Annotated in this window: 47 protein-coding genes and 2 tRNA genes (1 of these 49 running past the window's edge); 21 read left to right on the forward strand and 28 right to left on the reverse strand. The window is 75.2% G+C overall.

Going from position 1 to position 56,801, the window contains the following annotated elements:
- The first annotated feature begins 261 nt into the window (after positions 1-261).
- Positions 262-489: a hypothetical protein gene (locus QC029_RS14015; protein ID WP_279555962.1), complete on the forward strand. Its 228-nt coding sequence runs from the start codon at positions 262-264 to the stop codon at positions 487-489.
- Between the two features lie 103 nt (positions 490-592).
- Here QC029_RS14015 and QC029_RS14020 read toward each other — a convergent pair whose 3' ends face one another.
- A complete protein-coding gene (locus QC029_RS14020) occupies positions 593-1,750 on the reverse strand; it encodes an alkaline phosphatase PhoX (RefSeq protein WP_279555963.1) in 1,158 nt (385 codons plus the stop codon).
- Positions 1,751-1,949: 199 nt separating this feature from the next.
- Here QC029_RS14020 and QC029_RS14025 point away from each other — a divergent pair, with 199 nt between their 5' ends.
- Entirely contained in the window at positions 1,950-3,095 is a 1,146-nt protein-coding gene (locus tag QC029_RS14025; protein WP_279555964.1) for a MerR family transcriptional regulator, read from the forward strand.
- 395 nt (positions 3,096-3,490) lie between these two features.
- Here the strand turns inward: QC029_RS14025 and QC029_RS14030 are convergent, their stop codons facing one another.
- The 5 genes from QC029_RS14030 to QC029_RS14050 all read right to left on the reverse strand — a co-directional run bounded on the left by QC029_RS14030 (position 3,491) and on the right by QC029_RS14050 (position 10,160).
- Complete coding sequence (locus tag QC029_RS14030) at positions 3,491-5,758, reverse strand: glycoside hydrolase family 3 N-terminal domain-containing protein (protein WP_279555965.1); 2,268 nt, start codon at positions 5,756-5,758, stop codon at positions 3,491-3,493.
- A gap of 59 nt (positions 5,759-5,817) precedes the next feature.
- Positions 5,818-6,618, reverse strand: a complete 801-nt coding sequence (locus QC029_RS14035) for a carbohydrate ABC transporter permease (RefSeq protein ID WP_279556021.1) — start codon at positions 6,616-6,618, stop codon at positions 5,818-5,820.
- A 122-nt stretch (positions 6,619-6,740) separates the two neighbouring features.
- Entirely contained in the window at positions 6,741-7,649 is a 909-nt protein-coding gene (locus QC029_RS14040; protein ID WP_279555966.1) for a carbohydrate ABC transporter permease, read from the reverse strand.
- Positions 7,646-8,956 (reverse strand): ABC transporter substrate-binding protein, encoded by a 1,311-nt coding sequence (locus tag QC029_RS14045; protein WP_279556022.1) that lies wholly within the window; start codon positions 8,954-8,956, stop codon positions 7,646-7,648. The genes QC029_RS14040 and QC029_RS14045 overlap by 4 nt, the downstream gene beginning before the upstream one ends.
- A 184-nt stretch (positions 8,957-9,140) precedes the next feature.
- Positions 9,141-10,160, reverse strand: a complete 1,020-nt coding sequence (locus tag QC029_RS14050) for a LacI family DNA-binding transcriptional regulator (RefSeq protein ID WP_279556023.1) — start codon at positions 10,158-10,160, stop codon at positions 9,141-9,143.
- A gap of 191 nt (positions 10,161-10,351) precedes the next feature.
- Between QC029_RS14050 and QC029_RS14055 the strand changes: the two genes are divergently transcribed.
- Positions 10,352-11,770, forward strand: coding sequence for an endo-1,4-beta-xylanase (locus QC029_RS14055; RefSeq protein ID WP_279555967.1), 1,419 nt, complete (start codon positions 10,352-10,354; stop codon positions 11,768-11,770).
- A 157-nt stretch (positions 11,771-11,927) separates the two neighbouring features.
- Here the strand turns inward: QC029_RS14055 and nirD are convergent, their stop codons facing one another.
- The 10 genes from nirD to QC029_RS14105 form a co-directional block, all read right to left on the reverse strand.
- Entirely contained in the window at positions 11,928-12,368 is a 441-nt protein-coding gene (nirD, locus tag QC029_RS14060; protein WP_279555968.1) for a nitrite reductase small subunit NirD, read from the reverse strand.
- Positions 12,365-14,980: a nitrite reductase large subunit NirB gene (nirB, locus tag QC029_RS14065; protein WP_279555969.1), complete on the reverse strand. Its 2,616-nt coding sequence runs from the start codon at positions 14,978-14,980 to the stop codon at positions 12,365-12,367. The genes nirD and nirB overlap by 4 nt, the downstream gene beginning before the upstream one ends.
- 2 nt (positions 14,981-14,982) lie before the next feature.
- A complete protein-coding gene (locus QC029_RS14070; protein WP_279555970.1) occupies positions 14,983-16,248 on the reverse strand; it encodes an NAD(P)/FAD-dependent oxidoreductase in 1,266 nt (421 codons plus the stop codon).
- Between the two features lie 185 nt (positions 16,249-16,433).
- Positions 16,434-17,723: a cytochrome P450 gene (locus QC029_RS14075; protein WP_279555971.1), complete on the reverse strand. Its 1,290-nt coding sequence runs from the start codon at positions 17,721-17,723 to the stop codon at positions 16,434-16,436.
- Entirely contained in the window at positions 17,720-19,012 is a 1,293-nt protein-coding gene (locus QC029_RS14080; RefSeq protein ID WP_279555972.1) for a cytochrome P450, read from the reverse strand. Before QC029_RS14080 ends, QC029_RS14075 begins: the two co-directional genes overlap by 4 nt.
- Positions 19,009-19,581 carry an ATP/GTP-binding protein gene (locus QC029_RS14085; RefSeq protein WP_279555973.1) on the reverse strand — a complete coding sequence of 191 codons (573 nt, stop codon included), beginning with the start codon at positions 19,579-19,581 and terminating at the stop codon, positions 19,009-19,011. Before QC029_RS14085 ends, QC029_RS14080 begins: the two co-directional genes overlap by 4 nt.
- Positions 19,582-19,675: 94 nt before the next feature.
- Positions 19,676-20,032, reverse strand: coding sequence for a DUF742 domain-containing protein (locus tag QC029_RS14090; protein ID WP_279555974.1), 357 nt, complete (start codon positions 20,030-20,032; stop codon positions 19,676-19,678).
- Complete coding sequence (locus tag QC029_RS14095; protein ID WP_279555975.1) at positions 20,022-20,474, reverse strand: roadblock/LC7 domain-containing protein; 453 nt, start codon at positions 20,472-20,474, stop codon at positions 20,022-20,024. Before QC029_RS14095 ends, QC029_RS14090 begins: the two co-directional genes overlap by 11 nt.
- Positions 20,474-21,838 (reverse strand): ATP-binding protein, encoded by a 1,365-nt coding sequence (locus tag QC029_RS14100; protein ID WP_279556024.1) that lies wholly within the window; start codon positions 21,836-21,838, stop codon positions 20,474-20,476. The genes QC029_RS14095 and QC029_RS14100 overlap by 1 nt, the downstream gene beginning before the upstream one ends.
- A 439-nt stretch (positions 21,839-22,277) precedes the next feature.
- Positions 22,278-23,624: a cytochrome P450 gene (locus QC029_RS14105; RefSeq protein WP_279555976.1), complete on the reverse strand. Its 1,347-nt coding sequence runs from the start codon at positions 23,622-23,624 to the stop codon at positions 22,278-22,280.
- Between the two features lie 269 nt (positions 23,625-23,893).
- Between QC029_RS14105 and cutA the strand changes: the two genes are divergently transcribed.
- Positions 23,894-24,253: a divalent-cation tolerance protein CutA gene (cutA, locus tag QC029_RS14110; RefSeq protein WP_279555977.1), complete on the forward strand. Its 360-nt coding sequence runs from the start codon at positions 23,894-23,896 to the stop codon at positions 24,251-24,253.
- A gap of 126 nt (positions 24,254-24,379) precedes the next feature.
- On the opposite strand, the gene QC029_RS14115 is transcribed toward cutA, so the two are convergent.
- Entirely contained in the window at positions 24,380-26,581 is a 2,202-nt protein-coding gene (locus QC029_RS14115) for a molybdopterin oxidoreductase family protein (protein WP_279555978.1), read from the reverse strand.
- Between the two features lie 160 nt (positions 26,582-26,741).
- Between QC029_RS14115 and QC029_RS14120 the strand changes: the two genes are divergently transcribed.
- Positions 26,742-27,542, forward strand: a complete 801-nt coding sequence (locus tag QC029_RS14120; protein ID WP_279555979.1) for a sirohydrochlorin chelatase — start codon at positions 26,742-26,744, stop codon at positions 27,540-27,542.
- 87 nt (positions 27,543-27,629) lie between these two features.
- The gene (locus QC029_RS14125) at positions 27,630-28,973 is read left to right on the forward strand and encodes a deoxyguanosinetriphosphate triphosphohydrolase (protein ID WP_279556025.1); all 1,344 of its coding nucleotides are present in this window, start codon (positions 27,630-27,632) and stop codon (positions 28,971-28,973) included.
- A 180-nt stretch (positions 28,974-29,153) separates the two neighbouring features.
- Here the strand turns inward: QC029_RS14125 and QC029_RS14130 are convergent, their stop codons facing one another.
- The 4 genes from QC029_RS14130 to QC029_RS14145 form a co-directional block, all read right to left on the reverse strand.
- On the reverse strand, positions 29,154-29,801 hold the full coding sequence (locus QC029_RS14130; RefSeq protein WP_279555980.1) for a lytic polysaccharide monooxygenase: 648 nt from the start codon (positions 29,799-29,801) through the stop codon (positions 29,154-29,156).
- 522 nt (positions 29,802-30,323) lie between these two features.
- The gene (locus tag QC029_RS14135; RefSeq protein ID WP_279555981.1) at positions 30,324-30,737 is read right to left on the reverse strand and encodes a cupin domain-containing protein; all 414 of its coding nucleotides are present in this window, start codon (positions 30,735-30,737) and stop codon (positions 30,324-30,326) included.
- Positions 30,738-30,796: 59 nt separating this feature from the next.
- On the reverse strand, positions 30,797-31,621 hold the full coding sequence (locus QC029_RS14140) for an endonuclease/exonuclease/phosphatase family protein (RefSeq protein ID WP_279555982.1): 825 nt from the start codon (positions 31,619-31,621) through the stop codon (positions 30,797-30,799).
- A 272-nt stretch (positions 31,622-31,893) separates the two neighbouring features.
- A complete protein-coding gene (locus QC029_RS14145) occupies positions 31,894-32,676 on the reverse strand; it encodes an alpha/beta fold hydrolase (RefSeq protein ID WP_279555983.1) in 783 nt (260 codons plus the stop codon).
- 195 nt (positions 32,677-32,871) lie between these two features.
- Here QC029_RS14145 and QC029_RS14150 point away from each other — a divergent pair, with 195 nt between their 5' ends.
- From QC029_RS14150 to QC029_RS14175, 6 genes are all read left to right on the forward strand, one after another.
- Complete coding sequence (locus tag QC029_RS14150) at positions 32,872-35,736, forward strand: LuxR C-terminal-related transcriptional regulator (protein ID WP_279555984.1); 2,865 nt, start codon at positions 32,872-32,874, stop codon at positions 35,734-35,736.
- A gap of 209 nt (positions 35,737-35,945) precedes the next feature.
- Positions 35,946-37,256: a CdaR family transcriptional regulator gene (locus QC029_RS14155; protein WP_279555985.1), complete on the forward strand. Its 1,311-nt coding sequence runs from the start codon at positions 35,946-35,948 to the stop codon at positions 37,254-37,256.
- Between the two features lie 235 nt (positions 37,257-37,491).
- Positions 37,492-38,754 carry an NAD(P)/FAD-dependent oxidoreductase gene (locus tag QC029_RS14160; RefSeq protein ID WP_279555986.1) on the forward strand — a complete coding sequence of 421 codons (1,263 nt, stop codon included), beginning with the start codon at positions 37,492-37,494 and terminating at the stop codon, positions 38,752-38,754.
- A 97-nt stretch (positions 38,755-38,851) separates the two neighbouring features.
- Positions 38,852-39,376, forward strand: a complete 525-nt coding sequence (locus tag QC029_RS14165) for a GNAT family N-acetyltransferase (RefSeq protein ID WP_279555987.1) — start codon at positions 38,852-38,854, stop codon at positions 39,374-39,376.
- 9 nt (positions 39,377-39,385) lie between these two features.
- Entirely contained in the window at positions 39,386-41,317 is a 1,932-nt protein-coding gene (gene dnaG, locus QC029_RS14170; RefSeq protein ID WP_279555988.1) for a DNA primase, read from the forward strand.
- A 234-nt stretch (positions 41,318-41,551) separates the two neighbouring features.
- A complete protein-coding gene (locus QC029_RS14175) occupies positions 41,552-42,778 on the forward strand; it encodes an RNA polymerase sigma factor (RefSeq protein WP_279555989.1) in 1,227 nt (408 codons plus the stop codon).
- Positions 42,779-42,870: 92 nt separating this feature from the next.
- Here QC029_RS14175 and QC029_RS14180 read toward each other — a convergent pair whose 3' ends face one another.
- The 5 genes from QC029_RS14180 to QC029_RS14200 form a co-directional block, all read right to left on the reverse strand.
- Entirely contained in the window at positions 42,871-44,346 is a 1,476-nt protein-coding gene (locus QC029_RS14180) for an FGGY family carbohydrate kinase (RefSeq protein ID WP_279555990.1), read from the reverse strand.
- 43 nt (positions 44,347-44,389) lie between these two features.
- Positions 44,390-45,646, reverse strand: a complete 1,257-nt coding sequence (locus QC029_RS14185; RefSeq protein ID WP_279555991.1) for a cation:proton antiporter — start codon at positions 45,644-45,646, stop codon at positions 44,390-44,392.
- Between the two features lie 2 nt (positions 45,647-45,648).
- The gene (locus tag QC029_RS14190) at positions 45,649-46,122 is read right to left on the reverse strand and encodes a cation:proton antiporter regulatory subunit (protein ID WP_279555992.1); all 474 of its coding nucleotides are present in this window, start codon (positions 46,120-46,122) and stop codon (positions 45,649-45,651) included.
- A 589-nt stretch (positions 46,123-46,711) separates the two neighbouring features.
- Positions 46,712-46,785, reverse strand: a tRNA-Ile gene (locus QC029_RS14195).
- Between the two features lie 202 nt (positions 46,786-46,987).
- Positions 46,988-47,060, reverse strand: a tRNA-Asn gene (locus QC029_RS14200).
- Between the two features lie 199 nt (positions 47,061-47,259).
- Here QC029_RS14200 and QC029_RS14205 point away from each other — a divergent pair.
- Positions 47,260-47,571, forward strand: coding sequence for a YtxH domain-containing protein (locus QC029_RS14205; protein WP_279555993.1), 312 nt, complete (start codon positions 47,260-47,262; stop codon positions 47,569-47,571).
- Between the two features lie 18 nt (positions 47,572-47,589).
- Here the strand turns inward: QC029_RS14205 and ligD are convergent, their stop codons facing one another.
- Positions 47,590-48,483, reverse strand: a complete 894-nt coding sequence (gene ligD / locus QC029_RS14210) for a non-homologous end-joining DNA ligase (RefSeq protein WP_279555994.1) — start codon at positions 48,481-48,483, stop codon at positions 47,590-47,592.
- Between the two features lie 235 nt (positions 48,484-48,718).
- Here ligD and QC029_RS14215 point away from each other — a divergent pair, with 235 nt between their 5' ends.
- From QC029_RS14215 to QC029_RS14225, 3 genes are all read left to right on the forward strand, one after another.
- Positions 48,719-49,498, forward strand: a complete 780-nt coding sequence (locus QC029_RS14215) for an IclR family transcriptional regulator (protein WP_279555995.1) — start codon at positions 48,719-48,721, stop codon at positions 49,496-49,498.
- 53 nt (positions 49,499-49,551) lie between these two features.
- On the forward strand, positions 49,552-50,418 hold the full coding sequence (locus QC029_RS14220) for an SMP-30/gluconolactonase/LRE family protein (protein ID WP_279555996.1): 867 nt from the start codon (positions 49,552-49,554) through the stop codon (positions 50,416-50,418).
- Between the two features lie 149 nt (positions 50,419-50,567).
- Positions 50,568-51,569, forward strand: a complete 1,002-nt coding sequence (locus QC029_RS14225) for a hypothetical protein (protein WP_279555997.1) — start codon at positions 50,568-50,570, stop codon at positions 51,567-51,569.
- A 40-nt stretch (positions 51,570-51,609) separates the two neighbouring features.
- On the opposite strand, the gene QC029_RS14230 is transcribed toward QC029_RS14225, so the two are convergent.
- A complete protein-coding gene (locus QC029_RS14230; protein ID WP_279555998.1) occupies positions 51,610-52,065 on the reverse strand; it encodes a MarR family winged helix-turn-helix transcriptional regulator in 456 nt (151 codons plus the stop codon).
- An 83-nt stretch (positions 52,066-52,148) separates the two neighbouring features.
- Here QC029_RS14230 and QC029_RS14235 point away from each other — a divergent pair, with 83 nt between their 5' ends.
- The 5 genes from QC029_RS14235 to QC029_RS14255 all read left to right on the forward strand — a co-directional run.
- On the forward strand, positions 52,149-53,192 hold the full coding sequence (locus tag QC029_RS14235) for an NADP-dependent oxidoreductase (protein ID WP_279555999.1): 1,044 nt from the start codon (positions 52,149-52,151) through the stop codon (positions 53,190-53,192).
- A gap of 65 nt (positions 53,193-53,257) precedes the next feature.
- Positions 53,258-53,686 carry an organic hydroperoxide resistance protein gene (locus QC029_RS14240; RefSeq protein WP_279556000.1) on the forward strand — a complete coding sequence of 143 codons (429 nt, stop codon included), beginning with the start codon at positions 53,258-53,260 and terminating at the stop codon, positions 53,684-53,686.
- A gap of 294 nt (positions 53,687-53,980) precedes the next feature.
- Positions 53,981-55,336 (forward strand): extracellular solute-binding protein, encoded by a 1,356-nt coding sequence (locus QC029_RS14245; RefSeq protein ID WP_279556001.1) that lies wholly within the window; start codon positions 53,981-53,983, stop codon positions 55,334-55,336.
- Positions 55,333-56,292, forward strand: coding sequence for a carbohydrate ABC transporter permease (locus QC029_RS14250; protein WP_279556002.1), 960 nt, complete (start codon positions 55,333-55,335; stop codon positions 56,290-56,292). The genes QC029_RS14245 and QC029_RS14250 overlap by 4 nt, the downstream gene beginning before the upstream one ends.
- Before the next feature lie 119 nt (positions 56,293-56,411).
- Positions 56,412-56,801 carry the start of a carbohydrate ABC transporter permease gene (locus tag QC029_RS14255; RefSeq protein WP_279556026.1) on the forward strand. The gene runs 408 nt beyond the window's last position, so 390 of the gene's 798 nt are visible here — the first part of the coding sequence; it begins with the start codon at positions 56,412-56,414; the stop codon falls past the right edge of the window.

Consider the following 56,801-nt stretch of genomic DNA (forward strand, 5'->3'; position numbering starts at 1 on the left):
CCCCCGGGGGGCGCGCGCACGGCGGTCCTCCCCGGGCGTGGCGTACCGACGGCGTCGCTGCCCCGGTCCGGTGAACCCCCGGGGCCGGAACGGCGGTCGGCCACCGGTCGGAGACCACGCCATGCGCATCGGCCGTGCGCGCGCCGCCGCGCTCGCCGTCCCCCTGGCCCCGGGGCCGTCCGCGACGCGTCCGCCGGGCCCCGGGCCGCCTCGGGCGGCTCCTGCGGCACGCCGGGGGACCGCGCCTACCCGCCGACGCGCGTGGCCGACGAACTCGACCGCCCCGACGCAGCGATGAAGGCCGACCCCGAGGGCCGACCCAAGGGCCCCGGCCACTTCCCCGAACCGGTCGCGTGGATCGCCGCGATGCGGGAGAAGACCGGCGACGACCGGTCCCACGAGCACCTCAAGCCCCACCGGGACCCGCTGTTCGGAACGCGCGACAGGTTCGACGTCCGGGTGCGGGACCACTCCGACGACTACCGCTGAGGGGTGCCGGGCGCGGCGGGGTCTGCCATGTGACCCCGCCGCGCCCGGAGCCGGTGGGCGCCGCGGCGGCCCGGGAGGGGCTCAGGCGCCGTCCGGGGGCGGTTCAGGAGCGGAACGGGCCCGTCACCTCGTAGGTGATGCCGCCCGAGCCGCTGCCGCTGGTGCCGCGCTGGCTGGAGAAGTACAGCCGCCTGCCGTCCGGGGAGAAGGCCGGGCCGGTGATCTCCGAGGACGACTGGCCGGCGATCCGCAGGAAGGGCGCGACCACGTCGTCCGGGGTGATCACGCAGATCTCCATGTTCCCGCCGTCCTCGGCGACGAAGAGGTCGCCGGAGGCCGAGCCGGTGACGTTGTCCACGCCCGTCAGCGGGGCGCCGCCGGAGACCAGGGAGTCGTCGTAGGCCAGCTCGACGGTGTTGCTCGCCGCGTTGAGCTGCCAGACCCGGCCGTCGCCCTTGGTGGTGAACCAGCAGGTGCCGTCGGCGTAGTGGCAGCCCTCGCCGCCGTTGAAGTGCTTGGCGGCGGAGACCTGGTGGCGGGTGGCGGTGGAGGCGGCGGACGGGTCGGGGACGCGCGCCCAGCCGATGGAACCGGAGGTGCCCGAACCGCCCGTCATCACCTCCAGCGTCCCCGAGGACAGGTCGCCCCAGGTGGTGGGGCGGAAGCGGTAGAGGCAGCCGTCGGAGACGTCCTCGGTCAGGTAGATCACCTTGCGGACCGGGTCGGCGGCGGCGGCCTCGTGCTTGAAGCGGCCCATGGCGTCACGGCGCACGGAGGGCTTCACGCCCCACGGGTCGGTCTCGAAGACGTAGCCGCGGTCGACCTCCTCGCAGGACAGCCAGGTGTTCCAGGGCGTCTTGCCGCCCGCGCAGTTCTGGCGGGTGCCCGACAGGACGCGGTAGGCGGCGGTGATGTTCCCGGAGGAGTCGAAGCGGACGGCGCTCGCGCCGCCGCCGGGGTTGATCTCGGAGTTGGAGACGTAGATCCAGCCGGTGCCGTCGACGTAGCAGGCGCCGCCGTCGGGGGCGTTGTGCCAGGTGTAGGAGGTGCCGGGCACCCTCTGCCCGGAGCGGGCGATCACCCGGCTGGTGAAACCCTGGGGCAGCTGGATGCCGTTGGCGTCGGCCGGCCGCAGGGCCCCGTAGGGACCGGGACCGGGCTGGGCGGGGGCGGCGTGCGCGGCCCCGCGCCACAGGGAGCCGCCGAAGGCGGCCGCCGATCCGGTGAGTACGGCTCCGCGCAGGAAGTTACGACGTTCCACGTTCGCTCCACCGAGGTCGTCTGGCCCCGCGGCCGGTCGGGCGCGGGGTCGAACGATCGGGAACGGTAGGGAGTCTGCTTTGACAGAGCATGAACAATCGGTCGCGCCGGGTGGCCCGTTGGCCCAACACCGGTCGCCGCACCGGTCGCCGCGGGCGGCGGTTGACCCTCGACCTGGTTCAGGGACCACAGTGCGGGGCGTGGAGAGCGAGATGCACGGCATCGGCGACACGGCCCGCGACAGCGGGCTGAGCGTGAGCGCCCTGCGGTTCTACGACCGCGCCGGGGTGCTGGTGCCGGCCTGGGTGGACCCGGCCAGCGGCTACCGCTGGTACGGCCCCGAGCAGCTGCCGGAGGCGCGGCTGCTGGCCCGGCTGCGCCGGGCCGGGATGCCGCTGGCGGACATCCGGCTGGTGCTGGCCGGCCGGCCCGGCCCGGACACCGCCCTGGTGCGCGGGCTGCTGGACGCCCATCTGCGCCGTCTGGAGCGGGGGTTGTCCGACGCCCGCCGCGAGCTCTCCGCGGTCCGGGAACTACTCGACGACAGGGAGGGCGCCATGCCCCCGACACCCACGGCCGCCACCGCCGAACTGGACCTGCCCGCGGCCGGTCTGGCCGCCGCCCTGGACGCGGTCCGCTTCGCCGCCGGCACCGACCCCGGCCTGCCGGTGCTGGGCGGCGTCCTGTTCGACGCCGAGGACGGGACGCTGCGCCTGGCGGCCACCGACCGCTACCGGCTGGCCGTCGCCCGGGCCGGGACCGCCGGGCGCGGTGCGCGCTCCGGACGGGAGCGCGTACAGGCCCTCGTCCCCGCCCCGCTCGCCGACGCGATGCGTGCCCTGCTGGACGGCGCGGAGTCCGTCCGGCTGGTGGTGGGCGGCGGGCGGGCGGCCCTGGAGGCGGACGACCGCCGCACGGAAGGCCGCTGCCTGGACCAGGGGTTCCCCGACTACCGCCGGCTGACCCGCCTGCCCGGGGGACGGCGGGTCACCGTCGGCGTGCCCGCCCTGCGCGAGGCGGTGCGCACCGGGCCGGCCTGCGTCCACGAGCTGCGCGAGGAGCGCGGGACGGTCGCCGTGGACGTCACCGTCCTGGTGGTGACGGGGGACGGCGCGGTGACCGTGGCCGGGCACGGCGACCGGGAGCGGGACGGCGGCGGCGCGGTGCGCACCGCCGTCAACCGGGCCTTCCTGCTGGACGCCCTGGCCGCCGGGGCCCGGGAGCGGCTGGTCCTGGAGTTCGGCGGCCCCGCCGCGCCCCTGGCCGTCCGCCGACCGGACGACGCGGAGACCTTCTCGCTCCTGATGCCGGTCCGCCTGGAGGACCCGGACGGTTCCGCGGCGTGACCTCCGGCGGCCCGGGACGGGCCGGGGCGTGCTCGACGGTGCGGCGCGCCGGGTCCGCCGGAGTCCACGGCCCGAGCCCCCGGCGCCTCGGCCGACAGCCGTTCCGGGCCGCTGCCGGCACCGGTCACCACGGCCGTGCGCCCGCCCGGACGGGGAGGGGGTTCCCCGTACCGTCCGGGCCGTGCCCTGTCGCGGCTCCTCGCCCCGGCGCCCGCCGGTTCCCACGGTGACGGCGCGATCGTCTCCTTCGCGCGGCACAGCGCGGGCCGGACGGGGAGCCGGGGCGAGGAGCGCGGCGCCCGCCGGGGGGCGGAGCGGGCGCCGGCCGGGAGGCCCGGGACCAGGACCGGACCAGGGCCGGATCAGGGCTGCGTCAGGGTTGCGTCATGACCGGATCAGGGCTGGAGGACGCGCACCTCCGCTCCGCAGGTCATGCGGCGGTCGAAGCCGACCGTGCGCTCCGGCCCGGTCAGGGTCAGCGGCACGGTGTGGCGCACGTCGGCGCTGGAGGCGGCCAGCCGCAGCTCCACGGCGCCGGGCTCGACGATCCGCTCACCGGGCCGCACGGTGTACGAGGCCAGGTCGGCGTGGAAGTCGAAGACGACCTCGGCCGCCTGGCCCGGCTCCAGCGCCACCCGGGCGTAGCCGACCAGCTGGGTGACCGGGCGGGCGACGCGCGCCACGGGGTCGTGCAGGTAGAGCTGGACGACCTCGGTGCCGGCCCGCTCGCCGGTGTTGCGCACGGTGACGCGGACCTCGGCGGAGCCGTCGGTCGGGACGGCGTCGGCGCCGCACGCCGCGGCCTCCCACGCGAAGGAGGTGTACGACAGGCCGTGCCCGAAGGGGTACAGCGGCGTCGGGTCGATGCTGCTGGCGTCGCCCTTGAGGCCCAGCGGCGGCACGAGGTAGGTCCACGGCTGGCCGCCGGCGCCGCGCGGCACGCTGACCGGGAGCCGGCCCGAGGGGTTGACCCGCCCGGTGAGGACGCCGGCGACGGCCGGTCCGCCCTCCTCGCCGGGGAAGAACGCCTGGACCACGGCGGCGAGACGGCCCTCCCACCGGCCGAGCGCGTACGGGCGGCCGGTGAGCAGCACCAGCACCACGGGCTTGTCGGTGCTCTCCAGCAGGGCGTCCAGGAACGCGGCCTGGCCGTCGGGGAGGGTGAGGTCCTCGGCGTCGCAGCCCTCGCCGGAGGTGCCGCGGCCGAAGAGGCCGGAGCGGTCGCCGAGCACCGCGATAACGATGTCGGCGTCGGCGGGGGCGTCCGTCAGGGCGGCTCCGGGGAGTTCGGCGCCCAGGGCGTCCAGCAGCGTGGGGATCTCCACGCCGACGGGCAGCTCTGGGTGCTCGACGCCCACGTGCCGGGGGAAGGTGTAGCAGCCCAGCATGGCGGCCCGCTCGTCCGCGTACGGGCCGACCACGGCGATGCGGGCCGTGGGGTGCAGGGGGAGCACGCCCCGGGAGTTGTCCAGCAGGACGACGGACTCCTCGGCCACGCGCCGGGCCAGCGCCCGCATCGCGGGCGGGTCCAGGTCCACCCGGTCCGCGGACGCGGCCGGCGCCTCGGCCGACCAGTCCGGGTCCAGCAGGCCCAGCTCGCACTTCTGCCGCAGCACCCGCAGCGCGGCCCGGTCCACCAGGGACTCGGGGACCTCGCCGGAGCGCACCGCCTTCAGCAGCGGCTCGCCGTAGCAGCGCAGGCCCGGCAGCTCCACGTCCACGCCCGCGGCCAGCGCCAGGGCGGCGGCGCGGGCGGGGGAGTCGGCGACGTGGTGGGCCAGCTCCAGGAAGGAGACGCCGAAGTAGTCGGAGACCACCGTGCCGTCGAAGCCCCACGCGTCCCTCAGCAGGTCGGTGAGGAGCTCGGTGTGGGCGGCGGCCGGGACGCCGTCGACGTCGTTGTAGGCGTGCATGACCGAGCGGGCCCCGCCCTCGCGCAGGGCCATCTCGAACGGCGGCAGGATCACGTCGGCCAGCTCGCGCGGGCCGATCGAGACCGGGCCGTGGTTGCGGGCGCCGCGCGAGGCGGAGTAGCCCGCGAAGTGCTTGAGCGTGGAGACGATCCCGGTGGACTCCAGCCCCGCCACGTAGGCGGTGGCCAGGGTCGCCACCAGGTACGGGTCCTCGCCGATGGACTCCTCGGTGCGGCCCCAGCGCGGGTCGCGCACCACGTCCAGCACCGGCGAGAGGCCCTGGTGGATGCCGACCGAGCGCATGGAGGCGCCGATGGCCGCGGCCATCTCGCGCACCAGCGCCGGGTCGAAGGTGGCCCCCCAGGCCAGCGGGGTGGGGAAGATGGTGGCCTGCCAGGCGGTGAAGCCGGTCAGGCACTCCTCGTGGGCGAGGGCGGGGATGCCGAAGCGGTTGGCCGCGGCGACCTTCGCCTGGAAGGCGGCCAGGGCCCGCATGCCCTCGGACGGCTCCACCGGGGCGGTGCCGAAGGGGCGGGTGAGCTGGCCCAGGCCGTGGGGGAGCAGGGCGTCCAGGTCGACGGTTTCGGAGACCTCGTGCTGGAGCGGAGCGACGTCGTCGCCGTCGGCCTCGGAACCCGGCCAGACGCTGGAGAGCTGTGCGAGCTTCTCCTCCAGGGTCATCCGGGACAGCAGATCGGCGGCGCGCTCCTCGACGGGTCGGGAGGTGTCCTGCCAGGGGTGGTGATGCATGAGGCTCCTTGTTCAGCGTCGGCGTGTCCTGCGCATGTCCCGTGCGTGGTCCGCGCGGATCAGCGTCCGCCGACTCCCATGAGGCCGTTGATGAGCTGACGGCGGGCGAAGAGGTACACGACGAAGATCGGCACGATCGAGAGCACGACCGCGGCGAGCAGTGCGGGGATGTCCACCCGGAACTGGCCGACGTAGTCGTAGAGGCCGAGGGTGAGCACCCGGCTCTCGCGCGACTGGGTGAGGATCAGGGGGAAGAGGAAGTTGTTCCAGGCCTGGAGCGCCGCGTAGACGCCGACCGTGGAGATGCCGCCGCGGGAGAGCGGGACGACGAGCTGGAGCAGGACGCGGGTCTGGCTGGCGCCCTCCAGCGCCATCGCCTCGTACATCTCCTCCTCGATGTCCCGCATGGTGCCGGCCAGGATCAGCACGCAGACGGGGAGGCAGAACGCCGCGGTCGGCAGGATGATCGCCAGCAGGCTGTCGTAGAGGTGCAGATGGGTGATCAGCAGGTAGATCGGGATGATCACCGCCTGCGCGGGGATGGCCAGGCCCAGCAGGAAGAACTGGAAGATCCGCTGGGAGGACCGGCTGAGGGTGCGCACCACCGTGTAGCCGACGCACACCGAGAGCACCACGACGATGGCCGCGGTGGCGACCGTGACGATCGCGGTGTTGACCAGGTAGGTGAGGAAGTCGCTCTCCAGCACCGTGCGGTAGTTGTCGAGCGTGAGGTCGCCCGGCAGGCTCAGCGCGCCCTCGTCGAAGTAGGCGTCGCGGTCCCGCAGCGTGGTGAGGACCAGGACGTACAGCGGCAGGCCGACGATGACCAGCCAGACGACGGAGGCGACGCCCGCCGGCATGTTCCACTTGCGGACGCGGCGGAGCCTGCGGCCCAGGCCCTCGCCGCCCGTCGCCCGGTGCGCGGGTTGCTGCGGGCTCTGCGAGGGGCGCCGCTCGGGGCTTTCGGGGCGGGTGGCGGTCTTCACATCCCCTCCCGGGTGCTGCGCATGGCGCTGAAGCCGGAGATCCGGACCATCAGCAGGGAGATGGCGGTGGCGACGATCACCAGGGTCGTGGCGATGGCGCTCGCGTAGCCCATGTCGTACGCCTGGAAGCCGGTCTCGTACATCAGGTAGGGCACGATCGTGGTGTCCGTTCCCGGTCCGCCCTCGGTCAGGATGAGGACGGTGTCGAAGAAGGTCAGCGCGCCGACGACCATCAGCACCGAGGAGGTGACGATGGTGTTGCGCAGCTGCGGCAGGGTGATGGAGAAGAACTGCCGCACGGTGCTCGCCCCGTCGATGGAGGCGGCCTCGTAGAACGACTTGGGGATCTGCCGGGCGCCGCCCTGGTAGAGCAGGGTGTGGAACGGGATGAACTGCCAGGCGGCGACGAAGGCGACGGCGGCGAAGGCGCCGCGCGAGGAGCCCAGCAGGTTGCCGTCCTCGATCCCGAGCCACGGGCCGATCTCGGCGATCAGGCCGAAGTTGGGGTCCAGCAGCGACTTCCACAGCAGCGCCAGCGCCACCGAGGAGGCCAGCAGCGGCAGGAAGAAGATCGCGCTGAGGACGGCCCGGTTCTTCTGCCGGCCCGCCGACCACACGCCCAGCAGCAGGGCGACGGGCGTCTGGATCAGCCAGCTGACGCCGGTGAGCAGGACGCTCAGCCACACGGCCTGCCGCATGGTGGGGTCGTTGAACAGCCGTTCCCAGTTGCCGGTGCCGCTGACCGAGGGGAAGTCGCCGAGGCCGTCCCAGCTGGTGAAGGACAGGTAGCCGACGAGCACCATGGGGCCGACGGCGAACAGGACGAAGAACAACACGCCGGGGACCGCCCAGGCAATGCCCGGGCGGCCCACGCGCGGCGACGCGGTCGGTACTGCTTGCTTCACTTGAGGGCCTTCATGGCGTCGACGAACTCTTCGGGGCTGAGCTGCTTGTTGAAGAGCTTCTGGATGTTGGTGAGCATCGGCGAGGCCTGCTGCGCGGGCAGCGCCTGGTCCCAGGAGAGGGTGAAGTTCGGGGCGTCGCGCACGAGGTCGTACTGGAAGAGGGCGTAGTCCGGGGCGGGGTGCCCGGTGAGCATGTCCTCGGAGCCGGAGGTGGTGGGCACGTCGCCGTTGTCCACCAGGGCCTCGGCGTACCACTCCTCGGCGGCGGTCTTGACGAACTCCAGGGCCGCCTCGCGCTCCTCGCCCTTCAGCTTGGAGTTGACCGACCAGAAGTTGGTGGGGTTGCCCACGACGTTCTTGGGGTCGCCCGCGCCGTCGGGGAGGGCGGGGAAGGTGGTCCAGCCCAGGCCCTTCTCGGCGAACTCCTTCTGGTTGGCCTGCTGGTTGGAGTACTCCCAGCTGCCCATCAGGTGCATGGCGGCCTTGCCCTTGGCGAAGAGCGTGGAGGCGCCGTCGGCGGTGTAGTTGACCGAGGCGTAGTTCTTGCCGAACGCCCCGCGGTCCACCAGGTCGCGGATGGTCTCGGCGGTCTTCAGCACGGCCGGGTCGCCCCAGGCGGAGGAGTCGCCGTCCTGGATGCGCTGGAAGACCTCGGCGCCGCCGATGCGGTCCAGCAGGTACTCGACCCACATCAGCTCGGTCCACGCGTCGGTGCCGGCGAGCGCGAAGGGGGTGACGCCCTCCTTCTTGAAGGTGTCGACCAGCCCCAGCAGGTCCTCCCAGGACTCAGGCGGCTCGGCGCCCGCCTTCTCGAAGACGTCCTTGTTGTAGAAGAGGACCACCGGCTGCATGCCCCGCATCGGGATGCCGTAGACCTTGTCGTTCACCTTGCCCGCGTTGAGGATCGAGGGCAGGAACGCGTCCTTGAGCTTCTCGTCCTTCTGGATCTCGGGCGTGAGGTCGACCAGCATGTCCTTCTCGACGAAGTTGCTGATGCTGCCGCCGCCCCAGTTGAAGAAGACGTCAGGGGCGTTGGGCGTGCCCATGGCGCTGCGCATCTTGTCCTGGTAGCCCTCGCCGGGCACCTCGACGAGCTTGGCCTTGACGTCGGAGGTCTTGTTGAACCGCTCGACCGCGTCGCGCTGCACCTTGGTCGAGGCGTCCTGGTAGACCCAGACCTCCAGGGTTCCGCCGGCCTTCTCCTCGCCGGGACCGCCGCTGCCGCAGGCGGTGAGCACGGAGGCGGCCAGAACCGCCGCCGTCAGCGTGGCGGCGTGGCGCCGCCCGAATCCCTTGCGGCCTCTCATGGCCGAGCCCTGCACTGCTGTTCGCATCGCATACCTTCCGGAAGGACTCCGAAAATTATCGGTAGTGGTGGTGGGAAAGTACGTACGCGCTCCAGCGGTGTCAACAGGTCTGACAAAAAACGGGACCCGTGGCCCGGCAGCGTGATGCGTCCGTTATATGGAGTTGTTCGATCCGCTTTCCGGGTCAGCCGCGCAGCGGCGCCGTGCTGGCGCGAACGACCAGCTCAGTGGCGAGTTCGACGCGCGGGGAGTCGATCTCCTCGCCCCGTGCCTGGCGCAGCACGGTGCGGGCCGCGACCTTGCCCATCTCCACCAGCGGCTGGCGTACCGTGGTCAGCGGCGGAGCCGACCAGCGGACTTCCGGAAGGTCGTCGAAGCCGACGATGCTGATGTCCTCCGGCACCCGCATCCCGCGCCTGCGCAGCGCCTCGATCGCGCCCAGCGCCATCTGGTCGCTGGCGGCGAACAGGGCGGTGGGCGGCTCGTCCAGGTCCATCAGCCGGTTGCAGCCGGTGAAGCCGGACTCGTGGTAGAAGTCGCCCGGCACCATCAGCCGGTCGTCCACGGGGACGCCCGCCGCCTCCAGCGCGGCGCGGTAGCCGTCCAGCCGGGCGCGGCTGCACAGCAGTCTCGGCGGCCCGGCGATGAAGCCGATCCGGCGGTGGCCCAGCTCCAGCAGGTGCTCGGTGGCGGACATGCCGCCGGCCCAGTTGGTGGCCCCGACCGTCGGCGCCTCCAGGGCGGGGGAGCCGGAGGGGTCCACCACCACCAGGGGCACGCCCAGCCGGTGCAGCTCCTCGTGCAGGACCGGCTCCAGGACCGAGGTCACCAGGATCACGCCGCCCGAGGCGCGGGCCCGCAGGTTGCGCATCCACTGCCGGGCCGAGCCCGCGCGGTCGTGGATGGCCGAGACCACCGTGCCGAAGCCGACCTCGTGCGTGGTCTCCTCCACGCCGCGGATGATCTCCACCGCCCAGGGGCTGTCCAGGTCGTTGAAGACCAGGTCGATCAGGGCGGGCCGGTCGCCGGAGGAGGCCGTGCGGCGGCGGTAGCCGTACTGCCGCAGCAGCTCCTCGACCCTGGCCCGGGTCGCGGGCGCGACGTCCGAGCGGCCGTTGACCACCCGTGAGACGGTGGGGACCGAGACCCCCGCCTCCTGGGCGATGGCCGTGATCGTGACCTTCTGTTCCACCTTGGGCGCCATCCTCTGCTCCGCGACGCCACCGGTCGCGGCGACCGCGCCGTCCGTCATGCCGTCTCCCATGCCCTCTCCTCCACACACGCACACCGTTGACGGGCGTCCCCATCGGCTCTACCGTTCCCGGCGCACCCTCGAAACCTTCCAACAGTCTTCCGGAAAGTGTTCCGGGGCGTCGAGAGAGGGACATCCCCAGCATGAGGCAACACCGTGTACGCACCGTACGTCGTTTAGCCAGGGCGGTCGTAGCCGCCTCCGCCGCGACCGCGGCGCTGACCTTCGGATTCAGCGCCCCGAGCCAGGCCGCCGACCCCACCCTGCGCGAGGTCGCCGAGCCCACCGGCCGTTTCATCGGCACGGCCGTCAACGACGGCCTGCTGGGCAACGGCACCTACAGCGCCATCGTCAGCACCGAGTTCGACAGCGTCACCGCCGAGAACGCCATGAAGTGGGAGGCGGTCGAGCCCCAGCGCGGCCAGTTCAACTGGGCCGGGGGCGACCGCCTGGTCCAGTTCGCCCAGCAGAACGACCAGCTCGTCTACGGACACACCCTGGTCTGGCACAGCCAGATGCCGGGCTGGCTGCAGAACGGCTCGTTCTCCAACAGCGAGCTGCGCACCATCATGACCGACCACGTCACCACCCAGGTCGCCCGCTACAAGGGCAAGGTCCAGCGCTGGGACGTGGTGAACGAGGCGTTCAACGAGGACGGCTCGTTCCGGCAGAGCAAGTTCTACCAGCAGCTCGGCTCGTCCTACATCGCGGACTCCTTCCGGGCCGCCCGCGCCGCCGACCCGAACGCCAAGCTGTTCATCAACGACTACAACACCGAGCTCGACAACGCCAAGAGCGACGGCCTGTACCGGCTGGTCAGCGATCTGAAGGCGCAGGGCGTGCCCATCGACGGGGTCGGGTTCCAAAACCACCTCATCGTCGGCCAGGTGAACGGCCCGGCGATCCGGCAGAACCTCCAGCGCTTCGCCGACCTGGGCCTGGAGGTCGCGATCACCGAGCTGGACATCCGGATGCAGATGCCGTCCGACAGCTCCAAGCTCCAGCAGCAGGCCCGCGACTACCGCGCGGTGGCCGACGCCTGCCTGGCGGTCTCCCGCTGCTCCGGCATCACCGTCTGGGGCGTCAGCGACCGCGACTCCTGGGTGCCGGACGTCTTCCAGGGCCAGGGAGCGGCCTGCCCCTGGGACGACAACTACCGGCCCAAGCCCGCCTACGACGCGCTGCGCGACGCCTTCGTCGCGGCGGGCGGCGGCGACCCCGGCGACCCGGGCGACCCCGAGCCGCCCACGGGTGACTGCTCCGCCACCTTCACCGTCTCCAACCGCTGGGCCACCGGCTCGGTCGTCTCCGTCACCGTCCGCACCGGACAGGCCCTGAACGGCTGGCGCGCGCGGTTCGAGCTGCCGACCGGGGTGAGCCTGGCCAACGGCTGGAACGGCGGCTTCTCGCAGAGCGGCAGCACCGTCACCGTCACCAACGCCCCCTACAACGGCACGGTCGCGGCCGGAGGGACGATCTCCTTCGGCTTCCAGACCAGCGGCGGAGCGGCCCAGGACGGCACCCGCGTCAGCCTCGGCGACCAGGCGTGCGCCGCGGGCTGACCCCTTCTCCCGTCCGGTGCGCCGAACCGCCAGGGCAGGGCGGCCGGCGCGCCGGACGGGGCAGAGCCGGGCCCCGGTCGCGGCCCGCCCCACACGGGCCGCGGCCGGGGCCCTCGGCGTTCCCGGCCGGAAGCCGCCGCGGGACTCCCGGCGCCCCTCAGCGGGTGCGCACGGCGTACGCCGGCACCGACACCGCCTCGTCGTCCAGACAGCGGCCCGTGGCCAGGTCGAAACGCTGCTTGAGCAGCGGCGAGGCCACGAACGGCCGCCCGCCCGCCGAGCCCAGCAGCCCGCGCGAGAGCACGTAGGCGCCGGTGAACGGATCGCGGTTGCCGACGGCGTACGCACGGCCCGACCGGTCCCGGAACAGGGCGATCTGCCGGCCGTCGGGCAGCAGCGCGGCCACCCCCCGCCCCGGCGTCAGGTCCGACAGGGCGCACACCGCGGCCCAGCCGCCGTCGGCGCGCACCTCCACCCGTACGCCGGCCGCCGTGGGCGGGGCGGCGGGCGGGGCGGCGGGCGGAGCGGCGGTCGGGGTGTGCTCGGAGGCGGTCTCGGAAGCGGTGTCGGAAGCGGTGGCGGTCATCGCTGCGGTCATCGGGCCGGGGTCCCTTCGAGAGCTTCGGGCGTTTCGGGGATGCGGACGGGGATGTCGGGGCCGGACAGGATCGTCAGGTCGGGCCTGACCTGCTCGCGCTCGGCGACGAACCGCACCGACGGGTCGGGCGCGTCCGGCGCGTTGACGAAGGAGACGAAGCGCCGCAGCCGCTCGGGATCGTTCAGCGTCTCGGCCCACTCGTCGCGGTAGTTCGCCACGTGGTCGGCCATCAGGGCCTCCAGCTCGTCGCACAGGCCCAGCGAGTCGTGGACGACCACGTCGCGCACGTGGTCCAGGCCGCCCTCGATCCGCTCCAGCCAGGCCGCGGTGCGCTCCAGCCGGTCGGCGGTGCGGATGTAGAACATCAGGAAGCGGTCGATCAGCCGGACCAGCTCGGCGTCGGACAGGTCCTGGGCCAGCAGGTCGGCGTGGCGCGGGGTCGCGCCGCCGTTGCCGCCCACGTACAGGTTCCAGCCGCCGGCGGTGGCGATCACGCCGAAGTCCTTGGACCGCGCCTCCGCGCACTCGCGCTGGCAGCCGGAGACCGCCGACTTCAGCTTGTGCGGGGCGCGCAGGCCGCGGTAGCGCAGTTCCAGGTCGATGGCCATGCGCACCGAGTCCTGCACCCCGTAGCGGCACCAGGTCCGCCCCACGCACGACTTCACCGTGCGCAGCGCCTTGCCGTAGGCGTGGCCCGACTCGAAGCCGGCGTCCACCAGCCGCGCCCAGATCGCCGGGAGCTGGTCGACGCGGGCGCCGAACAGGTCGATCCGCTGCCCCCCGGTGATCTTGGTGTAGAGCCCGTAGTCGCGGGCCACCTCGCCGATCACGATCAGCTTCTCCGGCGTGATCTCCCCGCCGGGGACGCGCGGCACGACCGAGTACGAGCCGTTGCGCTGGAGGTTGGCCAGGTGGTGGTCGTTGGTGTCCTGGAGGGCCGCCTGCTCGCCGTCCAGGACGTAGCCGCTGGCGCCCAGCGCCGGAGCCAGCGAGGCGATGATCGAGGCGACGACCGGCTTGCAGACCTCGCAGCCCTCCCCGCCGCGGGCCTCCTCGCGGCCGTGGCCGTCCAGCAGCGCGGCGAAGGAGGTGAGCCGCAGGGTGCGGACGATCTCGTACAGCTCGCCGCGGGTGTGGGCGAAGCAGCCGCACAGGCCCTTGTCGACCGCGACGCCGCTCGCCTCCAGCTCGTCGTTGACCAGGGTGGTGAGCACCTTCACGCAGCTTCCGCAGCCGGTGCCCGCCCTGGTGCACTTCTTCACCTCGGGCACGGTGGCGCACCGGTGGTCGGTGACGGCCGCGCGGACGGCGCCCTTGGTGACGTTGTGGCAGCTGCAGACCACCGCCTCGTCCGGCAGCGCGGACGGCCCCAGCGCCACCGGTGCCCCGGCCCCGGCCGGCAGGACGAGCTGCTCGGGAGCCACCGGCGGGACGCCGCCGGTCAGCGGGCGCAGCGTGCCGTACGCCTCGGCGTCGCCGACCAGCACGCCGCCCAGCAGGGTGCCGTCGGAGGCGATCACCAGTTTCTTGTAGACGCCGGCGCGCGAGTCGGAGTAGACGACGTCCAGGCAGCCCTCGGTCCTGCCGTGCGCGTCGCCGAAGGAGGCCACGTCCACGCCCAGCAGCTTGAGCTTGGTGGAGGTGTCGGCGCCGGTGAAGGAGGCCCGGTCGCCCCCGGCGATCGTCTCGGCCGCCACCCGCGCCATCTCGTAGCCGGGCGCCACCAGGCCGTACACCATGCCGTCCGCGGTCCTCGCGCACTCGCCGATGGCGTACACCGACCCGTCGGCGGTGCGGCAGCGCTCGTCGACGACGATGCCGCCGCGCTCGCCGACCTCCAGGCCGCAGTCGCGGGCGAGCTGGTCGCGGGGGCGCACGCCCGCCGAGAAGACCACCATGTCGGTCTCGATCACCGAGCCGTCCGAGAGCGCCATCGCGGTGACGGCCCCGCTCCCGTCGGCGGTGATCTCCCGGCCGCCCACGCCCGTGTGGACGATCAGGCCCATCCCCTCGACGGTGCGGCGCAGCGCGGCGCCGCCGCCCTCGTCGACCTGGAGGGCCATCAGCCGCGGGTTGAACTCCACGACGTGGGTCTCCAGGCCCAGCCCGTTCAGCGCGCCGGCCGCCTCCAGGCCCAGCAGGCCGCCGCCGACGACCGTGCCCACCCGGCTGCCCTTCGCGTACTCCTCGATGGCGAGCAGGTCCTCCACCGTGCGGTAGACGAAGCAGCCGGCGCTGTCCCTCCCCGGCACGGGCGGCACGAACGGATAGGAGCCGGTGGCCAGCACCAGCGTGTCGTAGCCGATCTCCAGCCCGGCGCGCGAGGTGACGGTGCGCGCCGCGCGGTCGATCGCGACCGCCGGGTCGCCCAGGCGCAGCTCGATGCCGTGCCGCTCCATGAAGCCCTCGTCCACCATGGACAGCTCCTCGGGCGTGCGGCCGGAGAAGTACGAGGTGAGCCGCACGCGGTCGTACGCGGGCCGCGGCTCCTCGCACAGCACGACCACCCGGGCCCGCTCGGTGACCTCCCGGCTCGCGAGCTCCTCCAGGAACCGCTGGCCGACCATCCCGTGCCCGACGAGCACGATCGTGGGGCGTGGCGTCCGTGGCATGTCTACAGGCCTCCATCGTTGGTGAGCAGGTGGAGCAGCGGGGCGGAGGGCAGCGGCTCGTCGCCCTCCCAGGTGCGGGCGAGGGCGCCGACGGTGCCGAGGTCGCCGAGGAGGATGCCGCCCACCAGCCGGTCGCCGCGGACGACGACCTTGCGGTAGACGCTGCGGGTGGCGTCGGCGAGGTGGACGACGTCGTCGCCCGCGCGGGGCACGGTCTCGCCGAACGAGGCGAGGTCCAGCGCGCGCCCCCGCCCGGAGGGGGACGGCGCGAGGGTCAGCCGGGTCAGCGCCCGGGTGCCGGTGTACGCGGGGGTCCGGGCGCCGCCGGCCAGCAGGACGCGGGCCAGCGCGTCGGCCTGCTCCTGGGCGGCGCCCGCCAGCCCGTAGACCGTCCCGCCGTGCTCGGCGCAGTCGCCGACGGCGTGGATCCGGGGGTCGGAGGTGCGCAGCTCGTCGTCGACGACGATCCCGTCGCGGACCTCCAGCCCGGCCGCCCGGGCGAGTCCGACCCGCGGCCGCACGCCGCAGGCGAGCACGACCAGCTCGGCCTCCAGCCGGTAGCCGTCGGCGAGTTCCACGCCGCGGGCCGCCGCCCCCTCGCCGGGGGTCCGCGCGGTCAGCAGACCGCGGACACGGCACTCGGTGTGGACCTCGACGCCCAGCCCCTCCAGGTGCCCGCGCAGCAGCGCCGACGCGCGGGCGTCCAGATGGCGCTCCATGAGGTGCTCGCCCTGGTGGGCGAGGACGGTGCGCACCCCGCGCTCGCTCAGCGCGCGGGCGGCCGAGACCCCGAGCAGGCCGCCGCCGACGACGACGGCCCGCGCCCCCGGCCGGACCGCCGCCTCCAGCGCCCGGCAGTCGGCCAGGGTGCGGAAGGGGTGCACGCCGCGGAGCGGTTCGTGCCCGCCGTCGTCGGGGAAGAGCCCGCGCAGCGGCGGCAGCACCGGGTTGGAGCCGGTGGCCAGCACCAGCGTGTCGTACGGCACCGAGGAGCCGTCGTCGCACCGCACCAGCCGCTCGGACCGGTCCACCCGGACCGCCCGTACGCCGCGCAGCCAGCGGGCGGCCGACGGGGCGGGGAGGCCGATCACCTCCGGCGCGTACCGCCCGGCCAGCACCTCGGCCAGCAGCACCCGGTTGTACGGCGCGTGGGGCTCCTCGCCGACGACCGTCAGGGCGTCGGCGGCGCCGGCGGCGGAGAGCTGCCCGGCGAGCCGGGCGGCGGCCATCCCGCCGCCGATCACCACCACACGCTTCATCGAGGTCATACGGGCAGCGTGCGGTGCGGCTGTTTCCCGTCCGCATCACCCCTGTTTCCCGGCGGCAACGCTGCCCTCAGTGCGCTCGCGGCCCGGCTGTGAGCCCCCGTGTGGGCCTCCGTGTGGGCCTCCGTGTGGGCCGGACGGCGCCCCTCCGGCCCCTCCCGCCGCCCCCGCTGCGTCCCCGCCGCCCCCTACGGGGCCAGGCGGACCGGCAGGACCTGGACGCTGTTGCCCACCAGGCTGCGGTGCCGGGGCAGCTCCCCGTCCGGCCGTGCCAGGTCCAGGCCGGGAAAGCGCGTGAACAGCGCCTCCAGCGCGGTGGCGGCCTCCATCCGGGCCAGCGGGGCGCCCAGGCAGTAGTGCGCGCCGTGGCCGAACGACAGATGGCGGCTCGGCGGCCGGGTGACGTCGAACCGGTCGGCGTCCTCCCCGTGCGCCCGCGGGTCGCGCCCGGCGGCGGAGTAGCCGGCCAGCACGGGGGCGCCCGCCGGGATCAGCGTGCCGTCCACCTCCAGGTCGCGGACCGGGTAGCGGAACGGGAAGTAGCTGACCGGGCTGTCGTGGCGCAGGGTCTCCTCCACCACGTCCTCCCAGCCCGCCCGGCCGGAGCGGACCAGCTCCAGCTGGTCGCGGTGGGCGCACAGGGCGCGCACCGCGTTGGTGATCAGGTTGAGGGTGGTCTCGTGCCCGGCGACGATCAGCAGCAGCAGGGTGCCGATCAGCTCCTCCTCGCTCAGCCGGTCGCCGTCGTCCTCGCGCGCGGCGATCAGGGCGCTGGTGAGGTCGTCGCCGGGGGCGGCGCGGCGCTCCGCCGCCACCTGGGCGAGGACTGCCGTGATCTCCCGGTTGGCGGCCACGGCCTCGGCGGGGGAGGTGTCGGTGCTGACGATGCGGTTGGACAGCCTGTGCAGCCGCAGCCTCGGCTCCGGGCCGATGCCGAGCATCTCGCAGATCACGCTCATGGGCAGCGGGAAGGCGAAGTGTCGCCGCAGGTCGGCGGTCCCGTCCCCCTCCCGGGCCGCCTCGGCCAGGTCGTCCAGCAGCTCGCCGGCCAGTTCCGCCACGCGCGGCCGCAGCGCCTCCACGCGGCGGGGCGTGAACGCCCGGGTGACCAGGGAGCGCAGCCGCCGGTGGTCCGCGCCGTCGGCGGTCGTCATGCCGGGGACGGTCGCGAAGGTGCGCAGCGGCCAGCCCTCGGGGATCTCCCCGCGCCGGAGGGCGGCGAAGTGGCAGGCGTTCTTGGCCACCTCCGGGTTCCCCAGGAACTCCCTCAGCTCCTCGTGCCCGGTGACGACGAACCCGTCGACGCCGCCGGGGAGCACCACCGGCACGGCCGCCCCCCGCTCGCGCAGCCGCTCGTTGACCGGGTGCGGATCGGCGCCGCGCGGGTCGAGGACGTACGGTTCGGCGGACACGGAGGTGGGGGCGGAGGCGGACACGGAGGCGGGGGCGGGCGCGGCGCCCGCGGCGGGTTCGGTCATCTGGGGTCTCCCTGGGGAACGGCGGCGAGGTCGGGCTGCGGCGCGGTGAACCGGACGGGCAGCGCCGCCAGGCCCTTGGTCCAGGGCGACGACGCCCAGGCCAGCCGCTCCTCGGGCACCGCCAGTTCCATGTCGGGCAGGTGGTGCCGGAGGGTGTCCACCGCGGTGCGGGCGATCAGCCGGGCCGGGTCCTGCGCCGGGCAGGTGTGCGGTCCCGCGCTGAACGCCACGTGCGCGCGGTTGCCGGTGACGGGCCGCCCGTCGTCGGGCAGCACCTCCGGGTCGGTGTTGGCGGCGGCCAGCCCCAGCACGAGCATGTCCCCGGCGCGGATGTCCCGGCCCCCGAAGCGCATGTCGCGGACGGCGTAGCGGGCGGGGAAGTTCTGGGTGGGCGGGAACCGCCACAGCACCAGGTCCAGCGCGTCGTCCACGGTCAGGTGCCCGCCGGTCAGGGAGGAGCGCAGGGCCGGATCGGTCAGCAGGACGCGCAGCGCGGTGGCGATCCAGTTCTTCGTCGTCTGGTTGCCCGCGACGATCATCACCACGATGTTGTGCAGCACCTCCTCGTCGCTGAGGCGGGCGGGGTGCTCCAGCAGCCGCGAGGTGACGTCGGGGCCGGGACGCCGCCGCTTCTCCCGGATCAGCGCCAGCAGGACGTTCTCCATGCGGCGGCTGGCGTGGGCGGAGTCGGCGTTGGCGGCGGCCGTGCCGGCGACGGCCTCGGCCAGCTGCTGCCCGGTCCGGTCGTCCACGCCCAGCATCTGCGCGATGACCTGGACGGGCAGCTTGTGCGCGTAGTGCGGTACGAGGTCGGCCTCGCGCCGGCGGGCGAAGGAGTCGATCAGCCGCTCGGCGGTGGCCCGCACCGTCCGGCGCAGCTCGTGCCCGTCGATCCGGTCCAGCGCGTCGGCGACCGCCGCCCGCATCCGCCGGTGCTGCTGACCGTCGGCGAACATCAGCGCCGGGCGCCAGCCGACGAACGCCATCAGCGGCGAGTCGGCCGGGACGCGGCCCTCGCGCAGCAGGTTCCAGCGCCGCGGATCGTGGCTGAAGTCCTGCTCCTCGCGGGCGAGGTGGAGCAGCTCCCGGTAGCCCATGACCAGCCAGACGTGGATGCCGGGGGCCAGGGCGACGGGGGCGACCGGGCCGTGCTCCGCGCGCAGCCGCTCGTACAGCGCCGACAGGTTGTCCCCGTCGAGGCCCGGTCCGTACAGCGGGGCGGGACGCCCGTGCGCCGGGCAGCCCGGCGGCGGCCCGGCGGCGGTGCGGTCGGGGAAGGGAACGGTCATGACGGCTCCGAGTCCGTGGCGGAGTTGACGAGGTGGGTGACGAGGGAGATCAGGGCCCTGAGGGACGACTCGCCGTCACGGGCGTCGCAGAACGTCAGCGGGGTGTGCGGCAGCAGGTCCAGCGCGGCCCGCAGCTCCTCCTCGGCGTACCGCGGGCTGTCCGGGAACCGGTTGACGGCGATGCTGAAGGGCAGGTCCAGGTCCTCCAGGTGGCCGATGGAGTCGAAGGACGCCTCCAGGTCGCGGGTGTCCACCAGGGCGAGCGCGCCCAGGGCGCCGCGCGCCAGCTCCCGCCAGGTGGGCAGGAAGCGCGGCTGCCCGGGGGTGCCGAACAGGTAGAGCACCAGCTCGCCGTCGATCGTGATCCGCCCGAAGTCCAGGGCGACGGTGGTGGTCCTCTTCGACCGCTCGCCGCCGGTGTCCACCCGGGCGCCCGCCCGGGTCATCACGGCCTCGGTGGACAGCGGCCTGATCTCCGAGACCGCGCCGATCAGCGTGGTCTTGCCCACCCCGAACGGCCCGACGACCAGGATCTTGGCCGCGCCCGCGACGCTCGGCCGCACGTACACGCCGGACGTTCCCGCCGCGTCCCCGGGATCCGGGGACGCCTCCGGCTCCGGGGAAGCGGCGGGGCCGTCCGGGCGTACGCCGGCGGCGGACGTGTCAGAGACGGCTCTCGAGCCCATGAAGCACCTTTCTCAGGAGGGAAACATCGGCACGCCGGGCCGGCGGCACGGGCGGCCGGGTCTCGACGAGCCCCCACTCGATGAGATCGGCCAGCAGAACCTGCACCACCGGCGGCGGCTGGCCCAGGTGCGCGGCGATCTCCGCGACCGACAGCAGGCCCTGGCAGCGCTCCACGATCCGCAGGTACTCCGGCTGGAGAGTGGCCGGGGGCGTGACGCCGGAGGCCAGGACGAGCGTCTCCCAGGGCAGGTCCCGGGAGGAGCCCGAACGCCCCTTCGTGATCACGTAGGGGCGTATCGCGGAGGTGCCTCGCGCCTCCTCCTCATCCCTCATGCGGCCGGTCCGCCGCGTCGCGGGGCTGGCTGCTCAGGTGCGCTCCGATCCTCGCGACCAGTACCTGCATCTGCTGGGCCACCAGGCCCACGTCGGCGTCGACGTCGGTGGCCACCCCCAGATGGGCCCCGGCGCCGGCGGAGGTGAACAGCGCGAACCCGTGCTCGGACTCCAGCATGAGCTGCCGTACGCCGGCCCCCTGGCCGAAGAGCAGGGAGACCGTGGACAGGCCGGTCATGGTCAGTGCCGCGCAGGCGGCGGAGAGCGACTCGGCCTCGTCCACGCCGAGGTGCGGCACCGGGCCCGACAGGCCCTCGGCGGAGATGTGCCCCAGGCGGAGCCCGTCCTCGGACACCACGACGGCGTGGCGCACCCCCGGGATCTCCGTCAGGGGACGCAGCATCCAGCCCACGTCGGGCAGTCTCGTTATGGCTCCGGCCACTACCGGCCTTCCTCTCGTTCGTCGGTCTGCGGGGCACTCTCCAGCTCGGCCCGGCCACGCCGGGCGCCGGAGACGATGTCGGCCACGGACGCGCCCGCGGCCTCGGGCGACCAGGGAGCCCGGGAAGTCGGGGGAGGCCCGCCGGCGGCCTCCGCGCGGTGCCCGCCCGGCGGCCGGGACAGCGGGTCGGCCGGCGAGCGCCGCCGGCTGCGCCGCCGCGGCAGACCGTTGGGGGTCAGGGGCCCCTCGTCACCGGGCCGGGCCTCCGCGCCGCCGACCCGCTCCGTGCGGTCCCGGCCCTCCCGGCCCTCCGGACGCTCCGGGGCGGGTACGGCCTCCCGCGGGCGGGCGTGCTCGGCGGCGGGTGTTGCGAGGGACGCCGGTTCCCGGTCGATCGGCTCGGTCAGCAGCCGGTGCGGCACGAACAGCACCGCCCGGGTCCCGCCGTACGCCGAGGCGGTCGTCAGCTCCACCCCGAAGCCGAGCTGCCGGGACCAGCGGCCCACGCAGGCGAGCCCCAGCCGGGGCACCGCTCCCAGCTCGGTCAGGTCCAGGCCGTGCCGCAGCTGCCGCAGCGCCTGCTCCATCACGTCGGGGGGCATGCCCAGGCCCGCGTCGTCGATCTCGACGACCGCGCCCGCGGCCACCTCGCGGACCGAGACGACCACCTGGGTGCGCGAGGGCGAGAACACCGTGGCGTTCTCCAGGATCTCGGCCGTGGCGTGCATCAGCCCCTCCACGGCGGGCGGCACCACGTACAGGTTCTGCCCGCCGTGCACCTCCACCCGGCCGAACTCCACGATCCGCGACTGCGCGCCGCGCACGCAGTCGAACAGCGACACCGGGCGCGACTCGCGCCGGGTCGGCCAGATCCCGCACATCACCAGCAGCGTCTGGGCCTTGCGGGTCATCTGGGCCGCCGCGTGGTCGGCCTTCATCACCTCGGCCATCAGGTCCGGGTCCTTGATGAACCGCTCGACGCGGTCCAGCACCTGCTGCTGCACCGTCGCCATCACGTGCATGTTCCTGGCGACGGACTCGAAGGCCGCCTGCACCGAGTCGCGCAGCGCGCGCTCCCGGCGCACCGCCTCGTCCGACCCCAGCGCCTCCACCACGGCCTCCAGCGCCCGGGCGAACTCCTCACCGGTCTCGGCGGGCGGCAGGGCGGGCCCCGGAACCCCGTCCAGGCCGCGTCCGTCGCGCACCCGCTCGATGACGGCCGGCGCCCGCACGGACGCCAGACGGACCACCTCGGCGTTCCGCGCGGCGGCCAGGGCGTGCTCCCGCGCGGCCCGCTCGCGCAGCTCGCCGATCCGCCCGCGCAGCCGGAGGAGTCCGGCCAGGCACAGCGCCAGTGCCGTCACCAGGACGCCGGCGCCCGCGGCGAACCACCCCGCGGCGGGAACCGGCCGCCCGGCGGGGAGGGAGACCACCAGCCCCACCGCGACCGCCGCTCCGCAGGCGGCGGACACCGCCGCGGCCGGCCACCAGAATTTCCGTCCCCCCGCTTGCCGGCTCACCACTGGTGACAACGACCTCTCAGACGAAGCGATCACAACCGGTCCGGTTCCGCACCCATCCGGGCGGGCCCGGGATCGCAGAGATCCTACTCACCAACTGGCTCGAGGACAGCGGGACTTCGTTCGGTTTCCGGTACCGGAAGGCCGCGGGATTCCGGATGGGACCGGGGGATCGCGCGATGGCGGGCCCCCGGCGGCTCCACGGCCCGAGCCGGACACGGCCCCTCCCCGACGCGTCCTCGGGGGGAACCCGCCGTCCCGCCCCCTCCCGGCGGGTCCCCGGTCAGCCGCCCGCGCGGCGCGTACGGGGGGCGGCGGGCATGGTGACGGGCACGGTGACGGGCACGGTGGCGGCGAGGCCGGGCCGCGGCGCGGCGAACCGGACGGGCAGCGCCGCCAGCCCCCTGGTCCAGGGCGACGACGCCCAGGCCAGCCGCTCCTCGGGAACGGCCAGCTCCATGCCCGGCAGCCGCTGCCGCAGCACCTCCACGGCCGTCCGCGCGATCAGCCGGGCCGGTTCCTGGGCCGGGCAGGTGTGCGGCCCCGCGCCGAACGCCATGTGCGCGCGGTTGCCCGTCGCCGGCCGCCCGCCGCCGGGCAGCACCTCCGGGTCGGCGTTGGCGGCGGCCAGCCCCAGCACGAGCATGTCGCCGGCCCGCACCTGCTGCCGGCCCAGGAGGACGTCGCGGACGGCGTAGCGGCCGGGGAAGTTCTGGGTCGGCGGGAACCGCCACAGCACCAGGTCCAGCGCCTCGTCCACGGTCAGGCGCCCGTCCTCCACGGAGGAGCGCAGGGCCGGATCGGTCAGCAGGACGCGCAGCGTGGTGGCGATCCAGTTCTTCGTCGTCTGGTGGGCCGCCACCACCGTCACCGCCAGGTTGTGCAGCACCTCCTCGTCACCGAGGCGGGCGGGGTGGCGCAGCAGGCGGGAGGCGAGGTCGGGGCCCGGTTCGCGCCGCTTCTCCTCGATCAGCGCCAGCAGGACGCGCTCCAGGCGGCGGCTGGCGTGGGCGGAGTCGGCGTTGGCGGCGGCCGTGCCGGCGACGGCCTCGGCCAGCTTCCGGCCGGCCCGCTCGTCCGCCCCCAGCAGCCGGGTCACGACCCGGGCCGGCAGCTTGTGCGCGTAGTGCGGTACGAGGTCGGCCTCGCGCCGCCCGGCGAAGGAGTCGATCAGCCGGTTCGCCGCGGCCCGCACCGTACGGCCCAGTTCGCCGCCGTCGATCCGGTCCAGCGCGTCGGCGACCGCCGCCCGCATCCGCCGGTGCCGCCGCCCGTCGGCGAACATCAGCGCCGGGCGCCAGCCGACGAACGCCATCAGCGGGGAGTCGGCCGGGACGCGGCCCTCGCGCGGCAGGCGCCAGTGCCGCGGATCGTGGCTGAAGTCCCGTTCGCCGCGCGCCACCCGCAGCAGTTCCCGGTAGCCCATGACCAGCCAGGCGTGCACCCCCGGGGCCAGGGCGACGGGGGCGACCGGGCCGTGCTCCGCGCGCAGCCGCTCGTACAGCGCCGACAGGTCGTCCCCGTCGAGGCCCGGTCCGTACAGCGGGGCGGGACGCGGGCGGTGGGGCCGGACGGGGCGGTCCGGCGGTGTCCCGGTCTCGGTCCGGGGACGGCGGGGAACAGCGGTCATGCGGTGGCTCCGGGGGCGGGAAGGGGAGCGGCCCATGAGTGGCCCGTACGTCCGGAGACAACGCGGTACCGGCGGCCATGGTCAACCGCCGTTTCCGAAAAGAGTCTTGAAATACCACTCAGGGGTGAGCGGCGCCCCGCCGGCCACCGGCCCGCACGGCGCGGGGGCCGACGCGGCTACGGTGAACCCGCGGGACCGTACGAGGACGGGCCCGGCGGAACCGACGAGAACGAGACCGAGAACGAGAACGACGACGAGGAGCGGCGGCCGTGGCGGAGACCGGGATCCTGACCGTGCTGACCACCACCGACAGCCCCGAGAAGGCCGAGTCCCTGGCGCGCGGCGCGGTGGAGGCGCGCGTCGCCGCGTGCGCCCAGGTCTCCGGCCCGGTGACGTCGGTCTACCGGTGGGAGGGCGAGGTGCGGGCCGAGCGCGAGTGGCAGGTGCTGCTGAAGACGCCGGCGGACCGCTACGACGCCCTGGAGGCGCACCTGCGCGCGGCGCACGACTACGACACCCCGGAGATCATCGCCACCCCGGTCGTCCGCGGCGGCGCCGACTACCTGGCCTGGGTCGCGGCGGAGACGCGGCGGGCGGAGGGAGCGGGGGACGCGCCGAGCGGCGCCTGAGCGGTCACGGGGCGAGGTGGCGGCGCAGGGCGGCGTCGACGCCGGTCAGGACGTGCGGCGGCGTACGCGTCGACGAAGGCGATGTCCTCCCGGGGAGGACCCACGCCTGCCTTCGTACCGACCGCGCTACCCGTGCGGCCGGGAAGGTACCGCCTCGCCTGCCACCGCCTCGCTCCCGGCCGCCTCCACCCGGACGGCGCAGACCTTGAACTCCGGCATGCGCGAGGTCGGGTCCAGGGCCGGGTTGGTCAGGGTGTTGGCGCGGCCCTCGCCCGGCCAGTGGAACGGCATGAACACCGTGTCCGGGCGGATGCCGGAGGTGATCCGGGCCGGCGCCACCGCCCGTCCCCGCCGCGAGACCACCGCCACCGGCTCGCCCTCGGCCACCCCCAGCCGCTCCGCCAGCCGCGGGTGCAGCTCGACGAACGGGCCCGGCGCGGCGCCGTTCAGCTCCGCCACCCGCCGGGTCTGGGCGCCCGACTGGTACTGGGCCAGCACCCGTCCCGTGGTCAGCAGCAGCGGGTGGTCGGCGTCCGGCTCCTCCGCCGCGGGACGGTGGGCGACGGGGACGAAGCGGGCCCGGCCGTCGCCGGTGGCGAAGCGGTCCAGGAACAGGCGCGGGGTGCCGGGGTGCGGGTCGGCGGAGGGGCCGCCGGCCCCGTCCGCGCCCGGGACCTCCGGGCACGGCCAGAAGACCCCGCCCTCCTCGGCGATACGGCGGTAGGTGATCCCCGAGTAGTCCGCCGGGCCCCCGGCCGAGGCCCGCCGCAGCTCGCCGAAGACCTCCTCCGGGTCGGTGGGGAAGCCCCTCCGCCAGCCCAGCCGCGCCGCCAGCGCGTTCAGCACCTCCAGATCGGTGCGCACCCCGGGCGGGGCGGTGACGGCCCGGCGGCGCAGCAGCACCCGGCCCTCCAGGCTGGTGGTCGTCCCCGTCTCCTCCGCCCACTGCGCCACCGGCAGCACCACGTCCGCCAGCGCCGCCGTCTCCGACAGCACCACGTCGCAGACCGCCAGGAAGTCCAGCGAGGCGATCCGCTCCTCCACGTGGGCGGCGTGCGGCGCGGAGACCACCGGGTTGGAACCGGACAGCAGCAGGGCGCGCACATCGCGGCCGAGCGCGTCCAGCAGCTCGTACGCGCTGCGCCCCGGCCCCGGCAGCGAGTTCGGGTCCACGCCCCACACCCGCGCCACGTGCTCGCGCGCCGCCGGGTCGTCCAGCCTGCGGTAGCCGGGGAGCTGGTCGGCCTTCTGACCGTGCTCGCGCCCGCCCTGGCCGTTGCCCTGGCCGGTCAGGCAGCCGTACCCGGACAGCGGGCGGCCCGCCCGGCCGGTGGCCAGGCACAGGTTGATCCAGGCGCCGACGGTGTCGGTGCCCTTGGACTGCTGCTCGGGCCCGCGCGCGGTGAGCACCATCGAGGCGGGCGCGTCGCAGAACATCGCCACCGCCTCGCGCAGCCGGGGCACCGGCACCCCGGTGATCCGCTCCACCAGCTCCGGCCAGTGCGCCATCGCCGCGGCGCGGGCCTCGGGCCAGCCGCTGGTGCGCGCCGCCACGAACTCCTCGTCCACCCGCCCCTCGGCCACCACCAGGTGCAGCATGCCCAGGGCGAGGGCCAGGTCCGTGCCCGGGCGCGGGGCCAGGTGGAGGTCGGCGTGGTCGGCGGTACGGGTGCGGCGGGGGTCGACGACGACCAGCCTCCCGCCGTTCTCCCTCAGCTCGGTGAGGTAGCGCAGGGCGGGGGGCATGGTCTCGGCGAGGTTGGAGCCCACCAGGACCACGCAGCCGGTGCGGGGGACGTCCGCCAGCGGGAACGGCAGTCCCCGGTCCAGGCCGAACGCCCTGCCCTGCGCGGCGGCGGCCGAGGACATGCAGAACCGGCCGTTGTAGTCGATCTGCGAGGTGCCCAGCACCAGCCGGGCGAACTTGCCCAGCGCGTACGCCTTCTCGTTCGTCAGCCCGCCCCCGCCGAACACCCCCACCGCGTCCGGCCCGTGCGCGGCCCGGGTCCGTGACAGGCCCTCGGCGACGCGGTCCAGCGCCTCCTCCCAGCCGGCCGGTTCCAGCGGCCCGCCCCGGCGGCGGCGGACCAGCGGTTCGGTCAGGCGCACCCGGGAGGAGAGCAGGGCGGGCGCGGTGCGGCCCTTGCCGCACAGCGCGCCGCGGTTGACGTCGAACGCGGCGCGCTCGACCACCTCCACCCCCTCCTCGCCCGCGGCGGGGCGCAGCCCCATGCCGCACTGCAGGGCGCAGTACGGGCAGTGGGTGTCCACGGTCGCCGGGGGCGCCGGAGGGGTCGTTCCGGCGGGCGGGGCAGTCGTCGCGCTCATGCCGCCCAGCGTGCGTCGCGCGTGTTACGCCGCGCGCCCCCGCGGGTTACGGGGCGGGCACACCGGCCTCAGCCCGCCCGGCCCCGCGCCGTGAGCCGTGCGCAACCGGACGTCACGGCACCGCAACGGCCGGGCAACCGCGGGCCGCCACACTCGGACCATGACCGCCCCCTCCCGCGCCCTCCCCCGTTCCGCGCCCCCGCTGGTCGCGGTCGCCCACGGCTCCCGCGACCCCGAGGCGCCGCGCACCGTCACCGCGCTGCTCGACCTCGTACGGTCGCTGCGGCCCGGTCTGCGGGTGGAGCCCGGCCACGTCGAGCTGAACGAACCGCTGCTGCCGGACGCGCTGGACGCGTTGCCCGGCGGCCCCGACGGCACGGCGGTCCTCGTCCCGCTGCTCCTCGGCCGCGGCCACCACGTCAAGCACGACCTGCCCGGGGCCGCTGCCGCCGCCGGGCACCTGTCCGTGCGGATCGCCGCTCCGCTGGGCCCGCACCCGCTGCTGGCCGAGGCGCTGGCCGCGCGGCTGGCCGAGACGGGCTGGACGGGCGCCCGCGACCCCCGCGCCGGCGGCGTCGTGCTGGCCGCCGCCGGATCCCGCGACCCGGAGTCGGCCCGGGACGCCGGGCGGACGGCCGCCCTGCTCTCCGCCCGCCTCGGCGGCGTCCCGGTCGTGCCCGCCTACGCCTCGGCCGCCGGGCCGACCGTCCCCGAGGCGGTGGCCGCCCTGCGGGCCTCCGGCCGCCGCGACATCGCCCTCGCCTCGTACTTCACCGCGCCGGGCCTCTTCGCCGCCCGGTGCGCGCGGGCCGTCCCCGGCCTGCCCGCCGCCCGTCCGCTGGGCGCGCACCCGGCGCTGGCCCGCCTCGTCCTGCACCGCTACGACGAGGCCCGCGCCCGCGCCGCGGCCCGTCCGCCCGCCCTCCGCCCGGTGCGGGGCGCCCTGGCCCGCGCGTCCTGACCGCCGGGGGCCGTCCGGGACCGCCCGTGTGTCACCCGGGGCGGCTAGCGTCGGTGTATGCACGGCAGGTATGGCGATGCGTACGCCATGGACGACACGACGGACGACACCACAGCCGACACGGTGGCCGACACGGTGGAGCACGTCGCCGGCTACGGCGGCGCGGCGCTGGAGCGCTGGGTGCCCGAGCCCGACAAACGGCCCGGCCGCACCGCCTTCCAGCGCGACCGGGCACGGGTGCTGCACTCCGCCGCGCTGCGGCGGCTCGCGGGCAAGACCCAGGTCGTCACCCCCGACGGCGCCGCCCCGGCGTGGGACGCCACCCCCCGCACCCGGCTGACGCACTCCCTGGAGTGCGCCCAGGTCGGCCGGGAACTGGGCGCCGCGCTCGGCTGCGACCCCGATCTGGTGGAGACGGCCTGCCTCGCCCACGACCTGGGCCACCCGCCCTTCGGGCACAACGGCGAGCGCGTGCTGGACGAGATCGCCGGGCCCTGCGGCGGCTTCGAGGGCAACGCGCAGTCGCTGCGGCTGCTGTCCCGGCTGGAGCCGAAACGGTTCGTCGAGGAGAGCGGCGGAGCGGGCGGCGGCCGGCTGGTCAGCGTCGGCCTCAACCTCACCCGCGCCGCCCTGGACGCCGCCACCAAGTACCCCTGGCCGCGCGGCGGCCACCCCACCGACCCGGCCTCGAGGAAGTTCGGCGTCTACGAGGACGACCTGCCGGTCTTCGCATGGTTCCGGCGCGGCGCCCCCGAGCACGGGCAGTGCTTCGAGGCGCAGGTCATGGACTGGTCCGACGACGTCGCCTACTCCGTCCACGACGTCGAGGACGGCCTGCACGCCGGCCACCTCGACCCCAACCTGCTGCTGGCCGACCCCGAGCGCCGCGAGGTCCTCGCCGTCGCCGCCGAGCGCTACGCCCCGCCCGGCACCGAGGAGGCGGAACTCGCCGAGGCCCTGGACCGGCTGCTGGACCAGGAGTGGTGGCCGCACGGCTACGACGGGACGGCCGTCGCCCAGGCCCGGCTGAAGGACGCCACCAGCCAGCTCATCGGCCGCTTCTGCCTGGCCGCCGAGGGCGCGACCCGGGCGGCGTACGGCACGGGCCGGCTCACCCGCCACGCCGCCCGCCTGGTGGTGCCGCGCGGGACGCGGCTGGAGTGCGACGTGCTCAAGGCCGTCGCCGACCGGTACGTCATGCAGCGCCCCGACCAGGAGCGGCTGCGCGGCGAGCAGCGCGACATCCTGACCGGGCTGGCCGAGGCGCTGACCGCACGCGCCCCGGACGGCCTGGACCCGCAGTTCCGCGCGCTGTTCGCGGAGGCCGGCGACGACCGGGCCCGGCTGCGCGTGATCGTCGACCAGATCGCCTCCCTCACCGACGCCTCGGCCCGCCGCCTGCACGCCCGCCTCACGGGCGCGGCGGTGTGAGGGCGGGCCGGCCGCCGTCCCGGCGCCAACGGCACGGACACCGGTCACACTCGCGTGTGAACAGGCCGCCTTCGCGTTCCGGCGGCCGGCAGGGCCCGCCGTGCCGGCGGGCCCTGCCGGGACGGGCGGCGGGGCCTGTCCGGCCGCCCGTCACAGCCGCTTCGGTGACGCGGGCACCGTTCAGCAGGCGCCCAGGTCCCGCCAGACGCCGGAGACGCCCGGTTCCTCGCCGCGCGTCCACCACGCGGCCCGCCAGGCGTGGTTCCGGTGCGTCACGGTCTGGCCGCCGGTGTAGGCCACGGACCGGTCCCAGGCGGCGGAGGAGGCGCACTCGGCCGGCGGGGCCGGCGTCTCGCCGCCGCCGCCGTCACCCCCGCCGCTGCCGACCTGCACGTCCACGCAGTTGTAGAACGCGTTGGCGGTGTCCGCGACGTTCCACACGGCGAGGATCTTGTGCTTGCCGGCGGGCAGGCCGGAGAGGGTGTGCGAGATGTTCGACGGCGGGCGGGCGCCGCCCTGGTTGAACTGCTTGAACAGAACGCCGTCGACGTAGTAGTCCCAGGTGCTGGTGCTGTGCGCGGCGGTCAGCCGCCACTGGAAGGTGACCGTGCTGGAGACCTGGGTCACCGGCCAGTTCCTGCTGTCGTCGTCCAGGAAGGTCCAGCGGGTGCCGCCGCTGCACAGGCGCGAGCCCTTGGGGGCCTCGACGCTCTGGGGCTCGTACTGCAGGCCGTCGCAGCCGGTGACCCGCCCGGTGGCACAGTGGTCCTGGCGGCTGGGCGGGGAGGTGATCCAGCCGTGGGCGCTCGCCGGTTTTGCCGAGGTCATGACAATCATGAGGGGCAGTGCCAGTGCGAAGGCGAAGAGCGAGGCCAGCAGTCTCGCGGGACTCCTTCGTGTCGTCCGTGGGGTTCGCCTGGTCGGATTCATGTGGGGGCTCCTTCTCCGTCGTCGCGCCGGCCCGGCCCGGCCCGCTCGTTGAGCGGTGCGGGGGGTGGTGTCGCGGCGGGTCGTTCCGGGGTTGGGGCGCGTTGCCATGACGGTAAGTTGGTACAGACCAATTGGCGAGGCCGTTTTCGGCTCGGACCGGGGCGCCGCGGCGGTGTGCGGCCGGGTCCGGCGCGCGGGGTCCGGTCGTGGGCGGAGTGCGGTCCGCACAGGTCGAACCGGAGCCGGACGGCCGCCGAGGGAGGCGCCGGACTCCGCCGCGTGCCGGATGCGACGGGGAATGCGGCGGTATGCCGGGTTGTCCGAAACTGGTACAGACCAATAGCCGGGGTGTGGTAAGGCGACGGCGCCCCGCCCCGCTCCGCCCCGCCGCACGGCGGGACGGGGCGGGGCGGGGCGGGCTCAGCCGAGCGCGTGGCCGGTGGTGCTGTCCACGTGGGCGGGGATCTCCCCCTCGTGGCGGTCGCCGGTCGAGGCCGTCCCCGTGGGCTCGAACATCAGGATCGACCCGCCCGGCGACGACGGCCGGTGCTCGGTGCCGCGCGGCACCACGAAGACGTCCCCCTTGCCGAGCACGACGGTGCTCTCGTTGCCGTCGGCGTCGCGCAGGGCGACGTCGAAGCGGCCGTCGAGGACGAGGAAGAACTCGTCGGTGTCCTCGTGCACGTGCCAGACGTGCTCGCCCCGGACGTGGGCGATCCGCACGTCGTAGTCGTTCACGCGGGTCACGATCCGGGGGCTGTAGACGTCGGAGAAGGAGGCCAGCGCCTCGGCCAGGTTCACGGGCTGCTCGATGTTCACGGGCTTCTCGTCCATGGCGGCCATCCTCCACCACCGTGCGCCCGGCCGTCCCGTGCCGGTGCGGTCGCGTCCGCTCAGGGGGTCGGCTCGGAGGCCAGGTCCACGACGACGGCGGCGTGGTCGGACGGCCAGGTGCCGCCGACCGGGCCGTCGCCCGCGCGCCGCACGGCCGTGACGCGGCCCAGCCCGTCCGGGCCGGGCGGGCCGACGTGGACGTAGTCGACCCGGGCGCTGGGCCGGAAGGTGGCCGCGACATAGGGGTTGGCCGCGTCCCGGGTCGCGGCGGGGGCCGCCGGGTCGGCGTACTCCCAGGCGTCCAGCAGCACCTGGCCCTCGACGGCGGGGGCGGTCCGGTAACCGCCCATCAGCCGGATCTCGTCGGCGTCGGGCCGGGCGTTGAAGTCCCCGGTGACGACCGGGGGGAAGCCGCCCCCGCCCCGGTGGGCCGCGACGAACTCCGCCAGGACCGCGACCTGCCGGCAGCGCAGGGCCGAGGCGTGGGCGGTCGAGGTCAGATGGGTGGTGAAGAACGGCACCGGGTGGCCGGGCGCGTCCAGCCGCGCGTACAGCGCCGCCCGTCCGTCGTCGCCCTCGGCCGGGGGCAGCCGCACCACCGCGCGGTCCGTGACGGGCCAGCGGCTGAGCACGGCGTTGCCGACGCCGAGCTCCGGGTCGTCCAGCCGCTTCCGCCACTGCCCGGGTACGTCCCAGGCAGCCCAGGTCCAGTGCATGCCCAGCTCGTCCGCGAGCCACCCGGCGAGGTTCTCCCCGCCGCGGTCCCACACCTCCTGCAGCCCCACCACGTCGGGCCGCAGCTCGCGCAGTACCGCGAGGATCGCCGTGCGCCGCTCCTCCCACGGGCCGAACCGCCACCACACGTTCCACGTCACCACGCGCATCCGCCGCCCCTGCTCCCTGCATCGCCCCTGGTGGGGCCATGGACGTACCCCGTTCACCGCCCCGGTACCCGCCCGATGTGACGCGCAGCGGTCCGGAGGGGGAACGGTTCGGATACGGTCGCGGAGGCCGTGTGCACGGCGTGCGGGACGGACCGGGCGGACCGGGCGGTCCGGGCGGACCGGCGCCCGGGCCGTACGGGACCGGCCGACGCGCCCCGGTGTTCACGGACCTGACGGACCGTCCCCGAGGCGGGGGCGCGGGGCCGGGCGCGTCACTCGGCCGACTCCAGGAAGTCCGCTATCGCCGGGGCGAAGGACGGGTCCCGCACGGCCGTCAGGTGGTCGCCGTACAGCGTCCGCAGGGAGGCGCGGGGGATCGCGTCGGCGAGCACCTGCGGGCGTCCGGCCAGCGGGTCGTCCACCCCCGCGAGCACCAGGGTCGGCACCGTGACGTCCGCCAGCGCGGTCGGGCCCCGGTGCATGGACCTGCCCTGCGCGGCCAGGGCGCGGCGGTCGGCGCCCACCTCGTCCGCCCAGATCCGCAGGCCGGTCATCCGCAGCGGCACGTCCGCCGGGTCCTCCGCCAGCAGCGCCGCCACCACCAGCTCCGGCGGCAGCTCCCGGGTGTCCACCCCGCCCAGCTCCACCACCGCGGCCCCCACCCCGCCGACGACCAGCCGGGTGACGCGCTCGTCCCGCGCGGCGGCCAGCAGCGCGGTGACCGCGCCCATCGAGTAGCCCACCAGGTGCACCCGTCCGTCGCCCAGGACGTCCAGCAGGCCCAGCAGGTCGCGCGCCATGGCGGTCTCGCCGTAGAGCCGGGAGTCGTGCGGCTTGTCGGAGCAGCCGTGGCCGCGCGCGTCGATGCCGACCACCCGCCGCCCCCGCCGGGTCAGCACCTCGACGACGCCGGGCCGGACCCAGTTGGAGTGGGTGTCGGCGATGAAGCCGTGATGCAGCACCACGGTCGGCAGTCCCCGGTCGCCGCCGGGCGCCGGATCCCAGCGGTGGTAGCGGATGGTCACGCCGTCGAAGGAGGTGAACTCGCGTGTCATGGGCAGACGGTAAGACCGCCGGTCGCGGCTCAGCGGCCGGCGGAGCTGCCGTTGTGCAAACGCACACACCGCCCGGCCGACCGCTGGGCCGCGGTCGCGACGTGGCCGCATTGTCATGGACACTTTGCTGGCCCGGTGCTGTCGTGAAGGGACACTCGGGCTACCTGACAGTCCCTTCCGAGGAGGGATGCGCGGATGCACGGTGCGAAGACCGCACGGAAGGCCGTCGCGGAACTGATCGGCGGCGCGCGCGGGGGGCGGGGCGGCGCGCTGCTGGTGCGGGCCGAACCGGGGCTCGGCGCCAGCGCCCTGCTGGACCACGCCGCGGCCTCGTTCGAGAGGGCCGCCGGGGGCGGCACCGTGCTGCGCGCACGGGGCGTGGCCGCCGAGACCGCCGTCCCCTACAGCGGTCTGCACGCCCTGCTGCGGCCGGTGGCCGGCCGGCTGGCGCCGGACGACCCGCGCACCGCGGCCCTCGCCGGAGCCCTGACGCTCGGCGCGGCGCCCGCCGACGAGGGACCTGTACTGGCGGGGCTGCCGGCGCTGCTGCACGACCTGGCCGCCGAGGGGCCGCTGCTGCTGTGCGTCGACGACGCGCACCACCTCGACGCGTCCTCCCGCCGGGTCCTGGGCTTCGCCGCCCGCCGGCTGGGCCCGCCGCTGCCCGTCGCGATGCTGGTCGCCGCGCGCCGCGACGGCAGCGAGGACCCGCTCCTGGCGGGCCTGCCCGTCCTCACCCTGGAACCCCTGGACACCGCCGCCGCCACCGCGTTCCTGGACGAGCTGCTGCCCGCCGACGCCGACCCGGCCGTACGGGAGGCGCTGCTGCACGCGGGCGGCGGCAACCCCGGCCACCTCGCCGACCTGGCCGCCTCCCTCACCCCCGCCCAGCTCACCGGCGCCGAACCGCCGCCCCACCCGCTCCCGGCCACCGGGCCCCGGCTGCGCTCGGCCGCCGCCGAACTGGCCGGTCTGCCCGGGGACACCCGCACCCTCCTCCTGCTGGCCGCCGCCGCGCACGAACTGGGCGGCGCCGCCGACTGCTCCACCCTGGTGCGCGCCGCGGCCCTGGCCGGGCTCGACCCCGCCGCCGCGGCCCCGGCCGAGCGGCGCGGCATCCTGCGGCGCGTGGGCGACCACCTGTGCTTCGCCCACGCGCTGCTGTGCCGCGCCGCCTACTGGAGCGAGCCGCCCGAGCGGCGCCGCGCCGCCCACCTGCTCCTCGCCCGCGCCCTGGACGCCACCGCCGTCCCCGGCGCCGAGGCCGCCGGCGCGGGGTCGCCGCACCGGCTGCCGGCCCTGCGCCACCGCGCCGCCGCGGCCCGGCCGGCGGCGGTCCCCGACCCCCGCCTCGCCGACGCCCTGGCCGCCACCGCCGCCGACACCACGGCCACCGACGAGCGCGTCCACGCCGAGCTGGCCGACGCCCTGTGGCGGGCCGCCGAGCTCACCGGCGCCGACGGCGGACCCGACGGCGCCCAGGACACCGACGTCCGCGCGGCCCGGCTGACCGCCGCGGCCGAGCACGCCTGGTCGGCCGGGCTGCCGTACCGCGCCCTCACCCTGCTGGACCAGGCCCGCGCGCTGCCCGTCCACGACGCCGTACGCGGCCGGACCGAACTCGTGCGCGGCGCGCTGGAGCTGCGCAACGGCGTGGTCACCGACGCCCACGAGCTGCTGTCGTACGCCGCCCGGCTGCTGGCCCCGTACGATCCGCACACCGCCCGCCGGGCGCTGCTCCACGCGACCGAGGCGGCCTGGGCGGTCGGCGACATCGCCGGCTTCCGCGCCGACCTCGCCCGCATCGCCGAGCTGAGGCCCCCCACCGAGGACCCGCTGCTCGACGACTACTGCGCGGGGCTGGACGCGGTGCTGTCCGGCGACATCCCCCGCGGCGGCCCGCTCCTGCTGCGCGTCCTGGAGCGCGCCGCCGGCGAGCGGCAGCCCTGGCGGCTGATCCGGGCCGGGATCGTGGCCCTGGTGGTCGGCGACGTCGCGGCGGCCCACGACCTCAACACCCGCGCCCTGGCCGCGGCCCGGGCGTGCGGCCCGGCCGCCGTCATCCCCCAGGCACTGGAGCACCTGGCCTACAGCGAGCTGCGGGCCGGGCGGCACAGCCGCGCCCGTGCCCACGCCGAGGCCGGGCTGCGCCGCGCGCGGCGCACCGGTCAGCGCAACTGCGCCGCCCACCACCACGCCGTGCTGGCGATGGCCGCGGCCGTGGAGGGGGACGCGGCGGCCTGCGCCGAGCACGCCCGTGCCGCGGGCGAGGACGCCGGCCCGCACGGCCTGGGCGTCGCCACCACCCTGGCCCAGTGGGCGCTGGCCCGCTGCGACATGGGGCACGGCAGGCCGCACGAGGCGGCGGCCCGGCTGGGGCCGCTGGTGGGCGCCGGGTCCGGGGAGGGCCCGGGGAGCGGACGCGGGCACTTCGCGCTCCAGGCGCTGGCCGCGCCGTGCCTGGTCGAGGCGGCCGCCCAGGCCGGCGACCACGAGACCGCCCGCGCCGCCCTGGAGGGCTTCGCCCGGTGGACCGCCGTCACCGCCGACCCGATGGCGCCCGTCCAGCTCGCCCGCTGCCGGGCCCTGCTCGCCGAGCCGGAGGAGGCCCCGGGGCTGTTCGCGAAGGCCCTCGAGGAGCACGCGCGGGTCGACAGCGACTTCGAGCGCGGCCGCACCCAGCTGCTGCACGGCAAGGCGCTGCGCCGCGGACGGCGGCCGGGCGCGGCCCGCGGAGTGCTGCGCGACGCGCTGCTGGCCTTCGAGCGCTGCGGCGCCCGCGGCTGGGCCGAGCAGGCCCGCGCCGAACTGCGGGCCACCGGCGAGGCGGCGGGCGTCGGCGCGCCGCGCGTGCTGGGCAGGCTGACCCCGCAGCAGCTGCGCATCGCCCGGTGCGTGGCGGAGGGGGCCACCAACCGGGAGGTCGCGCTGCGGCTGTCGGTCAGCCCCCGCACGGTCGACCACCACCTGCGGAACGTCTTCGCGGCGCTGGGCGTCCGCTCCCGGGTGGAGCTCACACGGGTCCTGGCGGCGGCGGGCGACGGCCGGCACGACGGCTGACGCCCGCCCGCCGCGGGTCCCCGCGGACCTTTCCGCACACGTCGTCCCAGGCAGGACCGGTTGACCCGCCGCCGGACGCCCGCACGCCGGGCACCTGGGAAACTGAGCGGTCGCTAAGTGATTTCCGCATACCTCTGGATATCCCGGTCCGGCCCTGCTGACAATGCTGCATCGAGCCGCTCCCGACACCCGCCAGGTGGAGGACCGAGATGCATCCCGTCGTACGCGCCCCCGTGAACGCCGAGGCCGTGGCCGTGCTGCACCGGGCCGCCCGCCCGCTGATGGACGAACTCCCCCAGCTCACCGACCGCGTGGTCGAGCTGCTGCGCAAGGAGGAGCCCGCCTACCGCGCCGCCTCCGTCGACCAGGACGAGCTGTGGCACGAGGTGTACCGCTCCCTGCGGCACAACGTGGGCTCCCTGCTGCGCCCCAAGGAACTGCGCGACGCCGCCCGGCACTGCTCGTGGCGGATCGGCGCCGACCGCGCCGAGCAGGGACTGCCGCTGGACGCCCTGATGCGCGCCTTCCGGCTCGGCGGGGCGGTGGTCTGGCAGTCCCTGGTGGACCGGGTCACCCGGTACGACCCCGACGGCGCGCGGCTGCTGGTCCACGTGGCGGCCGAGGTGTGGGACTTCGTCGACGAGCACTGCGCGGTGGTCGCCGAGGCGTACCGGCAGGCCGAGCGCCGTCTGACCTGGCGCCGCGACAACCGCCAGCGGCTGATGGCCGACGCCCTGCTGGAGGGCACCATGCGCGTCGCCGACCTCCCGGAGACCTCCGAGGCGCTGGACCTGCCCGAGCGGGGCCGGTACGCCGTGGTGGTCGTCGCCGGCCCCGGCCGGGAGGCCCACCGGGCCCTGCTGCGCTCCCGCGTCCCCGCGGCCGTGCGGATCCTGTGGCACCCCCGGCCCGACGCCGACCTGGGCATCGCCCTGCTCGGTGACGGGCCCGGCCCGCACGGCGGCGCCGGCGGGCCCGCCGGCGCCGACGGCCTCCTGGAGGAACTGGCCGCCGCCCTGCCCGCGCTGCCGGGGCTGCGCACCGGCGTCAGCTTCGCGGTGGACGGCCTGGCCCAGGTCGGCGACGCCCGCCGGCTGGCCGAGACCGCGCTGCGCTCCGCCGAACCGGGCGGGGAGCCGGTCCTGCTCCACGAGCACCTCCCCGCCGCCCTGCTGGTCTCCTCGCCCGGCCTGGCCGCGGCGCTGGCCGAGCGGGTGCTGGGCCCGGTGCTGCGCCTGGAGAGCGCCGACCGGGACCTGCTGCTGGACACCCTCACCGTCTGGCTGGAGTGCGACGGATCGGCGCGGCGGGCCGGGAGCAGGCTGTTCTGCCACCGCAACACCGTCCTCAACCGGCTGCGCCGCTTCGAGCAGCTCACCGGCCGGTCGCTCGGCCGCCCGCACGAGGTGGCCGAGCTCTCCCTCGCCCTGACCGCCCGCCGGGTGCTCCACGGCCGGGCGTACGGGACCGGGCCGGAGGCGCCGCAGACCGCGCCCGGCCCGGCCCGCCCCGCGGTGTGAACGGACGTACGACCCCTGGGCGGGCGTACCGGATGGATCCAGACGAACGAGGGCGGTGCGCGCGAAGGGGGTACACCGGCCCGGAGGATGGGGAAGATCTGTGGGAGACGTCCGCGGAAACGGCCGCGGGACGCACCCGAACCGCCCATCACCGCCCCTTACCGCGGCGCGGCCGATGCGGCACGCTCACGGGACTCTCACCGGCAGGGGGGGCAGCGCAACGAGGAGGAAGCACGTGGTCGACGCACATCGCACGTTCGTCATCGTCGGTGGCGGTCTGGCCGGGGCGAAGGCGGCCGAGACCCTGCGGGCCGAGGGATTCACCGGCCGCGTCATCCTGATCGGCGACGAGCGGGAGCACCCCTACGAGAGGCCGGCCCTCTCCAAGGGCTACCTCGGCGGCGCCGCCGAGCGCGACAGCGTCTTCGTCCACGAGCCCGCCTGGTACGCCGGGGCCGACATCGAACTCCACCTCGGCCAGCCCGCCGTCCGCCTCGACCGCGCGGCGAAGACCGTGGAGCTCGGCGACGGCACCCGGATCCAGTACGACGCGCTGCTGCTGGCGACCGGCGCCGAGCCGCGCCGCCTGGACGTCCCCGGCACCGGACTGGCCGGCGTGCACCACCTGCGCCGCCTCGCGCACGCCGACCGGCTGCGCGGCGTGCTCACCGGGCTGGGCCGCGACAACGGGCACCTGGTCGTCGCGGGCGCGGGCTGGATCGGCCTGGAGGTGGCCGCCGCCGCCCGCTCCTACGGCGCCGAGGTCACCGTCATCGAGCCGAACCCCACCCCCCTGCACTCCGCCCTCGGGCCCGAGCTGGGCGCCGTCCTCGCCGACCTGCACCGCGAGCACGGCGTGCGCCTGTACTTCGGCACCCGGCTCACCGAGATCGTCGGCCAGGACAGCCAGGTCCTCGCCGTGCGCACCGAGGACGGCGAGGAGCACCCGGCGCACGCCGTGCTCGCCGCCATCGGCGCCGCCCCCCGCGTCTCCCTGGCCCGGGCCGCCGGGCTGGAGCTGGCCGGGGAGCCCGTCGGCGGCGTCGCCGTGGACGCCTCGCTGCGCACCTCCGACCCCGACGTCTACGCGGCCGGCGACGTCGCGGCCCTCCACCACCCGCTGTTCGGCGCCCGGCTGCGCGTCGAGCACTGGGCCAACGCGCTCAACGGCGGCCCGGCCGCCGCCCGCGCCATGCTCGGACAGGAGGTCGTCTACGACCGGGTGCCGTACTTCTTCTCCGACCAGTACGACATGAGCATGGAGTACTCCGGCTGGGCGCCGCCCGGCACGTACGACCAGGTGGTCGTACGCGGAGACCTCGGCAAGCGGGAGTTCGTCGCGTTCTGGCTGTGCGAGGGCCGGGTGCTGGCCGGGCTGAGCATGAACGTCCGGGACGTCGCCGAACCGGTCCGCGGGCTCGTCCGCTCCGGCCGCGGGATCGACGCGGAGAAGCTGGCCGACCCCTCGGTGCCCCTGGAGGGCCTGGCCGGGGCCTGACCGGAGCCGGCCGGGGACCGTGCGGGCCGGCGCCGGTCCCGACCCGGCCGCCGACCCGGCCGGCGGTCCCCGGCGGCGGAGCCGTAGCGTGGCGGACATGACCATCCCCGTGATCCGTACCGCCGTGGTGCCCGTCTCCGAGGTCCTCGACCTGCGGTGGCAGGTGCTGCGCCCGGGGCTGCCGCGCGAGTCGGCGGCCTTCCCCGAGGACGGCGACCCGGCGGCGTTCCACATCGCCGCCTACGAGGGGGACGATCCGGCCGTCCTGGGCTGCGGCACGTTCTTTCCCGAGCCGTTCCCCGGTCCGGCCCCCGGCCCGCTGCCGGGCTCCACCGCGTCCGCGTACCGCTTCCGGGGCATGGCCAGCGCCCCCGCCGCCCGCGGCCGGGGCTACGGCGCGGCCGTGCTGCGCGCGGGCGCAGCCGAGGCCGCCGCCCGCGGCGCCGGGCTGCTGTGGTGCAACGGCCGCACCCCGGCCCGCGGCTTCTACGAGCGCCAGGGCTTCGCGGTGCACGGCGAGGAGTTCGAGATCGAGGGCGTCGGCCCGCACCTCGTCTTCGTCCGGGAGGCGCGGGGGACCCGGCAGGCCCGGCGTGCCGGGGCTGTCGGCGGACCGCCGTAGACTTCTGCCGTGGCGGGACGGATCAACGACGACGACGTGAAGGCGGTACGGGACGCGGTCCCGATCGACGCCGTCGTCTCCGAGTACCTCCAGCTCCGCCCGGCCGGCGGCGGCAACCTCAAGGGCCTGTGCCCCTTCCACGACGAGAAGTCCCCCTCCTTCCACGTCAGTCCGAGCAAGGGCCTCTACCACTGCTTCGGCTGCCAGGCCGGCGGGGACACCCTCGACTTCGTGATGAAGGTGGACCACCTCTCCTTCTCCGAGGCCGTCGAGCGGCTCGCCTCCCAGGCCGGGGTCACCCTGCGCTACGAGGAGGGCGGCTACGCGCCCGGCCGCCAGCAGGGCGAGCGCATCCGGCTGGTCCAGGCCCACAAGGCCGCCGCCCGCTTCTACGCCGAGCAGCTCGACTCGCCCGAGGCCGAGATCGGCCGCCGCTTCCTCGCCGAGCGCGGCTTCGCCCAGGAGGCGGCGCAGCACTTCGGCGTCGGCTACTCCCCGGCCGGCTGGGACCACCTCACCCGCTTCCTGCGCGGCCAGGGCTTCAGCGACAAGGAGCTGATCCTCTCCGGGCTCGCCCAGGAGAGCCGCAACGGCCGGCCCATCGACCGCTTCCGCGGCCGTCTGATGTGGCCCATCCGCGACATCACCGGCGAGGTCGTGGGCTTCGGCGCCCGCAAGCTGCGCGAGGACGACAACGGGCCGAAGTACCTCAACACCCCCGAGACGGCCATCTACCGCAAGTCCCAGGTGCTGTACGGCATCGACCTGGCCAAGCGGGAGATCGCGAAGACCGGCCGGGCCGTGGTCGTCGAGGGCTACACGGACGTGATGGCCTGTCACCTCGCCGGGGTCACCGGCGCCATCGCCACCTGCGGCACCGCCTTCGGCGGCGAGCACATCAAGATCCTGCGGCGGCTGCTGATGGACAACTCCCGCTCGGAGGTCGTCTTCACCTTCGACGGCGACGCCGCCGGGCAGAAGGCCGCGCTGCGCGCCTTCGAGGACGACCAGAAGTTCGCCGCCCGCACCTCCATCGCCATCACCCCCGGCGGCATGGACCCGTGCGAGCTGCGGCTCGCCGAGGGCGACGAGGCGGTGGCGGCCCTGGTGGAGGGGCGCTCCCCGCTGTTCGAGTTCGCCATCCGCTCGGTCACCGGGCAGCACAACCTGGAGACCGCCGAGGGCCGCGCCGCCGCGCTGGAGGAGGCCGCGCCGATCGTCGCGCGGATCAAGGACGGCTCCATCCAGCACCAGTACGCCGTCCGCCTGGCCGGGCTGCTGGGCATCCTCGACACCGAGTTCGTCGTACGGCGGGTGGGGCAGCTCGCCCGCTGGGACCGCGAGCGCCGGGCCGCGGGCCCCGGCGGCCCCGGCGGCGGGCCGGGCGGCCCGCAGCAGCGCCGTCCCGCCGGGCCGCCCGTACCGCAGGTCGCGCCCGGCCCGGCACCCGGCGGCCCCCGGCTGGACCTGCGCAGCCCCCAGCGGCTGGCCGAGCGCGAACTGCTCAAGCTGGCACTGCAGTTCCCGGCGCTGGTCTCGCCGCTCTTCGACGCCTACGGCGCCGACGAGTTCACCGCCGCGCCCTACGCGGAGGTGCGCCAGGCCATCGAGAAGGCCGGGGGAGTGGAGCGGGCCGACCAGGAGTACCTGGTCCGGGTGCGCGACGCCGCGCCGGACGACACCGTGCGCTCGATGATCACCGAGCTGAGTGTCGAGCCGCTGCGCACCCCGCGCGAGCCCGACCAGGCCTACGCCGGGGAGTTCCTGGTCAAGGTGCGGCTGGAGGCGGTCAACCGCAGGATCACCGAGCTGCGCGGCACCTTCGAACGCCTGGTGAGCAGCGGCGACGAGGCCCAGGGAGCCGTCGCCGAGCAGTTGTGGACCCTGGAGCGGTACGGCCGGTCGCTGCGCGACCGCGGGGCCGCCGCGCTCTGGTCCTAGGCCGCGCGGGCCGTACGGGAGGCGGCCCGGTCCCGTGCGCCGGCTGCCCGGCGGCCTCCTCCGTTTCCTCCCCCGTTCATCCTCCGCCTCCGTCTCCGTCTCCGCTTCCTCCGCTGCGTTCCGTGCGCGTGCGGTCACCGAGGAGTTCAAAAACCGGGCGCACGACCCTCGTGGGCGGACTGTGTCGTACCCCACACTGGGGGCGGTGCCTGAGTCCTCGGAGCGCGTACCCCCTTGGCGCCGCTCGTCCGTCGCGGTACGGACAGCGGTCCGGCCGCGCCCGTCCTCGTCTCGCGTGTCGCCCCCGAACCGGCAGCGATCCACCTGGAGGCCGCCCTCGTGCAGACCCAGACCCTGGCCGGCGCGGCCCTCGCCGCCCCCACCGTCCCCGATGCCCCGAGCGTTCCGGCCCTGGCCGCCGTACCCGTGGACGGCCCGCCGGCCACCCCGCCCGACCATCCCGAGACCGTTCCGGAGCGGGAGCCGGAGCCCGAACTCCTGAGGGCGGAGCCGCCCCTCGCCCCTCAGCTCGCCCGGCCCGACGGAACCGGACCCTCCGCGGACCTCTTCCGCCAGTACCTGCGCGAGATCGGCCGCATCCCCCTGCTGACGGCCGCCGAGGAGGTCGAACTCGCCCGGCGCGTCGAGGCGGGCCTGTTCGCCGAGGAGCGGCTGAGCCGCACCCCCGGCCCCGACGAGCGCCTCGCCCTCGACCTCGACCGGCTGGTGGTCATGGGCCGGATGGCCAAGCGCCGCCTGATCGAGGCCAACCTCCGCCTGGTCGTCTCGGTGGCGAAACGGTACGTCGGCCGCGGACTGACCATGCTCGACCTGGTCCAGGAGGGCAACCTCGGCCTGATCCGGGCCGTGGAGAAGTTCGACTACACCCGGGGCTACAAGTTCTCCACCTACGCCACCTGGTGGATACGCCAGGCCATGTCGCGGGCGCTGGCCGACCAGGCCCGCACCATCAGGGTCCCGGTCCACGTCGTGGAGCTGATCAACCGGGTCGTCCGCGTCCAGCGCCGCATCCTCCAGGAGCGCGGCTACGAACCGACGCCCGAGGAGGTCGCGGCCCAGCTCGACCTGACCGGGGAGCGGGTCAGCGAGGTGCTGCGGCTGGCCCAGGAGCCGGTGTCGCTGCACGCGCCGGTGGGCGAGGAGGACGACGTCAACCTCGGCGACCTCATCGAGGACGGCGACGCGCCCTCGCCCGTGGAGACCGCCGCCTTCCTGCTGCTGCGCGAGCACCTGGAGGCGGTGCTCTCCACCCTGGGGGAGCGCGAACGCCGGGTCGTCCAGCTGCGCTACGGGCTCGTCGACGGCCGTCCCCGCACGCTGGAGGAGATCGGCCGCCTCTTCGGCGTCACCCGCGAGCGCATCCGCCAGATCGAGTCCAAGACCCTCGGCAAGCTCCGCGACCACGCGTACGCGGACCAGCTCAGGGGCTACCTCGACTGAGGCCCGCACCGGCCGCCCGGCCCCACCGCCCGGCTCCACCACCCGTTCCGCCCGGACGGCCGGGCCCGCCGCGGAGCCCGGCCCCCGCCGGCTCAGCCGAACGCCCCCGGGTGCGTCTGCTCCCGCACCGTCACGTACTGCTGCCGCACCGCCTGGCCCACCGCCAGCTCCTCGCCCGGTTCGAGGACCAGGCCGGAGGGGGCGGGCCACACCGGGGGCTGCCGCGGCGAGAGCGCGCCCCGGGCCACGCCCAGAGCCCAGGCCGCCTGGCGGGCGGCGCCCAGCGCCGTGTAGTCGGCGGGCTGCGGGACCACGATCTGCGCGCCCAGCAGGGCCGGTGCGATCGCCTGCACCGCCGGCAGCTCGGCCGCGGGCCCCAGCAGGAAGACCCGGTTGACCGCCACGCCCCGGCCGCGCAGCACGTCGAGGGCGTCGGCGAGCCCGCACAGCATGCCCTCGAAGGCGGCGCGCGCCAGGTGCTCCGGCTTCATGCTCTCGCGCCGCAGCCCGGCCAGCGTCCCCGCGGTGTGCGGCAGGTCGGGGGTGCGCTCGCCCTCCAGATAGGGCAGCAGCACCAGCCCGTGGGAGCCCGGCGTGGACGTCAGCGCCAGCTCCGACAGCCCCTCCAGGGAGGTGCCCAGCAGATCGGCCGCGCCGCGCAGCGCCCGGACGGCGTTGAGGGTGTGCACCACCGGCAGGTGCATGCCGGTGGCGTCGGCGAGCGAGGTGATCGTCCCGGTCGGCTCGGCCAGCGCCTGGTGGTGCACGGAGAAGACCGAACCGGACGCCCCCAGCGAGACCACCGCGTCGCCGAGCCCGACGCCCAGCCCGAAGGCCGCGGCCATCGTCTCGCCCGTGCCGGCCGAGATCAGCAGTCCCTCCGGGGTGTGGCCGGCGGGCTCGGCCGGGCCGAGCACCTCCGGCAGCTTCACCCGGTGGCCCAGCGCCAGTTCGGCCAGGTCCGACCGCCAGGACTCGGTGGCGGCCGACCAGTAGCCGGTCCCCGAGGCGTCGCCGCGGTCGGTGGTGCGGCGCGGCGGGCGGCCCAGCAGTTGCCACACCAGCCAGTCGTGCGGCTGGAGCACCTCGGCCACGCGCCGCGCCGCCTCCGGCTCGTGCCGGGCCAGCCAGCGCAGCTTCGCCACCGGCTGCGCCGCCTGCGGCACGGCGCCCACCGCCTGGGCCCACGCCTCGCGTCCGCCGAGGGCGTCGACGAGGTCGGCCGCCGCGGTCTGCGCGCGCCGGTCGTTGCCGACCAGCGCGGGCCGTACGGGGCTGCCGGCCTCGTCGAGCGCGACCAGCCCGTTCTGCTGCGCCGAGACGCCGATCGCCTGGACGCCCTCCAGCACCCCGCCGGCCGCGGCCTCGCCGAGCGAGAGCAGCCACGCCTGCGGGTCGGTCTCGGTGCGCTTCCCCCCGGCCGGCGCGGCCCCGTCCTCCCCGCCGTCCGCGCCCTCCGGCACGGGATGCGGGGCGTGTCCCCGTCTGATGACGGCACCGGTGTCGGTGTCGCAGACGACGATGCGGGTGTACTCGGACGAACTGTCCAGGCCGGCGACTATCCCCATGCAGGAGATGATGCCTCACCGGCGGCCGGGGGGCTCCCCGGCCCTACGGCTTCGAGGGGGAGTCCGCGCGGGCCGCCGTGTCGGAGGGGGCCGCGGGCTCCTCCGGCAGCACGGCGGGCTTCCCGGACGCGCCGGAGGAGGACGGCACCAGCCGCGGCATCAGGGCCATGACCGCGGGCTCGGTCCAGCGGGCGGCCAGCGGGCCGATGATCACCATCAGCAGGACGTACGCGGTGGCCAGCGGCCGGATCTCGGCGGCGACCCCGGCCGCCAGCCCGGCGATGACGATGGAGAACTCGCCGCGCGCCACCAGCGCGCCGCCCGCGCGCAGCCGGCCCTTGGGGCTGATGCGCGCGCGCCGCGCCGCGTACCAGCCGGTGGCGACCTTGGTGACGACGGTCACCGCGGCCAGGATCAGCGCGGGCACCAGCACCGGCGGGATGTTCGACGGATCGGTGGACAGGCCGAAGAAGACGAAGAAGACCGCGGCGAACAGGTCGCGCAGCGGAGCGAACAGCCGGTGGGCGCTCTCGGCGACCTCCCCCGACAGCGCGATGCCGACGAGGAACGCGCCGACCGCCGCCGAGACGTGCAGCTGCTGGGCGATCCCGGCGATCAGGACGGTGAGCCCCAGCACCACCAGCAGCAGCAGTTCGGGGTTGTCGGAGGAGACGGCCTTGCTGATCAGCCGGCCGTGGCGCAGCGCGACGTAGAGGACGACCCCCACGGTGCCCAGGGCGACGGCCAGGCTGATGCTGCCGCCCATCAGGCCGACGCCGGCCAGCAGGGTCGTCAGGATCGGCAGGTAGACCGCCATCGCCAGGTCCTCCATGACGAGGACGCCCAGGACGACCGGTGTCTCGCGGTTGCCGAGCCGTCCCAGGTCGGTGAGGACCTTGGCGATGACGCCCGAGGAGGAGATCCAGGTGACGCCGGCCAGCGCCACGGCGGCCACCGGCCCCCAGCCCAGGGCGAGGGCGGCGACGGCTCCGGGAGTGGCGTTGAGCACGAAGTCGACCAGTCCGGACGGGTACTGGGTCTTGAGGTTGTCGACGAGCTCGGAGGCGCTGTACTCCAGGCCCAGCAGGAGCAGCAGCAGGATCACGCCGATCTCCGCGCCGATCGCGATGAACTCCTCGCTGGCGCTGAGCTCGAAGATGCCGCCGTGCCCGAAGGCGAGGCCCGCCAGCAGGTAGAGGGGGATGGCCGAGAGCCCGATCCGCCCGGCGAAGCGGCCGATGATCCCCAGGCCGAGGATGATGGCGCCCAGTTCGATGAGCAGCATGGTGGTGTCGTGCATGCTCAGCCCCCCGCGATGATCTGGGCGAGTTCCTCGACGCCCTCGCGGGTGCCCACGACCACGAGGACGTCACCCGCCTCCAGCCTGAAGTCCGGCCCCGGGGCCGGGTGCGGCGCGGTGCGCCGCAGCACCGCGACGATGGACGCGCCGGTGCGGGTCCGGGCGCGGGTGTCGCCCAGCGGCCGCCCCCGGTACGGGGACTTGGCGGCCACCGGGATCCGCACGGTGGCCAGGTCCAGCTCGCCCATGGCCAGGTCCGGGGTCTCCGGGGCGGGCGCGATCAGGGCGCCGAGGGAGGCGGCCTCGTCGGCGTCGAGCGGGAAGGACGCCTGGCACCTGTCGGGGTCCTCGGGATCGTAGAAGCCCAGGAAGCGCCGCCCGTCCTGGTGGACGACGACCGACAGGTGCCGCCCGGAGCGGGTGGTGACGTCGTACTGGACACCGACTCCCGGAAGCGATGTGCGTTTCATGGACATGGCTCTCTCCCCCTGGAACGGATCGGGCGGGGCCCCGGACCGGCGGCGTCGGCGGGAGAGCCCCTCGGGCGAAGCGAGGGCAAGTTTCGCACAGGGGGCTCTCCGCGGTCGGCGCGTGTGCGCGCACGACCTGCGCGGATCCGCCGCGCTCCCGCCACCGGGCCCGCCGCGGGGACGGCCGGGTGCCGGTCGTCGGCGAACTCGTCCGAGGTCTCCGGGGCGACGGTGGCGAGCCGTGCGCCCGTGCGCCGCTCCCCGTGCGGACGGGGGAGTCGGGCCGGTGCGGTTCCCGCGGCCGGCGCCGCGCGGTTCCGTGGCGCCGACCGGCTCCTGGGCACCGGCTTCGACGGGGACTTGCGGATCACTCCGCTCGGCGAGCGGATCGAGGATCTGATCGACCCGCTCGGCGGCCCGGCGCCCGGCGCCCGACTCCCCGGCGAACGCCGTCCCACCCGGCCGGCGGTGTACGGGCCGTTCCGGGTGACGGGACCGGACCAGAAGGGAGGGGAAGGGGGGGAGGGCGAGCGCGGCCACGGACGGCGCGGAAGCGTTCCGGCCGACGCCGGAACGTTCCCCCCGGCTCGGTGAGTGGGGCGGGTGGGACTCGAACCCACGGCCGACGGATTATGAGTCCGCTGCTCTAACCGGCTGAGCTACCGCCCCGGGACGGCGCGCCACGCACATCTGTGCGCGCCGTCTGCCGCAGCATAGCCGCTCATACGATCTCCCGCCCGTGCCGGGGGGAGGCGGGGGCCGGTGAGGGCCGTGATCACGGGCCGGAGGCCCGTCGCCGGAACGGAGCAGGCGTTCCGGCAGGCCACCGGGCACACGAAGAAGGGCCCCTCGCGGGGCCCTTCTCCTCCTGCTCCCCCGACTGGACTCGAACCAGTAACCTGCCGGTTAACAGCCGGCTGCTCTGCCAATTGAGCTACAGGGGACTGCTGCTTGGAGTCGCCCATTCCGGTTTCCCGGGGGCGCTCCCTGCTGGCGAGGAATACAGTAGCGCATGCCGGGGGGTGCTCTGAAATCGGTATTCGCGGCGCGCCTCGGGGGTACGCGGGGGATGTCCGCCGCAGACCGACAGGGCGCGCCCGCGGGCCGGGCCGCGCCGGGAGAGACCTGAGAAAGGGTGGAGCCATGCGCTACCGGCTCACGTTCGTCGTAGGAGTTGCCGTCGGGTACGTGTTCGGCACGCGGGCCGGGCGGGAGAAGTACGAGCAGCTGCGCAAGTCGGCCCGGCAGTTCGCCGAGAACCCCGCGGTGCGCAACGCCTACGAGTCCGCCACGCACAACGGGCGGGAGATGGCCACCAAGGCGCTGGGCACGGTGTCCGGGCGGGTGGGCGACCGTCTGCCCGGCTCGGTCTCCGACAAGGTGCGCACGCTGCGCGGCCGCCGCGTCGAGCAGCGCACGCCGTTCGACGACGGCTGGGGCACCGGCAACGCCTGACGCCCGCTCCGGCGGCCGTCAGCGGCCGTCCGGCAGCCGCCCCGCGCGGGAGGGGTCGAGGAGGGGGCCGAGCAGATCGCCGTGCCGGTCCAGCCGGGAGGCCAGGTCGCCGGCCGGGAAGACGAGGTCGCCGGGTTGTTCGCAACCGGCGACCTCGTCCCATGTCACCGGGGTGGAGACGGTCGGCCGGGGCCGTGCGCGCAGGGTGTACGGGGCGGCGGTGGTGCGCGTCCACAGGTTCTGGCTGTGGTCGACGAAGACCCGGCCCCCGCGCAGCCGCCGGGGCACCTGGTGCACGACGAGGTCCGGCAGCTCCCCGGCCGCCTCGCGGGCCAGCCGCTCCGCGTAACCGGCCACCGCCTCGGAGTCGGTGGGCCGCAGCGGGGCGAGCACGTGCAGCCCCTTGGAGCCGGAGGTCTTGGCGTACGAGGGCAGGCCGTCGCGCTCCAGCCGGTCGCGCAGCCACCGGGCGACCGCGCAGCACTCGACGACCGTGGCCGGGGCGCCCGGGTCGAGGTCGAACACCAGCCGGTCGGCCTTCCCCTCCGCCGGGAGCCGCCACTGGGGGGTGTGCAGTTCCAGGGCGGCGAGGTTGGCCGCCCACAGCAGGGTCGGCAGGTCCTGGACGACGACCTGCCGGTCGGTCTTCCCGTCGACGCGGTGCACCTCGCGCACGGTCACCCAGTCCGGTGTGCCGGGCGGCACGTGCTTGGCCATGAACGGCCTGGCCTCCACGCCGCGGGGGGCGCGGACGAAGGACGCCGGGCGGTCGCGGAGGTGGGGCAGGAGCGCGTCGGCGACGGAGGCGTAGTAGTCCACGACGTCGCCCTTGGTGAAGCCGGCGTCGGGGTAGAGGACCTTGTCCAGCCTGGTCAGGTCGATCGTCCGGCCTTCCACGACGGTGTTCGTCATGGAGTACGGGTCCCACGGACGGCGCCGTTCATGCGGGGCGCGGTGCGCCGGGGCCGACGACGGAACCGGTGACGGCGCCGACGAGTGGGACCGGTGACGGCGCCGGGCGCGGGCCGTTGCCGGGCGGTTCGGGGTGCGGCTAGCCTGTGTTCGTGATTCCGGTCATCCTTCGGAATCTCGAACGACAGGGGGTTCCGGTGGGGCCGGGGCCGCGGGGGAGAAGGGGAGGACGGCGATGGGGCGTCTCGTACCGGCCGTGACCAGGGCTCTCGACATACTGGAACTCTTCCTCGACGGGGACGGAGTCCTGTCGGCGCCGGAGATCACGCGGAAGCTGGGCCTCCCCCGCACCACCGTCCACGAGCTGGTGACCACCCTGGCCGCGCGCTCGTATCTGGTACCCGTGCCCGAACAGCCCGGACGTTACCGGCTCGGGGTGCGCACCTACCAGCTCGGGAGCCGCTACGCCGAGCAGCTCGACCTCGCGGCCGAGGGGCAGCAGGTGGCCCGGAGCGTCGCCGAGACCTGTGACGAGACGGTGCACGTGGCCATCCTGGAGGGCGCGGACGTCATCTACATCGCCAAGGTGGACAGCACCCACGCGGTCCGCATGGTCTCCGCCGCCGGACGCCGCCTGCCCGCGCACTGCACCTCGGTGGGGAAGATGCTGCTGGCCTCGCTGCCCCAGGACGAACTGGACGCGCGTCTGCCCGGTCCCGGTGACGAGCCGCTGCGGGGGATGACGGCGAACTCCATCACCTCGCCCGGGGAGTTGCGCGAGGCGCTGGCCGAGATCCGGGCGCGCGGAATCGCCGTCGAGCGGCGCGAGTCCAACCCCGACGTGAGCTGCGTGGCCGCGCCCGTGCGCGACGGCACGGGCAGGGTCGTCGCGGCGCTCAGCATCTCGGTGCCCATGATCCGCTGGAGCGAGGAGCGGCGCGCCGAACTGGAGACCCTGGCGGCCAGGGGCGCCGCCGAGCTGTCGTCGCGGCTGGGATACCGGGGCGCGGCGTAGGCGAGCGGACGCGGACGAGCGGACGCCGAGGCAGGAAGAAGGGGCGGGACGGCATGGGTGTGGCAGGGAGACGGGCGCGGCTCGACGTCGCGGTGCGGCAGGGCGCGCTGCTGGGCGAGGGCCCCACGTGGGACGCGGAGCGCGAGCGGCTGCTGTGGGTGGACATCCTGGCGGGCCGGGTGCACACCTACGCCCCGGCCGACGGCCGCCGCACGGTGCTGGCGACCGAGCAGCACGTGGGCGCGGCCAAGCCGCGGGCCGGGGGCGGACTGGTGGTCAACCTCCGCGACGGGGTGGGCCTGTACGACGAGGACGGCTCGTTCTCGTGGCTGCACCGCGAGCCCGTCCCGGGCCGCCGGGGCAACGACGCGGCCGTCGCCCCCGACGGCGCGCTGTGGGCGGGCACGATGGCGTACGACGAGCGCCCGGGCGGGGGAACGCTCAGCCGTGTCGCCCCGGACGGCTCGGCCGTCACGGTCCTGGCGGACGTGACGATCGGCAACGGCACGGGCTGGAGCCCGGACGGGCGGCTGATGTACTTCATCGACACCCCGACCCGCCGTATCGACGTCTTCGACGTCGACGGACCCGAGGTGCTGGGCCGCCGGACACTGGCGCGGATCGAGGAGGGCGCGGGCTTCCCCGACGGGCTGACGGTGGACGCGGACGGCTGCGTCTGGGTCGCCCTGTGGGGCGGCGGCGCGGTCCGGCGGTACACGCCCGACGGCAGGCTGGACCGCACGGTCGCCGTTCCGGCCTCCAACACGACGGCGTGCGCCTTCGGCGGCCCGGGACTGCGGGACCTCTACATCACCACGGCGCGGACGGGCGCCGACCCCGCGACGGAGCCGCTGGCCGGTTCGCTGCTGGTGCTGCCGGGCGCGGGGGAGGGACTGGCGCAGCCGCCCTTCGCCGGTTGACACCGGATCTTCACAGAGGGGCCTTCTCCTGCCCGCGCCCGGCCTCGTACCCTGCGGACTCCATGACCTACTGCGTCACATGCCGTCGGCATCTCAACGGCGCCCTCTCCTGCCCGGGTTGCGGCACACCCAGCCGCAACCTGGCGCCGGTGGACGACCCCGCCTCCGCGCCGTCCGGGCCGGCAGCCCCCGATCCGTACGGCCACGGGCCCGGACCGTACGGTCCGCACGAGGCGTACGGCGCGTACGGCGGTGGTGACGCGTACGGAGACCACGGCGTGCACGGCGGCGGGTACGCGCAGGACGGCGGATACGGCCACCAGGACGGTCATGCGGATATCCGGCAGGACTTCCGGCCGGGCGGGGGCGGCGGCCCCGGCGAGGAGCGCGGTTTCCCCGACGGCGACGCCGATCGCGGGGCCCGCCGGGACTCACCGGACCCGACGGCCCCAGTGGACCCGGAGGACCCGGTGGACGGCGACGCCCGTGGCGCGTACGGCGAGGAAGGCCACGACGCGTACGGCGGTCCGGACGACACTCCGGGCGGGGGGCGCGGGGCGGCCCGCACCGCGCGGCGCGGGCGCCGGGCCCGGTCGCGGACCGGCCGCCGCCGCCGTGCGGCCGTCGTGGGCCTGATGTTCGGCGCCGGGCTGGCCACCCTCGGCGTCACGGAGTTCACCACCGAGGGCGTGCTGAGGGAACTGCCCATCCCCGGTCTCCCCTCGGACGACGAGGCGGACGACGGACCCGGGGGCGGTGACGGCGCTGACGGCGGGAACGGCGGTGACGGCGGCGACGGAGGTGTGGCCGAGCGGTTGCCCGGAGCCGACCGGCCGGGCGCGGGCCCGTCGGGCTCGTCCTCCGCCTCCCCCTCCGCGTCCGGCTCCTCGTCGGCGGAGCCGTCGGAGTCCGCCGGCTCCTCGACGGACCCCTCCGCCACCGCCTCCGCGTCGGCCGACCCCTCCGCCACCGCGGTCGAGAGCGGCAGCGTCACCACGCCTCCCGAGCCCACCACCGGGCCCACCCAGGACCCGGAGCAGCCGCCCCCGACGACGCAGCCCGCCGATCCGCCGCCTCCGCCCCCCGCGGAGCCGGAGCCCGAACCGGAGCCGACGCCCACCTGCGAGCGCTTCCTGTGGTGGTGCGGCTAGACCCGTCCGGGCCGCCGTCCGAGGGGACGCCGGGGATGGCTCAGCCCCCGGAGGCGTCCGGGGAGCCGGAGCCCAGCATGCGCGTGAGCAGGTCGCGCAGGACCGCGCGCTCCACCGGCGTCAGTTCGGCCAGGGGCTCGCGGGCGAAGTCCAGTGACGCGCGCAGCCGTTCGGCCGTCTCGTGGCCCGCCTCGGTGGCGGCGGCGAGCTTGACGCGGCGGTCGGCCGGATCGGGACGCCGCTCGACCAGGCCGCGCGACTCCAGCCGGTCGACGATCCCCGTGACGTTCGACGGCTCGCACTTCAGCCGCCGGGCTATCTCCCGCATGGGCAGGCACTGGTGGTGGAGCAGGGCGAGCAGCCGCGCCTGCGCGCCGGTCAGGGCGTGCCGGGCGGCGGCCTCGTCGTACTCCTGGTGGTAGCGGTTGACGACGGAGCCGATCAGCTCGACGACCTCGAGGGTGAGGGGGTCGGCGGGTGCGGGACGGGTGGCCATGGCCTCAGGATACCGACTTGCTTGACAACATGAAACATCGAGGAGATGGTTGTTTCAGAGTCTGAAGCATCTGGAGGCCCTCCATGACGTCCACCACGCCCACGACGTCCACGAAGCCGCCCGCCACCGGACGCGAGTGGCACCTGGTCGCCCGCCCGAAGGGATGGCCGACGCCGGAGGACTTCGCCCTGCGCGAGGCCCCCGTGCGGGCTCCGGGCCCCGGCCGGATCCTGGTGCGCAACCTGCACCTCTCGGTCGACCCGTACATGCGCGGCAGGATGGACGACGTGAAGTCCTACGTGCCGCCGTTCGAGCTGGACCGTCCGATGGACGGCGGGGCGGTCGGCGTCGTCGTCGCCTCCGAGGCCGAGGGCTTCGCACCGGGCGACCACGTGCTGCACGGCCTGGGCTGGCGCGAGTACGCCACGCTGGACGCGGGGCGCGCGGCGAAGGTCTCCGCCGAACCGGCCCCGCTGACCGCCTACCTCGGGGTGCTCGGCATGCCCGGGCTGACCGCCTACGCCGGACTGCTGGAGGTCGCCTCCTTCAAGGAGGGCGACGCGGTCTTCGTCTCGGGCGCGGCGGGCGCGGTCGGCAGCCAGGTCGGCCAGATCGCCCGCCTCAAGGGCGCCTCGCGCGTCGTCGGCAGCGCCGGTTCGGAGGAGAAGGTCAGGCTCCTCACCGAGGAGTACGGCTTCGACGCCGCCTTCAACTACAAGGACGGGCCGGTGGCCCGGCAGTTGGAGGAGGCCGCGCCGGACGGCATCGACGTCTACTTCGACAACGTCGGCGGGGAGCACCTGGAGGCGGCGATCGGCTCGCTCAGGGTGCACGGCCGTGTCGCCGTCTGCGGGATGATCGCGCAGTACAACGCCACCGAGCCGCCCGCCGCCCCGCGCAACCTCGCGCTCGTCATCGGCAAGCGGCTGAGGATCCAGGGCATGCTCGTGGGCGACCACTCCGACCTGCGGCCGCGGTTCGTCGAGGAGGTCTCGGCCTGGATCCGCTCCGGAGAGCTGAAGTACCACGAGACGGTCGTCGAGGGCATCGAGAACGCGGCGGACGCCTTCCTCGGCATGCTCCGCGGCCGGAACACCGGGAAGATGGTCGTCAGCCTGGACGGCTGACGGACCGCCGCGGCGCGCGCGGTACGCACCGGAACGCAGACACGCACCGACACAGGAGGATCCGTATGCCCGTCCAGCCCATCGACGTGCTCTACACCGCCGTCGCCACCGCCGAGAACGGCCGCGACGGCCGGGTCGCCACCGACGACGGCAAGCTCGACGTCGTCGTCAACCCGCCCAGGGAGATGGGCGGAAGCGGCGACGGGACCAACCCCGAGCAGCTCTTCGCCGCCGGGTTCAGCGCCTGTTTCCAGAGCGCGCTCGGTGTCGTCGCCCGCCGGGAGAAGGCGGACATCTCCGGTTCGACCGTGACCGTGCGGGTCGGACTCGGCAGGACGCGGGACGGCGGCTTCGGGCTCACGGTCGCACTCACCGCCTCCCTGCCGGGCCAGGACCGCGAGACCGCCCTCCAGCTGGTGAAGGAGGCGCACCGGGTGTGCCCGTACTCCCGGGCCACCGAGGGGAACATCGAGGTCACGCTCGACGTCGTCTGACACACCGTCCGATACACCGCCCGACGCGCCGCCTGACGCACAGCCCGACACGGCGTCCGACGCACCTCCCGATACACCGCCCGACACGGCGTCCGACACACAGCCGAAGGCCGCCCCGGCACCGCCGGGGCGGCCTTCGCGTCCGCCCGGCGGACGCCGTCCCCGCGCGTTCCGCCCGGCCCCGTCCGCCGCGGCTGTTTCTGCGCAAAGCATTGACGCGGACGGTGTTCGATCCTACTTTCCCGTTCGGAGATCCGATCAGTATTCGATATTTCGAACATGAGGGTGGATCGTATGCGTCGAACCTCCGCGTCGGAACGCGCCCCCAGCCGCCGGCGGGTGCTCGGCGGCATGGCCGCCCTGGCCGGTCTGACGGCCGCCGGGGCCGCGGGCGCCGCGGGATGCGCCGCCCCCGCCGCCGTGGGCGCGGGCCGCACCCGGCTGCGCTTCTGGCACCTCTTCGGCGGCGGCGACGGGGTCAACATGCAGACGATGCTGGACGCCTACCGCGCGGCACACCCGGAGATCGCCCTCCAGGCCTCCACGCTCCAGTGGGGCGCCCCGTACTACACCAAGCTCGGCATGGCGGGCGCCGGCGGACGGGCCCCCGAGGTGGCCGCCCTGCACCTGGCGAGGCTGCCCGGCTTCGGGCCCGGCAGGCTGCTCGACCCCTTCGACCTCGACCTGCTGGCCGAACACGGCGTCACCGCCGGGGACTTCCCCGCCGACCTGTGGCGGCGCGGTCGGATCGGCGGAGCGCAGTACGCCGTCCCGCTCGACACCCACCCGATGGTCCTCTACTACAACACCGACATCTGCCGGAGGGCCGGACTGCTCGGCAGGGACGGAAAGCTGCGGCCGGTCCGCGGGACCGAGGAGTTCGCCGCCGCGCTGCGCGCCGCCGGAAAGGTCACCGGCAAGCCCGGGCTGGCCGTCGAGACCCTCGGCGCCGGAACCATCGGACCCTGGCGGGTGTTCTCCACCTTCTACTCCCAGACCGGCGGCACCCTGCTGGACGAGACCGCCACCCGCATCACCATCGACGACGGCAAGGCGCTGAAGGTGCTGCGCTTCATGCGGCGGCTCACCGAGGAGGGCCTGGCCCACCGCCGCCTCGACTACAACGGCACGGTCGGGGTCTTCGGCGGCGGGGAGACCGCGTTCCTCCTCAACGGCGAGTGGGAGGTCAGCACCTTCGCCAACCTGGACCTGCCGTTCTCCATGACCCGGGTGCCGAACCTGTTCGGCCGCCCCACCGCCCAGGCCGACTCCCACTGCTTCGTCCTCCCGCACCAGCGCGACCGCGGCGGCGCGGGCAACGAGGCGGCCCACGCCTTCGTCGCCTGGATGCTGAGGAACACCGTCGAGTGGGCCAAGGGCGGCCACGTCCCCGCCTACCTCCCCACCCTGGAGAAGCCCGGCTACCTCGACCTGGAACCCCAGTCCGAGTACCGGTCGGTGATCGACGACGTCGTCCTGGACCCGCCCGCCTGGTTCGCGGGGTCGGCGTCGGCGATGTGGATCGAACTCGGCGCGGTCCTCTCCGGGGTGCTCACCGGCTCCCGTACGCCCCAGGAGGCCCTCGACGAGGCCAGGTCCCGGCTCCAGGCCCTGCTCGACACCCCCAACCCGCTCGGAGGCGACGCATGACCGCGACCGCGCCCACCGCCCCGGCGCCGCCGGCCCGGGCAGCCGTCCGCGCCGGGACCCGGTCCCCGGCCGTACGCCGCCGCTGGACCGAGCACGGCCTGGTCTTCACCGCGCCCTTCCTGGTCCTGTACGCCCTCTTCCTCGTCTGGCCGGTGCTGCTGGGCCTGAAGATGAGCCTGGGCGACGACAACATCGCCGGCACCGACAGCCGGTTCGTCGGCCTGGACAACTACGCCGAGGCCCTGCGGGACCCCGAGGTGTGGTCGTCGCTGTGGCACACGGTGTGGTTCACGCTGCTGTCCACCGTGCCCCTGGTCGTCGCGGGCCTGGTCCTCGCCCTGCTCGCGCACCACCTGCGGGTGGTCCAGTGGCTGTGGCGGCTGAGCTGGTTCACGCCGTTCCTGCTGCCGTCGGGCGTCGTCGGCCTGCTGTGGCTGTGGATGATCTACCCCTCCGACTTCGGTCTGGCCGACCTGCTGCTGAAGTCCCTCGGCCTCGACCCGGGCATCGGCTGGCTGACCGACACCCGCTACGCGATGCTCTCGATCGTCCTGACCACCGTGTGGTGGACGGTCGGCTTCAACTTCCTGCTCTACCTCGCCGCGCTCCAGGCCATCCCGCAGCACCTGTACGAGGCCGCCGAACTGGACGGCGCCGGCGCCTGGCACCGGCTGAGGCACATCACCCTGCCGATGCTCAGCCGCACCACCGCGGTGGTGGTCGTCCTCCAGCTCCTCGCCTCGCTGAAGATCTTCGACCAGGTCTACATCATGACCGGCGGCGGGCCGGACGAGAGCACCCGCCCGATCCTGCAGTACGTCTACGACGCGGGGTTCACCGGCTACCGGATCGGCTACGCCTCGGCCGTCTCCTACGTCTTCTTCGCCCTGATCGTGATCGTCTCGCTGATCCACCTGCGGATGACCCGCCGCTCCCGTGAGGAGGCCGCCAAGTGAGCGCGACCGTGAAGGCCGTACCGGCCGTGACCCCGGACGCCGCGCCGGACACCGCACCGGCCGCGGGGCCGGGCGCCGGAGCCGGGCGCCGGCCGCGCTGGACCCCGGGCCGCGTCGGGATGCTCGCCGCCGCGCTCGTCCTGGCGGCGCTGTGGGTGCTGCCGCTCGCCTGGGCGGTGGCCACCTCGCTCAAGCCCGAGAACGAGACGACGCGCACCTCGCTGGAGTGGATCGGCTCGCGGATCACCTTCGACGCGTACGAGAAGGTGTGGGCCTCCGGGGACCTGGCGCGGTGGATGGTCAACTCCGCCTACATCTCGGCCGTGACGACCGCGCTGACCGTCCTGACCTGCGCCATGGCCGCCTACGGCTTCTCGCGCACCGAGTTCCGCGGCCGCAGGGCGCTCTACGGGCTCGTCCTGGCCGGGATCATGGTGCCGCCCCAGGTGCTCATCGCCCCGCTGTTCGCCGAGATGGTCTCCCTCGGGCTGGTCGACACCTACTGGGGG

Source organism: Streptomyces sp. DH37, assembly GCF_029813835.1.
Lineage (GTDB): Bacteria > Actinomycetota > Actinomycetes > Streptomycetales > Streptomycetaceae > Streptomyces.

What these genes read in the sequence shown, in the direction of transcription:
- QC029_RS14030 (WP_279555965.1), bottom strand. Translation starts at nt 5,758, where the DNA reads ATGCATCACCACCCCTGGCAGGACACCTCCCGACCCGTCGAGGAGCGC.
- QC029_RS14035 (WP_279556021.1), bottom strand. Translation starts at nt 6,618, where the DNA reads ATGCCGGCGGGCGTCGCCTCCGTCGTCTGGCTGGTCATCGTCGGCCTG.
- QC029_RS14045 (WP_279556022.1), bottom strand. Translation starts at nt 8,956, where the DNA reads ATGAGAGGCCGCAAGGGATTCGGGCGGCGCCACGCCGCCACGCTGACG.
- QC029_RS14050 (WP_279556023.1), bottom strand. Translation starts at nt 10,160, where the DNA reads ATGGCGCCCAAGGTGGAACAGAAGGTCACGATCACGGCCATCGCCCAG.
- QC029_RS14055 (WP_279555967.1), top strand. Translation starts at nt 10,352, where the DNA reads ATGAGGCAACACCGTGTACGCACCGTACGTCGTTTAGCCAGGGCGGTC.
- nirD (WP_279555968.1), bottom strand. Translation starts at nt 12,368, where the DNA reads ATGACCGCAGCGATGACCGCCACCGCTTCCGACACCGCTTCCGAGACC.
- nirB (WP_279555969.1), bottom strand. Translation starts at nt 14,980, where the DNA reads ATGCCACGGACGCCACGCCCCACGATCGTGCTCGTCGGGCACGGGATG.
- QC029_RS14070 (WP_279555970.1), bottom strand. Translation starts at nt 16,248, where the DNA reads ATGACCTCGATGAAGCGTGTGGTGGTGATCGGCGGCGGGATGGCCGCC.
- QC029_RS14075 (WP_279555971.1), bottom strand. Translation starts at nt 17,723, where the DNA reads ATGACCGAACCCGCCGCGGGCGCCGCGCCCGCCCCCGCCTCCGTGTCC.
- QC029_RS14080 (WP_279555972.1), bottom strand. Translation starts at nt 19,012, where the DNA reads ATGACCGTTCCCTTCCCCGACCGCACCGCCGCCGGGCCGCCGCCGGGC.
- QC029_RS14090 (WP_279555974.1), bottom strand. Translation starts at nt 20,032, where the DNA reads ATGAGGGATGAGGAGGAGGCGCGAGGCACCTCCGCGATACGCCCCTAC.
- QC029_RS14105 (WP_279555976.1), bottom strand. Translation starts at nt 23,624, where the DNA reads ATGACCGCTGTTCCCCGCCGTCCCCGGACCGAGACCGGGACACCGCCG.
- QC029_RS14115 (WP_279555978.1), bottom strand. Translation starts at nt 26,581, where the DNA reads ATGAGCGCGACGACTGCCCCGCCCGCCGGAACGACCCCTCCGGCGCCC.
- QC029_RS14120 (WP_279555979.1), top strand. Translation starts at nt 26,742, where the DNA reads ATGACCGCCCCCTCCCGCGCCCTCCCCCGTTCCGCGCCCCCGCTGGTC.
- QC029_RS14125 (WP_279556025.1), top strand. Translation starts at nt 27,630, where the DNA reads ATGGACGACACGACGGACGACACCACAGCCGACACGGTGGCCGACACG.
- QC029_RS14130 (WP_279555980.1), bottom strand. Translation starts at nt 29,801, where the DNA reads ATGACCTCGGCAAAACCGGCGAGCGCCCACGGCTGGATCACCTCCCCG.
- QC029_RS14135 (WP_279555981.1), bottom strand. Translation starts at nt 30,737, where the DNA reads ATGGACGAGAAGCCCGTGAACATCGAGCAGCCCGTGAACCTGGCCGAG.
- QC029_RS14140 (WP_279555982.1), bottom strand. Translation starts at nt 31,621, where the DNA reads ATGCGCGTGGTGACGTGGAACGTGTGGTGGCGGTTCGGCCCGTGGGAG.
- QC029_RS14145 (WP_279555983.1), bottom strand. Translation starts at nt 32,676, where the DNA reads ATGACACGCGAGTTCACCTCCTTCGACGGCGTGACCATCCGCTACCAC.
- QC029_RS14150 (WP_279555984.1), top strand. Translation starts at nt 32,872, where the DNA reads ATGCACGGTGCGAAGACCGCACGGAAGGCCGTCGCGGAACTGATCGGC.
- QC029_RS14155 (WP_279555985.1), top strand. Translation starts at nt 35,946, where the DNA reads ATGCATCCCGTCGTACGCGCCCCCGTGAACGCCGAGGCCGTGGCCGTG.
- QC029_RS14165 (WP_279555987.1), top strand. Translation starts at nt 38,852, where the DNA reads ATGACCATCCCCGTGATCCGTACCGCCGTGGTGCCCGTCTCCGAGGTC.
- QC029_RS14180 (WP_279555990.1), bottom strand. Translation starts at nt 44,346, where the DNA reads ATGGGGATAGTCGCCGGCCTGGACAGTTCGTCCGAGTACACCCGCATC.
- QC029_RS14185 (WP_279555991.1), bottom strand. Translation starts at nt 45,646, where the DNA reads ATGCACGACACCACCATGCTGCTCATCGAACTGGGCGCCATCATCCTC.
- QC029_RS14190 (WP_279555992.1), bottom strand. Translation starts at nt 46,122, where the DNA reads ATGTCCATGAAACGCACATCGCTTCCGGGAGTCGGTGTCCAGTACGAC.
- QC029_RS14205 (WP_279555993.1), top strand. Translation starts at nt 47,260, where the DNA reads ATGCGCTACCGGCTCACGTTCGTCGTAGGAGTTGCCGTCGGGTACGTG.
- ligD (WP_279555994.1), bottom strand. Translation starts at nt 48,483, where the DNA reads ATGACGAACACCGTCGTGGAAGGCCGGACGATCGACCTGACCAGGCTG.
- QC029_RS14215 (WP_279555995.1), top strand. Translation starts at nt 48,719, where the DNA reads ATGGGGCGTCTCGTACCGGCCGTGACCAGGGCTCTCGACATACTGGAA.
- QC029_RS14220 (WP_279555996.1), top strand. Translation starts at nt 49,552, where the DNA reads ATGGGTGTGGCAGGGAGACGGGCGCGGCTCGACGTCGCGGTGCGGCAG.
- QC029_RS14230 (WP_279555998.1), bottom strand. Translation starts at nt 52,065, where the DNA reads ATGGCCACCCGTCCCGCACCCGCCGACCCCCTCACCCTCGAGGTCGTC.
- QC029_RS14235 (WP_279555999.1), top strand. Translation starts at nt 52,149, where the DNA reads ATGACGTCCACCACGCCCACGACGTCCACGAAGCCGCCCGCCACCGGA.
- QC029_RS14240 (WP_279556000.1), top strand. Translation starts at nt 53,258, where the DNA reads ATGCCCGTCCAGCCCATCGACGTGCTCTACACCGCCGTCGCCACCGCC.
- QC029_RS14245 (WP_279556001.1), top strand. Translation starts at nt 53,981, where the DNA reads ATGCGTCGAACCTCCGCGTCGGAACGCGCCCCCAGCCGCCGGCGGGTG.
- QC029_RS14250 (WP_279556002.1), top strand. Translation starts at nt 55,333, where the DNA reads ATGACCGCGACCGCGCCCACCGCCCCGGCGCCGCCGGCCCGGGCAGCC.